Origin of the sequence: Robertmurraya mesotrionivorans (assembly GCF_050971805.1) — a bacterium.
Taxonomy (GTDB): Bacteria; Bacillota; Bacilli; order Bacillales; family Cytobacillaceae; genus Robertmurraya_A.
This window is the reverse complement of record NZ_JBPCCH010000003.1, coordinates 1-57671: the sequence shown is the minus strand read 5'-3', so window position 1 is coordinate 57671 and position 57671 is coordinate 1. Positions and strand designations below refer to the sequence as shown.

The window sequence follows — 57671 nt, the reverse complement described above, 5'->3', positions numbered from 1 at the left end:
GAGTACTTGGGTGAAGCTCTCTATATTAAAGTGGTAGATTATCATTCTGGTGGATTTGGCCATATCAATGTAGATGATTTTCATGTTTTTAACGAAGAGCAAGGAAAGCAAGATGACCTCATCAATCCTGGCTTTGAAACAGGAGATTTAACTGGATGGACAACAGAAGGAAATGCCTTTAACGGAACAGTAACTGACCAAGCCACTTACTGGGATACAGAAATTCCGTTTGAACATCAAGGAAAATACCATCTATGGGGATTTAACGGTGCGGCTCCCCATGAAGCGAATCAAAGAACAGGAAGTCTCACATCGAATACCTTTAAATTATCAGGAAATGGTGACATCTCTTTCTTAGTAGGGGGAGGAGATGAGATGGATGGGGAGACTCATTACGACTTATATGTTGCCTTGGTTCGTGCTTCCGATGGAAAAGAGTTGTTCAAAGCGACCGGTCCTGATTCTGAGACGTATAAACGTGTTAAATGGAAAGCTTCGGATTATTTAGGCGAAAAAGTATATATCAAAGTAGTCGATCAACATACAGGAGGGTTTGGGCATCTGAATGTGGATGATTTTCAAGTGAAAGGTCGCGGGATGTTAAGTCACTGGAGTTTTGATGAACAAGAGGGCGATACCGCTCTAGATTCAGTCAAAAACGAACAGCTAAAGGTAGAATATGTATTTAATGAAGCAAAGTATAAGCCTTCTACCGATCCCCTTTGGAGAAAAGGGATCGCGGGTCATGCACTTCTTTTTGATGGTTATTCCACCTATATAAACCAACCCGTCAAAAAGGCAGCGCAACCAAGTGATGCTTTGACAATAGAAGCGTGGGTAGCACCACGTTCGTATGAATGGGGAGATCTTGGTCAACTGTCTGCGATTGTTAATCAGCATAACAAAGCTCGAGGAGAAGGCTATATTTTAGGAATGGGAAGACATGGGAAATGGTCGTTCCAAGCCGGGATGAATGGCGAATGGAAAGAAGTATGGGCAAAGGAAGACAAACCGCTTGAAAAAGATAAGTGGTCCTATATTGTTGCCACTTTTGACCAGGAAGAGAAAAAGATGAAGTTGTTTTTAAATGGTGAACTAGTTGGGGAAGTAGATACTCCTAGAAATGCCACGATTACAGCGTCTGAGAACAATCTCTTAATTGGTAAGCACAATTCAGCCGCCGTATTAAGCTCGTTTACAGCGAATATGTTTAACGGGATGATTGATGAGCTGAAAGTCTACAACAAGGCAGTATCGGAAGAAGAGATTAAAAGACAATATAATCAAGTGATTACAAGCCATGAAGAGGGACAGTTACCCCTTCCGGATTTATCGTTTGATCGCAGTGTGTATGATGGGGATCGCTATCGACCACAATATCATTTTCTTTCACCTGGTCACTGGATGAATGAACCACATGCTCCGTTTTATTATAACGGAAAATATCATCTCTTTTATCAGCACAATCCACAAGGACCTTACTGGCATCAAATCCATTGGGGTCACGCGGTAAGTGACGATATGGTTCACTGGGAAGATGCGCCGGTTGCGTTAGCTCCATCAGGTGTGTCACCAGACGGAGTATGGTCTGGCTCCGCAAGCTTTGATCAAAATGGAGAACCAGTGTTATTTTTTACAGCGGGAGATGACAGCAAATCACCCAACCAAATGACAGGTTTGGCCAAACCAGCGGATGTCAAAGATCCAATGCTGAAGATGTGGGATATGTTAGATCAACCGGTTACGGTTCAAGCGCCTGATCTGCCGGCAGAGGAAGGAAAGGTGATGTATGGTCAGTTCAGAGATCCATTTGTATGGCAAGATGGTGATACTTGGTATCAAATTGTTGGTTCGGGTATAGAAAATGTTGGAGGTTCCACACTCCTTTACACTTCTAAAGATTTGGAAAATTGGGAGTATGTTGGTCCATTCTTTACAGGGAATTCCAAAGCCTATCCAAAAACAGGTGATGTGTGGGAATTACCAGTGTTTTTACCAATTGGGAAGGATGCAAACGGAGAACAAAAGTATGCTTTCTTTATCAATCCTTGGTTTAAAAGCTATAGTGAACATAACGTTAAATACGTGTTTCACTGGGTGGGCTCATGGGATAAAGAAAAGAATCAATTTATCCCAGACCATGAGGAGCCGAAACTATTTGATTACGGTGTTCATTTTACTGGACCTAGTGGAATGATTGATGATAAGGGACGTTCGATTTTATTTAGTATTGCTCAAGACAGAAGAACAGACCAGGAGCATTATGATGCTGGTTGGGCACATAACGCTGGTTTGCCATTAGAATTGTCTCTATTAAAAAATGGAGAGCTTGGAGTTGAGCCGATTAAAGAATTAGAAACTCTCCGAGGCGAACAACTGATTAATATTAGAAATTCGAGTCTATCAAAGGCAAATAAAAAGCTTGAGAAAGTGAAAGGAGATATGTTAGAAATCATCCTTGAAATTAAAGCAAAATCGGATGAGAAATATGGCATTAAAGTTCGTCAATCAGGAGATTCATCAGAAGAAGTAAACCTCTATTTGGACGAGACAAACGAGCAATTTGGAGTAGACGCTACGAAAATGAGTGTAGACCCTGATGTCGCGAAAACTAGCAGCTCTGGAACTCTTTCCACAAAAGGAGAAAATGTGAAGCTTCATATTTTCCTAGACCGATCGATGATTGAAGCGTATGCGAATGGGCAAAAAAGCATTACCACAAGAGCGTACCCAACAAAAGCGGATGCATTAGGACTTGAACTTTGGAGTAAGAACGGTACGGCAAAAATTGTCTCAATGAAAGTGTATGAGATGGGTTCTGCCTATAGTGACACTGTCGTACCAGCGTATTATGGGGATGATACCCCTCAAGAGGAAATTCCACATGGCGAATTAACGAATCATGATTTTCAAACAGGAGATTTAACCGGATGGACGATTGTAGAAGGAAATTCCTTCACAAATGATCATGTGACTAATAAGAACGATTGGGGATGGGGTGGTCCTTTCGGTCAGGCAACTACTTCCACTGACCCAAATAAATATCATCTATGGGGATTCCATCCTGATCATGGGGGAGATACAGCAACGGGTGTGTTGAAATCCGAAAACTTTGTCCTCGGAGGGGATGGTCAAATTGACTTTTTAACTTCAGGCGGAGCAGATGAGCAATTACTATACGTAGCGCTGGTCGATGCGGAAACAAATGAAATCTTAAGAAAAGCAACCGGTCATAACGGTGAAGCCTACCGAAGGGTCAGATGGGATGCATCGGAGTTTATCGGTAGAAAACTGTATATCCAACTAGTTGATAAGCATACAGGAGGATGGGGGCATATTAATCTTGATGATGTGAATGTTCCTGTGAAGCTAGAAGATAAGTAGTATTTTTATGAACAGTTGGTTTTTGAAAGAAAGGAGGAAGTTCCTTGGAACTTCCTCCTTTCTATTATTCTTTATTCGTTTTACTCGGCCATATCAACCCGATGATCACTCCAATAAAAGCTGGCAGCATCCACCCAAGGCCAATTTCATAAAGTGGTAAATAATTTACATAAACAGTTTTAACACTTTCAAACAATCCTACAGTCGCTCCAGGTAAATAAGCCGCTAACGTGCTATATCCATCGATGATACTGACAAAGAACGTGAGTAGCATCGATGCAGCAAATACGCTTTGTTTTCCTTTGAATAATGGTGAGAATAATGCCAATAAAATTAGAACAATAGCTAATGGATATAAGAACATCAATACTGGGATAGCAAATAAAATGATATTATTCAAACCGAAATTAGCAATTGCAAAAGAAACGATACAAAGCATAAGCACAAACCAACGGTAGCTCACTTTTGGAAAAACATTATGGAAAAATTCACTACATGCCGTTATAAGTCCAATACTCGTTTTTAAGCAAGCGAGAACAATAATAATCGCTAATAAAATGTTACCGAGTGATCCGAAGTAATGCTGAGAAACGGCAGCAAATATCTCCCCGCCATTCGTAAACGTTCCTACTGCGGTTATACTCGATGCACCCATATACGTAATAAGCCCATAAATGAGCGTCATAAGCCCCATCGCAAATACACCTGACTGCCAAGTTGCTTTGGCAATGGCTTTCGTTTCGGTAATTCCCTGACTCTTAATCGCGTTGATAACAACAATACCAAAGGCAAGGGAAGCGAGGGCATCCATCGTGTTATAGCCTTCTTTAAAGCCTGTCATAAACGCTAAGTCTTTATAATCACCAGTTGGTTCACCAAAGTTACCCATCGGCTTCAAAATCGCTGTAACAATTAAAATAAATAAAAATAGTAAAAAGGCCGGTGTTAAATATTTTCCAACGTAGTCCATAATCTTTGCTGGGTTTAAAGAGAAATAATAAACAATGGCAAAAAATACAAGGCTAAACAGTCCAAGCCATAAGCTTGCTGAGTCTGGATTGATATACGGTTCAAATCCAACAACGAATGGTACAGTTGCCGTACGTGGGATCGCAAAAAATGGTCCAATCGTTAAGTAAAGGGCCATTGCAAATACGACACCAAAAAGTGGATGCACGCGACTTGCTAAATCACGAAGGCCTGTACTGCCTGATAGGCCAATTGCTAGGATTCCTAAAAAGGGAAGGCCAATCGCTGTGACTAAAAAGCCAATCAATGCTGGCCAAAAGTTCGTACCTGCAAGTTGTCCTAATTGGATCGGAAAAATTAAATTTCCTGCCCCGAAATAAAGACCGAAAAGCATGGTACCGATCAATGCGTAAGTGGAAAATGGTATTTTCTGTTGCATGTTGATCCTCCTTCTAGATGTTTTTTTAAATTAAACTACTATATTAGAAACATATTTTAGTAGTCACAATAAATTTGAATATATAGATTTATCGTTATATTGTCAATCCGGTTAGTTAATTATTCCTCCTACTCTTATTTTTTGAAGATGGAGAGGTAATTACGTTTTCCATTCTTGGAACTCTTGCTAGGGTCTTTTTCTTTTTTGAAAAACAACTACTATATGTGGTTGAAATGGATAGTGAAATTGTTTGATTCAGTTATTATTCTTTCATGTATTCTTACTACAAACGGGTAGGAAACTTGTTGTCTAAAATAATTAATAAAATTGAAACTACAGGATTGTTTTAAGGATCTGTGAGAAAAGAACTAATAAAAATGTTTGAAATGGATATATTTCATGCGAGATACAGACATAGTTATTTAGACTATCAACCTATAAACTAACATTAGAAGCGCTTTCATAAATCATTTTTTAAAGGAAGAGGGTTGTAAAATGAATACTTCTAATGCTAGTAAAACGCCTTTCGGACGATTAGTCGCTGGTATTTGTATCGCAAGTTTTGGTTATTGTATTGCGGTTGTTATTCCTATTGCTTTATTACTAACAATGAAATTAGCTATGCTGGATCCTGCAAACGTTACCAAGAATTTTAGTATCGTTTCAATTTTGGCTGCTCCAGTTGGGATACTTGGTCTTTATGTATCCGGGATCATTAGCGATCGTACTTCCTGGAAATTTGGCCGTCGAAGACCATGGATATTGATTGGGGCGAGTGCTGGTTTAATTGGTCTATATTTTACTGGAAAAGCTGAATCATTTACTGCATTATGTGTATTCTTTGCCATATCAAAATTCTTTTTAAGCTTTATGAATACAGCGTTATATGCATTAATCCCCGATCAAGTCGATGAGAGGAAACGTGGGACAGCTTCAGGGATCATTGGTCTAGTTTCTCCTCTTTCAATCATGATTGGGATTAACTTGATGTTCATGTTAAATAGTTGGACGATTGAAAATAAATTCTTGTTACTTGGAGTTATCAGTGTGGCGAGTGCCATCATTGCCTGTTTGTTAGTGAAAGAGAGTAAAGTGGATTTCCAGAAGAGTAATGAAGAAGCAAGTCATTTACGGTTTAGTGAAAAAATATCACGTATTTATCCTAGTCCGAAAAAATATCCGTACTTTACGTATGGTGTGTTAACGAGATTCTTTATGGCTATTGGTTATTGCTCGGCTACTTACACAAGTGTTTATTATTTAGAGCATTTTCATGTTTCTCAACAAGATCTTGCTGGAATTGTTTCAATGAGCATGAATATAACCATCCCGTTACTGGCGATCTCAAGTATATTGGGAGGTATTTTATCAGATAAAATTGGACGTCAAAAACCGTTTATTTTACTTTCAGCATTAGTGACTGCAATAGGTATTTTAGGGTATAGCTTTGCTCCAAGTATCTCCATTTCGTATATAGCTGGCGCGGTCGTTTCGATTGGATTTGGAATGTTCTTAGCAGTTGATATTGCCCTTATGACGAGAGTTCTTCCAAACCCTCAAGATGCTGCTAAGGACATGGGTATTGTGAATATTGCGAATGACCTTGGTGCACCGGTAGCTAATGCCCTTGCAAGTCCTGTCGTTGCAGCTGGTGGTTATCCATTATTCTTCGGCGTGCTTTCGATATTTGCCATATTGGCTGGAGTGGTTGTCAAACCAATTCCAGAGCTTGAAAAACAAGCAGATGATCAAATTTCAATCGCTCAATAAGATTGTCGGGGGAAATCTGCGCTCACTTTTGCGCGGATTTTCTCAGTGTAAGGAGGTTCAATGATGAGTGTAACCTTAATAGTTATTGCTGCAGCAGCCGTTCTATTTGAAATGTTGGTTATTACAGGGTTTTGGAATTTTAGGAAGAAACAAGGAAATACAGGGAGGAAAAAATCGTGATAAAGGTCATCGATGTAAAAATAGAAAATCAAGAGATACTTTTTGGGACAGATATTTTAAAACCTCGTTTTAGCTGGAAGCTGAAAAGCGAAACGGCAGGAACTTGTCAAATAGCTTATCAGGTACAAGTATTTGAAGTATCCTTTACTATGAAAAAGCTAATTTGGGATTCAAAAAAAATTCAATCAACGGAATCGATTCATATTGAATATGGTGGTCCTTCATTAGAAAGTAGAGCGAGTTACTGCTACAAAGTTCGGGTTTGGTGTTCCAATGGGGAGAAAACACCATGGAGTAGTGAACAATATTGGGAAATGGGGTTACTACACAAAGATGAGTGGGTGGCAAGATGGATTGAACCAGAGCAGGAAGATGTAACGGAGGAACCAGAGCTTACCTTAGAAGATATGTTCATCAAGAAAAATAAAGGGGAGTACTCTCCACCTGAAAAAAAGCTCCACCCACCAAAGATAGTGAGAAAATCATTTACAGTGGGTCATAAACCAATTGAAAAGGCCAGACTATATATTACTGCACATGGCCTTTATCAGGCAAAAATAAATGGGAAAAAGATCACGGAGGCAGAATTTACTCCTGATTTTACCTCTTACACAAACTATCTTCAGTATCAAACCTATGACGTCTTACCACATCTCGTTGTAGGGGAAAATGTACTCGGGGTGACACTATCTGATGGGTGGTATGCAGGAAGAATCAGTATCCCTGGTGGAAGTGCTCAGTTCGGGAACCGTCAAGGGCTCCTTGCCCAATTAGAAATTACATTTACTGATGGAACAAAGCAAATGATTGGAACAGATCACTCTTTTCAATCAGCCGACAGCCATTATGTATACAGTGATATTTTTATCGGGGAAAAACAGGACAAAAATTTAGAGAAAATTGCCTGGGATTGTCCGGGCTACGAATGCATATCCCACGAATGGTCGAGTGTTAAAGTAGCCGAATACAATTTAGATAACTTACGTTCGCAATACGGCGAATATGTAAAACCAATGGAATCTCTTTCTCCCATTCGAATTTGGAAGGATGAAAGTAATGCGTTTATCATTGATTTTGGGCAGATTATTGCAGGGCGTGTTCGGGTACATTTGCAATGTTCAAAAGGTGAAGAAATTAAGATAGAGCATAGTGAAGTATTAAATGAGAAGGGTGAGTTTTTTTCTAATATCGTTGGTCGTAATAAAGAGCAAACCGATTATTATGTAGCTAGTGGTGAATATGGAGAAGTGTTTGAACCAACTTTTACTTTCCATGGGTTTCGCTACGTTCGCCTATCAGGCTACCATTCTGAACTTCTATTAGATGATATCACAGCAATTGTATTATTTTCTGATATGAAGCAAACGGGTCATTTCCAAACATCTGATTCAAAGATCAATCAGTTATGGCAGAATATCCAATGGAGTCAGAAGGGGAACATGTTATCGATTCCAACGGATTGTCCTCAACGTGAAAGAGCCGGTTGGACAGGAGATTTACAGGTGTTTGCACCAACTGCTGCTTTTAATATGGATGTTCAATCATTTTTAACCAGATGGCTTTGGAATCTGCAACTAGAACAGACGAATGAGGGAGAGATTCTTAATTATTCTCCTGCACCGAAGGATATTTGGAATGACCTTAAATTTACTGGAAGTATATCTTCAGCAGGCTGGGGAGATGCAATCATCATCGTTCCATGGATACTCTACCAAAGATACGGGAATCAACGTATTCTGGAGGAATGCTATCCAGCGATGGAAAAATGGCTTTCTTTTATAGAAAAAAGTGCAGCTAAGGGAAAAGAGAATAATGAAAATGACGATGACCGTTATTTATGGGATACGAAGTTTCATTTTGGGGACTGGATGATTCCTAGTTTTATGTTAGGTGAAAATCCACAAGGTCCAATTGCCTCCGCTCTTAAAACAAAGGATTGTATAGCAACTGCATTTTACGCTTATTCTTCTAGTTTATTATCTAAGATTGCAAACATATTAGGAAAAAAAGAGAGGGCTCACTATTATGATCATCTTCATCATAAGGTGAAAAAAGCCTTTGAATATGCCTACGTGAAAGATACTGGAAAGCTAACAGCGGATTACCAAGGGGTTTATACACTTGCCCTTGCTTTTAATCTCCTAACTGAAGATAAAAAGAAAAAGGCAGTTAATCGATTGGTCGAATTAATCAAATTAAATGACTATCGAATTGATACAGGATTTTTATCAGTTCCCTTTATTTTGGACGTTTTATGTGAAAATGGATACAAAGATATTGCTTATAAGCTCTTGTTCCAAACGAATTGTCCTTCATGGTTATATGAAGTGAATCATGGTGCAACCACGATTTGGGAGTCATGGGAAGCCATCAAACCGGATGGGACAGTAGGTGCATTCTCCTTTAATCACTATGCCTTCGGATGTGTAGGAGATTGGCTTGTTCGTCATATCGGAGGACTAAGCCCAATGGAGCCAGGATACAAAAAATTTAAGGTGGAGCCCAATATTACCGATCAGCTGACGCATGCTAAAACCAAGTACGATTCTGTATACGGTGAAATCAAAATCAAATGGCAAATGGTAGATACAAATGAAATGTTTCTTCAAGTTCATGTCCCACCAAGTACTTCTGCCATTATTTCACTTAAGAATGTATGTGAGGACAACATTACAAACCTTCAGACACAATTAATAAATAGAGGATATACAAATAGTAAATTTATTAAAGAGGAAAATAGGGTGGAATTCCTGGTGGATTCGGGACCGTTTGATATTACGTATAAAATGAAAAAACTTAGTAAGGAAGCGTGTTTAAAAAGCTAGATAGAAGAGGCACCAAGAGCTTTACTCCAAATGGGTAACGCTTTTGGTGCCTTTTTTTCGATATTCAGCAGGAGTAATGCCATGTACTTTTTTAAATGATTTGTAGAAAAAAGTAATATTGGTGTAACCGACTTCATTGGCGACTTGGTCAATAGTAAAGTCAGTGTTTTCTAAGAGCGTACATGCATTTTTTATTTTTAATTGATGTGATACTTCAATAAAAGTTTTTCCCAAGTTGGTTTTTAAAAGCCGTGTTAAATGGTTTGGGTGAAAATGAAACTTTTCCGCTGTTTTTTCTAACGTAATGTTCTTATAATTCAATTCCATATACTTTAGTATTTCAGAAATGATGCCTTTTTTAAAGGTAGGTTCCCCTTTTGTTTTTGAAAGACTATTATAACTTCTTAACAATTCCGTGAAAATTAGTAACATATATGAATTAATTGCTTCGTTTGAGCATAGTTGAGGATGATAAAATTCATTTACGGCTTGTAAAATTAAATCTTTCAGGCGATCATTTTGCCCTTTTGAAAATAAGATATAACGACTATCCTTCTTTTGTTTATAAATAGCATTTACGAAAAAATCGGTTAATAGGTCATTTCCTGATAATCTTTGAAGTAGTGCTGAATCAAAGTAACTTGTGCGAATTAGAATATTAATAATAATATCGTTTTCTGACGCACTATCAATTGAATGAGTTACATTCGTATCTAACAAACATAGATCTCCTTGCTTTAAAATAACTTCTTTACCGTTAATAAATTGTTTACACGTACCAGATAATACATAATTCATTTCAATAAATGAATGTCGGTGTTCTGTGAATTTTACATAGCGTGGGTGTTTTAAAAACACAACATTTTGATCTGGTTTAAAAAAATTATCTACAGGTACGATAGTAGGTAAGGGGATATCCTTAGAAAATGTAAGACCTGACTCTCCTAAATGAGAGTAATGTTTTGGATGTGAGGGACTACCAGAATACTTTATTTCAAATTCACTCAATTCTCTTAATTGTTTTTCAAGAGTGGATGTATCCAAATATAGTCACCTTCTTTAAAAATATAATATACTACTTATATTGTAAGCGAATACAATAAAGAAATAAATGAAAAAATCAAGGTTGATGGAAGGGTGATATTGATGTGGTACCAAAATAAAATAACTAAACTACTAGGATTGGATTATCCGATCATTCAAGCGCCTATGGCAGGCGGTGTAACAACTTCCAAGTTTGTCTCTTCAGTGTCAAACGCCGGTGCCTTAGGGATGATTGGTGCTGGATATATGCAGCCCGATGAATTACGTCATCAGATAAGGGAAATAAAAGCTTTAACTACTAGAACATTTGGGGTTAACTTATTTATACCAGAACAACCAAAAATATCAGATGAAGAAATAAATGAGGCAAACGAACTCTTACAACCTTTTAGAAACCTATTAGGGATTAAATTGGAATTACCTACATATGAAAATAGCTCTATATTTGAAGAAAAACTAAAAATTATCATTGAAGAAAAGGTGCCTGTGTGCTCGTTTACATTTGGGATCCCATCAAAGGAAGTAATAAGCGAATTAAAGAAACATAAGGTCATTGTCATTGGAACAGCCACAACCGTGAATGAAGCTGTAATCAATGAAAATGTTGGGATGGATGCTGTTGTGGTTCAAGGAAGTGAAGCTGGAGGGCATCGGGGTACTTTTGCAAAAGACGCGCAAGAAAGTTTAGTAGGCCTAATGGCTTTGGTACCTCAGGTTGTGGATCATGTCACCATTCCTGTTATTGCATCCGGCGGGGTGATGGATGGTAGAGGTTTGATAGCTTCTAAGTTTTTAGGAGCAGAAGCAGTTCAAATGGGGACAGCTTTTCTCACTACGATAGAGAGTGGAGCAAATGATCAACACAAAAAAGCTATACTACAAGCAACAGAAGACGAGACAATGGTAACTACCGTATTTTCAGGAAAACCGGCTAGAGGAATTAACAACCAGTTTATGAAAGAGCTGAAGAGCAGAGAAAACTTGATACCAGCTTATCCTATTCAACATTATTTAACTAGTAATATTAGAAAAGAAGCTGCAAGACAAAATAATCCTGAGCTTATGTCTCTTTGGTCGGGTCAAGGGGTTAGGCTGAGTCAACGTCAATCTGTTTATGAACTTATCACAGGTATTGTTTCTCAGGTCGATCAGTTGTTGAAAGAATTTTGAGTGTAAAAAAGCCATTCAGCTATATCAGCTAGAATGGCTTTCCTATTTTTAATCCTTAATTTAACTGATCAGCAGGACCAAAGAATTCAAAATGGATCTTATCAGAAGAAATTCCTAACTTTTTTAATGCGTTATTAACTGTTTTCATGAATGGAATCGGACCACAGAAGTAGAAAGAAGCGTTTTTATCTTGAACGACAGAATCAATCCAAGAAAGGTCTATATATCCTTCTTTATCGAACTCATTGTTTAATACATCCATTTCTGTTGGCTTTTCATAGCAAAGATAATACTCGATATTCTCCGATTTATTAGAAAGTTCTTTAACATGCTCATGCATGGCATGAGTCGTTCCGTTAATAGCGGCGTGAATAAATGTGACTTTACGATTTGGCTGTTTAGAAGCAATGGTATTTAACATGCTAATCATTGGAGTAATTCCAACACCACCACTTAGCAATACAACAGGTTCTGTAGATTCTACATCTAAAACAAAGTCCCCTGCAGGAGCTGTCACTTCAAGAGTATCTCCTTCTTGGATGGTATCGTGTAAGTAAGTGGATACTTTCCCGTTTGGGATATGTTCAGAAGAAGAGGTTTCCTTTTTTACACTAATGCGGTAGTACTCTTTTTCAGGACTGTCAGATAAGCTATACTGGCGAATATGAGTGTACTCTTCTCCGGCAATTTTTACACGAATGCTAATATACTGGCCAGGAGTGAAAGTAGGAATCCCCTCACCATCCTTTGGCTGCAAGTAGAAAGAGGTGATTACTTCACTTTCTTTTACTTTCTTAGCAACAGTGAATTCTCTAAAATTATTCCAGCCACCAGATTGAGCAACCGTTTCCTCATACATTTCTTTTTCTACTTGAATAAATACATCAGCAATGACACCATACGCTTTCCCCCAAGCATCAATAATGTCATCGGTCGCAGCATCGCCAAGTACATCCTTTATTGCCAATAATAAATGTTTTCCGACGATAGGATAATGCTCAGCTTTGACTTGTAAACTTCTATGTTTATGGGCAATTTGTCTAACAACTGGTAGTATTGCTTCTAAGTTATCAATATATGCAGCTGCAGCGTAAACCGTATTTGCTAGAGCTTTTTGCTGTCTTCCTTGTTTTTGATTGGCGTGGTTGAAAATATTTAACAACTCCGGATGGTTTGTAAACATCATCTCGTAGAATCTCTTGGTAATGGCTTCCCCATGTTGTGCTAAGACAGGAACAGTAGATTTAATAATTTCAATCGTTTTCGTGTCTAATGGACTTGTGGTTGTTGTCATGCTAATCTCCCCTTAATAATATTCTCACAGTGATAAAGATATATTTTAAATACATATTTATTTTAGACATTGATGATTACTTAAAGCAATATTTAAAATACATGTTTAACAAAATGTTCACATTTGTGATGACAAAAGATGGTTTATGTTATATTTAAATTACTGAAATGCAATTGAGAACAAGGGTGATTACCATGCAATTAACCGCATATACAGACTATACATTACGTGTATTAATCTATTTGGGAATGCAGGTGAGCGGTGAAAAATCAAATATTAAAGAAATTTCAAGTTTTTATAACATCTCCAATAACCATTTAAGTAAAGTGGTGTATGAATTAGGAAAGCTCGGGATGATTGAAACCGTTAGGGGAAGAAATGGAGGAATAAGGCTAGCGAAAGAGCCAGATCAAATAAATATTGGTGCGATTGTTCGTCATACAGAGAGCCCAATTAATTTGGTTGAATGCTTTGACGAGACGAGAAACACTTGCAAATTAAGTCCGGCTTGTAAATTGAAATTTGTATTGAATGAGGCACTAAACTCTTATCTGAAAGTCTTAGACGGATATACATTAGAAGATTTGCTGCAAAATAGGGAAGAATTAAAGACACTATTTTAATATAAGTAAAAAGGTTGCTCAGGCAACCTTTTATTATTTTCATTGAACTACAAAAACGATCTTAACACCTTCAAAAACAGCGATAAGGACGGATTCAAATTGTTCTTTTTCCAAGCAATGACAAGCTCAAAGTCTTGGTCGTCAAATTGATCGATTTCCACAAAACGTAGCGAGGAGCTAGAGATCGTTTCAAAGCTTTTGGGTAAAATGGAGATCCCCATTTCTGATTCCACAAGTATGGGCACCGTATCAACAAAGCGAGGCTGGCTGACTATTTTTGGAGTGAATCCATGTTGCTCGCATATCTGGACAATAAAATCATACGAACCGACCGGTGAATCGTGACGATTATGTATGATGAATGGTTCCTGTGCCACATCTGATAAAGTGATTTTTTTGTTGTTTACTAATGGATGATTTTTGTGCATAACAATGCAATACGGTTCTTTAGCAACCGTTTCGATTTCTATTTCTTCAATTCGATGAAGACCAGACGGCAGGGTTAGAGCGAAATCTAGTTCCCCATGCTCTAATTCATCTTTTAGCATTTTACTAGGAAAATGATTTAAATGGAGTTCGACTTTTGGATATAATTTACGAAATCGTTTGATGACTTCTGGTAGAAAACCTCGAACATGTACGGCCAAAAAGCCTATCGAAAGACTACCAATGATTCCTTCATCAGTTTGCTTTGCCTTTTCAATGGCCACGCATGTTTTTTCCACTATCTCAATGGCTTCTTTGAGAAAAACAGAGCCTGCAGGGGTGAGCTTTACGGAGCGTTTGTTTCTGATAAATAGTTTTACTCCCACTTGATCCTCTAAATCCGCAATTTGCTGGCTAATCGCGGATTGAGCAACATACAGCTGATTGGCAGCTTTCGTAAAATTTAAATGCTCGGCAACAGTGATAAAATAACGCAATTGGCGAATATCCATAAGACCCTCACTTGTCATGATTTTTCTATTATTTTATCATAGAATATGAGAATAAAAGGATGAGGAAGGAAAGTTTCCCATATAACAAACAGTTGTCTACTACAATAAAATAGGAAGAGTAATCAGAAATCGTGATTACAGAAATCAAACTCTAATATTTCCAATTCTTTCGATTTCGTTTTATGGTTAAATGTGAAAGCGCTTTACAATATAAAAAATACTGACTAGGGGTGTGGTGAAATGGTCGTACAGGTCGTTGGCAAATTACCTAATGAAGGCAAACCATATTACGTTCGAAATGGTGAGGGTGAAAGATACTTATTCGGAACACAGGTAGCGTCGGTTGTTGCTACAACAAAAAGTACTGGTGATATGCTAGAAATCGTTCAATTATCAGGCGGAAAAGGGGACTATTTTCCATCACATATACACGAACAAGCCCAGGAAGGAATTGTCGTTCTTGATGGTAGACTTGAGGTAGAGATAAATGGAGAAAAGCATCTGTTAACGGCAGGGGATTATGTTCATATTCCTGCAGGCACGGTTCATTCGTATTGGATGCAGAGTCATCGAACACGCTTTTGGTCTTTTACCATTAATGGAACTGTGGCAGAGCTATATTCACATATTGGGGAGACTTATGATAAATTTGAACGTCCACCAGTTTGTAAAACCCCCTTAGAATTAAATGGTCTTGCAAACATTCCTAGTAATATTGATATAAAAATCGTTGATCGTCAGCAAGTATCCGAGTCGGCTCAGTTGGTGAAAGGGTGTGCCATACCAAAAGAGGCTAAACCCTACGTTCTTGAATCTGGAGAAGGAGTGCACCTGCTGAGTGGGGATACTGTTCACTCTCTTCTTACTACGAAAGAGGCAACGGACGGTCATTTTATTGCTTTAGTATCAGAGGGACCAAAGGGGTTGCCGATTGGAGAACACGCACATGAATTCACAAATGAAACCTTTATGTGTTTGCAAGGAGAAATGACCCTTTGGGTAGATGGAGAGGAGTTGCATCTCTTGCCGGGAGATTTTGCCTACGTGCCTGCAAAAACGGCCCATCGCTTCCGTTGTGATGCCCACTACACGAAGTTTCTGGGGGTATTAACACCAGGGGATTTTGAGGATTTCTTTCGTATTCTAGGAGATGAATATGAACATCCTATTTTTCCTAGCGAGCCTGCACCCTATCGGTTTGATCGAGTCATTCAACGAATCCAGGAAATTGATTTGACTCTATTAGGAAAGCCGCCACGTCCCTCTGATATTGAAGAGGTTAGTTAAATATGAGTTTTAAAGTTAGAATTATACCAGACCTTGTGTTTTCCTCCCCCTGTGGAAAGCCGTTATTGCTAGATTTATATTTGCCTCTACATGCAAAAGAACCATTGCCAGTTATTGTGTGGTTACATGGAGGCGGTTGGAGAATTGGGGATCGGAAGCTTGGGCCGGATTTTTGTCAGTTTTTTGCCGAAAAAGGCTTTGCTATGGCGAGTATAGAGTATCGTTTAAGCGGGGAAGCACTGTTTCCAGCACAAATTCATGATGTGAAGACGGCGATCCGTTGGCTTCGTTCGGTTGCTGATGAGTATCAGTTAGACAGCGGACGTATTGGATTATGGGGTTCATCTGCTGGCGGACATTTGGCTTCATTAGCGGCAACTACGGGATCTGGAATCCTTGAAGATTTGGATCATGAATATGCTGAATTTTCCAGTGATGTTCAGGCAGTGGTTGACGGTTATGGTCCAACAGATTTCTTGCAAATGGATCTCCATCATACATCTGAGGGACCTTCCAATGATCCAGAAACGGAACGACTTCACCCAGTCTTACATCACTCTGATATGGATTCTCCAGAATCTCAATTACTAGGAGCTCCTATCCATTTGATACCTGATCGTGTGCGGGAAGCCAATCCCATCACGTACATAAAGGGGGGAGAACCGCCTTTTCTGATCATGCATGGAACAAATGATACGGCAGTACCGGCACATCAAAGTGAATTACTTTATCAAGCTCTCTTAGAAAAAGGAAATGATGCCACGCTCTGTTTAATAGATGGTTTTGGTCATGCCTTTTTCAACAACAATGATTTGGACAATCATGAACCTTATACTGTTAAGCTTTGTACGACTAGAGCAGGGGAGAAAGAGCAGATAGAAACCACCCACGTAAAAATATTTGAAATGATTGAAAGGTTTTTTGGAAAACATTTAATAAAAAATTGACTAAAAGATACTCCAAGTAAACGGAGTATCTTTTTTCTTACTGTTCAATCATCTGAAATTGCGATTTCTCAAATAACATCTATGTATTTCAAAAAAGTTTTTTTCTGTCTTATCATTTAATTACAGGCTAACACAATGGCTAGATTGAAAAACGAGGAGGAGTTTTCTTGAAATTACTAACATATTCCGTAAATAATGATTCACTCAGACTAGGTGTTTTAGTAGATGAAAATACGATCATCGATCCGCAGCAAGCGTATATAGAGCAGCTAAAGCAACAAGGGCAACAAAGGGCGGAAGAAATTGCAAACGCTTTACTCCCAACTAATCCTGTGGAATTTATTGCAAATGGGGATATGGCTATAAAAGCGGCAAAAGAAGCCATCGACTATGCACTTGGACATTCAGAAGAAACATTGGCAATCTATAAAAAAGATTCGGTAGAAATTGGACCACCGGTATTAAAGCCAAGTAAGATTATCTGCGTTGGATTGAATTACAAGAATCATATTATTGAAATGAAGCGAGATTTCCCAGCTCACCCGGTTATTTTTGCTAAGTTTGCAACAGCGATTGCTGCTCCTAACGACGTCTTTCCACTTAACTCTGAGTTAACGAAGAAGCTAGATTATGAGGCAGAATTGGCATTCGTGATTGGGAAGGAAGGAAAGAACATTAAGGCAGAGGATGCTTTGGATTATGTGTACGGCTACACAGTAGCTAATGATATTACAGCTCGCGATATGCAAAAAAGAACCATCCAATGGCTGCAAGGAAAAACTCTTGATAAAAGTCTTCCATTAGGCCCCGTATTAGTGACGAAGGATGAAATTGCAAATCCTCATGATTTGGATATTTCTTTAACCGTAAATGGTGAAGTAAGACAAACCTCTAATACAGAGCAACTGTTGTTTAACGTAAATCATTTGGTTGAGTTTTTATCTGGCATTTGCACGTTAGAACCAGGTGATATTGTTTGTACGGGAACTCCAGGTGGTGTTGGTGAGGCGCAAAATAAGTTCCTTCAAGATGGAGATGTTGTAAAAGTGGAAATTTCGGGGATTGGAGCGATCTTGACGACGATTAAGGAGGAGAGTGTTTCATGACAATTTTTCAAGAGCCGATTCGGGATATTGCTCATTTAGCTCATATAGAATTGCTATCACCAAAGCCAAATGAAAGTCTTGAATTTTTCCAGGAACTACTTGGGATGACTGTCTTAAAGAGTGAGGGACAATCCGTGTATTTACGAGGCTGGGGTGACCAGCAGCTTTATAGTCTGAAGCTAACCGAAGCCAAGCAAGCTGGCCTTGGTCATGTGGCGATGAGAACCTACTCTTCACAAGCGCTTGAACAACGTGCGAACCATCTTAAGGATAGTAAGTACGGTATCGGTTGGACTGACGGAGATTATGGACATGGTCCTTCCTATCGTTTTATGGATCCGGCTGGACATAAAATAGAAGTCTTTTACGAAGTGGAAAAGTACATGACACCCGATCATTTAAAGCCAGGGTTAAAAAATATGCCGCAAAAATATTCTGCAAGGGGTGCTGCGGTTACACAGCTTGATCATATTAATTTGTTTAGTCCTAATGTGGATGCGGATAGTTTGTTTTATCGTAAGTTCCTCGGTTTCAAATTAAGTGAGCAAGCGGTAACAGAAACAGGGAAACAAACAACTGCTTGGCTACATGTGACCAATAAGTCGTATGATATGGCGATTTCATTAGATAAAACAGGTGCCCAGGGCCGCTTTCATCACGCCGCCTTTAAAGTAGAGACTCCAGAAATGGTTCTGCGAGCAGCAGATGTGTTTTTAGATAATGGAATTTATATTGAAGCTCCTCCTAACAAACATGTGGCAGGGCAAACGATGTTTGTGTACGTGTATGAACCTGGAGGCAATCGGATTGAAGTTTGCTCGGGTGGATTTTTAATTTATACACCTGATTGGGAAACGGTAACATGGACTCCGGAAGAACGAAAAAAAGGATTAGCTTGGGGATCGCCTCTGCCAGCTACGTTCCACACATATGGTACACCAGATATTGAGAAATCAAGTACAGGAGGGTGAGGGAATGAACAAGATGTTAAATAAGTTAACTCATGAGGAAGCCATTGAGCGTGCAAGGGAATTATCTATCATGATACGTTCTCGTTCACGAGAAGGGGAAAGCTTGAGGCATCAACCACAAGAGAACATTGACGATTTTATTGCATCAGGGTTAGTTCGCTCGCTGGTGCCTAGTCGTTGGGGGGGACACGAACTTGATTGGAAAACATTAGCTGGTAGTGCAATTGAGGTATCAAAAGGAGATGCCTCAGCAGGCTGGTGCTATTCCTTATTACTGCTTCATAGCTGGATGCTTGCCTTTTTCCCGAACGACGCTCAGAAAGATGTATGGAAGGACAATCCAGATGCTTGTCTAGCCACCTCCATAAATCCAAGTCCGAACTCAGAAATCCTAAAAGTAAAAGGTGGATATCGTCTAACTGGGAAATGGGGATTTTCTTCAGGTATTAACCACTGTGATTGGGTCATGATTAGTGCGGCAGCTCCACAAAAGGATAGCCAGAAAGAAAAAAAGATGTTGTATTTTCTTGTACCGAAAAGCAATTTGAGAGTAATTGATGTATGGCATGTTGTAGGAATGAGAGGAACAGGTAGTAACTTACTAGAATTAACGGATGTGTTTGTCCCTGAATACCGCACGATGGAGTTGACTCCGTGGAACCTTCACGGCATTTCTCCTGGGATGGAACAAAATAAGGCTCCACTCTACCGGATTCAACTGTCAGCGGTTATGCCAGTAACATTATTATCTGTTATTTTAGGAGCAACAAAAGGTGCATATGACATTTGGCGGGATATGGTCATTGGAAAAAATAAATCCCGTAAAGGAGAGCCTGTCGCAAACTTAACACATCAACAAATTCGACTAGCTAAAGTAGCAGCTAAGCTGGAAGCGGTAGATGCCCTCCTTCATAAATCGCTGGAATTAGTAGAATCCGGACGAGTACTCGAATACAAGGAACGAGTTAGTTTGCGAAGAAATTATTGTTATTGTGCGGAACTATGTACCGAAGCAATGGAAACCATTTATACGAGCAGTGGAGCAGCAGCATCAGCCGAAAGCCATCCATTACAACAATATTGGCGAGATATCCACGCGGGAGCACAACATACCGCATTTAATTTCGATTGGGTAGGAGAGCTTTTTGGCAAATTGGAGCTTGGACTTCCTGTGAGTGTAGAATACTAGAAACGGAGGAATGAACATGACAGTAAGTGCAGACAAGTTGACGGCTGACCTGATTTCTTCTTTGCAGGGAGAAACCATGGTTTCCTTGATCACAATGAATGCGGAAACTAATTTACCACAGTTAAGTGTAGTTTCGTGGGTACATCCTGCAGCTGATGGAAAGACGATAAAAGTGGCGCTTGGACATAAAGCATCTAGTATAGATAATATTCAAAGGAATCCTAACGTAGTATTAGGGGTGATTGGGGCTGGAAGCTGTTATTCGGTGCAGGGAAAAGCATCCGTCTCTGAAATAAAAGAACTCACTATGAAACTATGCGTTGTCACCATTGAAGTAGAATCAGTTGAAAACGTGATGTTTTACGGAGGTAAGGTAACAACAGAACCTGCTTATGAGAAAACGTATAATAAAGACTTAGCTATTAAATTAGACACCGAAGTTTATGAGCTTCTAAGTGAGTAACGAAAAAAGAAAACCAAGCCAACCACTGTAAGTGGTTGGCTTGGTTTTTTTAATCTAGTAAAGATTGTATTCCTTTTACAAATGACGCCTGTGGTGGCCAAGCACAAAGATCGAAAGGGAAATCAGAGCCCGGAACGACTCGATCTTCACCTACTGTTTCCACTAGAAAATCAATGCTTGCTGGATTCCATAAGACTGTATCATACCAGAAGCGTTTTAAGTACTCTGATGGCTTTCCTTGCAGGTTGGAGGAAACAGCTCCCCATTGTTCATATCCTTTATCAAGTCTACCGATTTGATAAGGAAGGAACCCTCCGCCATGAGCAAATAATATTTTAATATTAGGATATTTGTCGATCATACCGCTTAATAAAATATCAGTTGCACACACGGTTGTTTCCCATGGGACGCCAATTAGGTTCGGCATCATCCAATTTTTTAATCGAGGATCTTCGCTTAGTAAAGGATGGATGAAAAGAATCGCTTTTAACCGGTTTGCTTCTTCAAAAAATGGAATAAATAAGTCGTCTGAAAGCATTTTTCCAGCTGCTGAAGGTCCAATGATTGCCCCTTTAAGCCCAAGGTTCATTGCATCATGTAAAATTTGTGCGGCACGATCAGGATGGCTGAGTGGAACGGTGCCAAGAGCGGATAAGCGTCCCTTCGTTTGTGTAATGAATTGTGATAAAGATTGATTATATACTTGGGAAATATCTGTAGTGATGTCTAGTGGGAAGTCATACATAAAAAGCTGTGGAATCGGTGAAATCAAGGAATGAGAAACACCAGCTTCTTTTTGTTTGTGAAGATATAGGTCTGTGTCGATAAAGGATGGTTTTAATTCAAAGCCCCATTTATCATTGACTACTAAAAAATCATCTTTGTTTTCTTCGTTTTTAATCCATTTGGCATTGACGGTATCTTTATGATCCTTTAACCAAGTAAGAACATCATCTGGGATAAAATGAGTGTGGAAATCATGCATTTTGGGGATTCTCCTTTATTATTTTAATAGAATTTTAGTTTCTGATTACCAATAACCCATACGGTTTGATATTTCCATGGCGGCTTGGATCACTTTCTTTGCGTAGCCAGGAACTTTGTTTGCTTGTATCCTTTGTTTTGGTCCTACAATTGCTAGTGCAGCGATGACCTTTCCACGATAATCATAGACAGGTGCAGCGATCGAGTTGACCCCTTCGAGAATTTCTTCACTGCTAAAAGTGTAACCGTTTTCTTTTATTTGTTTTAAATGGCTTCGAAGTTTACTAGGGTCGGTAATGGTGTTTTTCGTATATCTTGTTAAGCCTTTTTCAATGACTCTATCGACTAGTTGATCATCCGAATAGGCTAATAACACCTTACCTGAGCTCGTGCAATAAGGAGGATTCCTTTTTCCAACATTCGTTAACACACGAACAGGGTGGTGGCAATCAACCTTTTGAAGATAGATGACTTCATCATTATCGAGTACAGAAATATGGGCTGTTTCGCCTATACTTTCCACCAGACGGTTTAATACGGACTGTGATTCTTTGTAGATGTCCATATGACTATTAACGATTCCGCTTAAGGAAAGGATGGATAGGCCGAGTCGATACTTTCTTGACTCTGGATCTTTATAGACAAAACCCTCGGAAGCTAACGTTGCCATGGTCCTACTCACCGTACTTTTATTAATACCTAGAGAAGTAGATAAATCGCTAATCTTCTTTTCTGGCTCTTCCATCGTAAAGCTTCTTAATATTCGTAAAGCATTTTTTACGGATGATAAATGCTGGTCTTCCTGTTTTTCCGTAACCATCTAGTATCCTCCTTTTTTCATCATTTGAAACAGAATAAAGATTGTTTCTCTATAGTGGAGAATATAGCAAATAAATCCAAATAAATAAAGTGAATATTTATAAAGTTTAAAATAAAATAAATTTTTTGTGTTTTGTTGCATATAGAGAAACTCCAATGTTGATAGCGTAAAAAGTAGTGAGTAAGATAAAAAATATGAAGATTAATAAATTTTAGGAGAATCCTTTCCAACTTAAAAGAAAAGATTTTTCTAAACAACAAAATGTAAGCGTTTTAATCATGTAAAGAGGGGGATGTAAGATGTTGAAAAGAGGGATGAAGCTTAGTATTACTATGTTAACCTTGATTTTACTAGTATTTGTGTCAGCTTGTTCGAAAAGCTCTGGGGGAGAGCAAGCTGCATCGGATACAAAATCAATCACCTTTAAGATGGGGCATATGAACTCTCCTGACCATGTTCAAGATTCGAAGGCAATGAAACCGTTCAGTGAAGAAATAGAAAAGCTTACCGATGGTCGAGTGAAATTTCAAATCTATCCAGGTGGAGCTCTTGGTGGTCCCAAGGATACGTTAGACAATATTACAACTGGAATCATGGATGCGGGTTGGGGGTTACATGGGTATAATGCTGGAAAGTTTCCAACCCACTCTGTTCTTCAGCTTCCATTCCTTGCAAACGGGACGGGAGAAGAGTTGAGTGTTGTTGCTCAAAAGCTTTATGATACGTTCCCTGAAATCCAAAAGGAATATGACGATTTAAAGCTGTTATGGGTTCACGCAGCTGATCCGTACGCGATTATCACAAAAGGAAAAGCAGTCAGAAGCTTTGAGGACGTGAAAGGTTTAAAGCTTAGAACTCCGTCTGTTGAAGCAGGTGAAATGATTAAGTCATGGGGAGCAACTCCAGTTTCCTTACCGGCACCTGAAATCTATGATGCACTTCAAAAGGGTGTGATTGATGGGGGAGTCTTACCTGTTGCAGCTATTAAAGATTTTAACCTTACCGATTTAGTTGATTACGTCACATTAGGAAACTTCAACACTAGTATTTTCTACGTTGCTATGAACAAAGATAGCTGGAATAAGATTTCTCCAGAAGATCAAAAGCTCATTGAAGATGAACTGCTTGGTGAGCCAATGGCGAAAATGGCGGGGGCAGCGTTTGATTATCAAAAGGGCTTAGCGGAAACTGAAGCGAAAGATGCAGGTGTAGAATTTATTAGTCTGGAAGAAAGTGAACTTCAAAAATTTAAGGATAACTCTGAAGGTGTAAAGGAAAAATGGTTATCTGATATGAAATCAAAAGGGGTAGATGGACAGAAGATTTACGATGAAACAGTTAAGCTTATTGAAGAATAATAGTCTTCCTAACAGGAGGTGTAGGTAATGGAACAAGAAGTGAGAAAGGATGTTTCGTTGAGAGCTTCGGCTCTTGACGAAGTTTCCTTTTTAGAAAAAGTTATTCATCCATTCGAGAAAGTCGTTTCTACTTTAAATAATGTTCTTCATAAGGTTTCAAGTATCATTTTGTTTCTATTAATGTTTCTTACGACGGCAGATGTGTTTGGTCGATACTTTTTTAATAAGCCTATCACGGGAACGTATGAACTAACAGGATTGGCACTAGCAATGATCATCTTTTTTAGTCTTGGTTCGGCACAATTGAAAAAAGATCATATTGAAATTGACTTTTTAACGAATATGATGCCAGCAAAGGTTCAACACGCACTTTATGCCCTTACTTCCCTCATATTATTTATCCTTATGTCCCTAACCTCTTGGCAATTATTCGAGTATACGAAGAGGATTTATTTCGGAAATGAATTAAGTGGAGATCTTGGTTTACCACTTTATCTGTTCGTTACTTTTGCCACAGTCGGTGCGGTTTGTTTTACATTAACGTATCTTGTTGATTCGTTAAAATCCTTCCTAAGGGTGGTGAAAAAATGAGTCCAGAAATGATAGGAGTACTAGGAATTGTGCTACTCTTGGTTCTCATCTTATTAAGGGTTTCTGTAGGTCTTTCATTATTTTTAGTAGGGTTTTTAGGTGTATCGTGGCTTTCTGACTGGCAGGTCGGATTGTCACAGCTTGGGTCCTCTGCTTTTGGTACTTCTAATAACTATGGGTTAAGTGTTATTCCACTGTTTATATTAATGGGAATGTTTATGTCTAACACAGGTTTAGGGAAGGACCTGTTTAATGCGGTTGATAAGTGGATTGGCCATTTTCGTGGTGGTCTTGCGATTGCAACAGTCGGTGCCGCCTCCATTTTTGCAGCCATATCTGGATCTTCCAATGCAACTACGGCTACTTTGGCGAAGATCACGATTCCTGAAATGAAAGAGTACAATTACCGGACGACCTTTTCTACCGCAGCTGTTGCAGCAGGCGGTACTCTGGGGATATTAATTCCACCCAGTGTTATTTTAATTTTATATGGGGCATTAACGTCTGAGCCAATCGGTCCTCTATTAATTGGAGGTTTAGTACCGGGGATCATCATGACCCTTCTATTTATGCTTATGATCAACATCCAAGTCCGCTTAGACCCTTCTATTGCCCCTACCAAAATGGAGAAGGCGACCATCGAGGAAAAATTCTCCTCTTTAAAAAGTGTTTGGCCTTTTCTTTTGATATTTGCGATTAGTATCGGGGGAATTTACTTTGGGGTTTTCACTCCAAGTGAGGCTGGTGGAATAGGAGCCATTGGTGCCTTTTTCCTCACTCTTTTAACGAAGAGATTGAGTTTTAAAGGGCTCATTTCTTCCTTAGATGAATCGATCAGATTGACGGTTATGCTGTTTTTAATTTTGATTGGAGCATCGTTATTCGGAAAGTTCTTAGCGTTAAGCCAGATACCGATGTATTTAACAACGACTGTCGGATCACTAGACGTTTCTCCTTATCTAATCATGGCTATGATTCTTGTAGTCTACTTTATTTTAGGAATGTTTTTAGAGGGAATTGCCATAATGGTACTCACTCTGCCCATTGTTTATCCTTTGATCACTCAATTAGGATTTGATGGATTATGGTTCGGAATCATTATGGTGATGGTGTTAAATATTGGGGTACTTACACCTCCCCTTGGTTTAAGTGTTTATATTATTAGTGGTGTGGTAAAAGATGTCCCCATTCAACAAATTTTCAAAGGAGTTGTCCCAGCTATTGTTACCATGGTTGCTTTTACTATTGTTCTAATTATCTTCCCTGAAATCGTCACTTATTTACCAGGTTTGATTGAATAGGGAACCTAAGGAGGAGTAAGTCCATATGATTAAGAAAACATTGGATGAAAAGGCATTTCACTTATTAAAAGAAAAAATGAATGAAGGCCTACTTCCACAATGGGTGTTAACCGATCCAGATATCTTTGAGCTTGAAATTGAAAAGATTTATGGACATTCATGGCAATTTCTTGGCCACGAAACGGAAATCAAAGATCCTGGAAGTTATGTGACCCGCTGGATGGTCAATGATCCTGTTTTGTTAGTTAGAACTCGGGAAGGTGAAATTAAAGCATTTTTAAATTCATGTACCCATCGTGGAACCCAGCTATGTACAGCTGATCGAGGAAATAAAAAAACCTTCACTTGTCCTTACCATGGATGGAGCTATAATTTGAACGGTGATCTAGTTGGTATTGTGGCCGGAAACAAAGTGTATGGGGAAGAAATGGATAAATCGGAGTGGGGGTTAAGATCGATACCTCAAGTTGAATTATATCAAGGAATGATCTTTGGAAATCTTGATAAAAATGCGGAACCCCTAGAGGATTATCTAGGGGAGATGAAGTGGTACTTAGATATTCTTCTTGGCAGAAGTGGCGGGATGGAAGTGCGAGGTCTTCCACAGCGCTGGGTAGCGAAAGCAAATTGGAAGGCGACTGCTGAAAACTTTGCTGCTGATCCGTATCATGTGCAAACAACTCATCGCTCCACCGTTGAAATGGGAATTAGTCCGGAAGATCCTCTATATGCTGGCTATGGACATCAAGTGGTGATGAAAAATGCACATGGAATTAATGTGATAACCTCGAAGACAGGAAAAGCAAGAGTACCGTTCCAAGGAATGCCCGAGTCTATGTGGCCATTGTTTGAGAAGCATTTAACACCTGAACAACTAGATATTCAATCAAAAGTCACTGTTTTCGTAGGGGGAGTTTATCCAAATCTATCATTTGTAAGTCCCGTTCACGGAACGGAAGGTCACTTACATAATTACTTGAACTTTCGAATGTGGAGGCCGCTTGGGCCAGATAAGGTAGAGGTTTGGTGCTGGTTTTTAATTGATGAGGCAGCACCTGAGGAATATAAAGAAGCTGCCTATCGAGGATATTTAGGTTCGTTCGGACCTAGTGGAACACTAGAACAAGATGATACAGAAACATGGGCCCGAATCGTTGAAGTAAGTAAAGGCTTAATGATGAGAGACAAAAGCTTGAATTACAATAGTGGGAGCAATTATTTAATGGGGTACTCGCACGTGGAACCGGACGAGAATTTCCTTGGACCGGGGACTGCTTATCCAACGACGTATATAGACGCCTTATCAAGAAGGATGCACGAACATTGGCTCGAGCTGATTTCTAAGGGTCTCTTTAAAGAGGAGGTTAAGAGATGAATCTAGATATTCAGAGAATGGTGACACCTGAGCTTCACCTTGAGATCTCGACGTTACTAAACAGAGAAGCGTATTACCTCGACAATCGTAAATATAGGGAGTGGCTGGAATTACTTACCGATGACCTCGTATACAGGATGCCATTGAGAGAAACGGTAGAAGGTGTTGGAATAGATGATATTTCTAAAGATATGGCTTTCTTTGAAGAAACGAAAACATCTCTAACTACTAGAGTAAACCGCTTGTATACGAAGTCTGCTTGGGTGGAAAATCCGGCAACAAGACAGCGACATTTTATTACAAATGTAACAGTAGAGGGAACAGAAAAGGAAGACGAGTACAAGGTAAGGAGCTACTTCTTATTTATGAGAAGCAGAGCGTCTACGACTGATATTGAGCAAATGTTTGGGGAGCGAAATGATATCGTTCGAAAAGTAAATGGTGTGTGGAAAATCTCCTCACGTACGGTTTTCCCAGATCAATCTGTAATCACTACAATGAATATGAGTATGTTTCTCTAGCAAACACTTTTTTCTTTTAAAAGAATGCATTATTACACAGCCTCCTGATAAAAAGGAGGCATTTTAATTAAATTTTCAAAAAAAAACAGGTTGTTGCATATAGAGCAACAATGACGTTGTTGGTGCTGAAAGTAAGCGTTACCATGGAGGTAATAAAAAAATCTATTTTTAGGAGGACATACAGCATGCAGGTAGAAACGAAAGTGAAAGCGATCAATTGCTTACATTTTATTAACGGTCAATTTGTTGAATCACAGAACCATAAAACCTTTGAGAATATTAATCCAGCAACAGAAGAAGTATTAGGCACAGTGGCTGAAGGAGGAAAAGAGGAGGTGGATTTTGCCGTTCGTGCAGCAAGAAGAGCATTGAATGGCCCGTGGAAAAAGATGACCCTGGTTGAGCGGTCCAAAATCCTTCGCCGCATTGGTGACTTAATTCTTGAAAGGCAAGAAGAATTGGCGATGCTAGAATCATTGGACACGGGGAAGCCATTTTCCTTAGCAAACAAAATTGATGTTCCGCGTGCAGCGTATAATTTTCACTTTTTCGCCGATTATATTACTTCTGTTGGAACGGATGCATACCAACAGGATGATCAAGCGATTCATTATGCCTACCGTCGACCAGTAGGGGTTGTTGGAATTATTAAGCCATGGAATCTACCATTATTACTTCTCACCTGGAAACTCGCTCCTTGCCTTGGCATGGGAAACACGGCGGTTATTAAACCGGCAGAATGGACTCCGATGACAGCAACGGTACTTATGGAGATTTGTAAAGAGGCTGGCGTTCCAGATGGAGTCGTGAATCTAGTACACGGTTTTGGTCCAAATTCTGCTGGTGGAGCAATCTCCGAACACCCAGATATTGATGCCATTTCCTTCATAGGAGAACCAAGCACTGGAGCTAGCATTATGAAAGCTGCAGCTGACTCTTTGAAAAAGTTGTCGTACGAGTTAGGTGGGAAAAATCCAAATATCATTTTTGCTGATTCTGATATCGATGAAGTAATTGAGACAACGATTAAATCTAGCTTCATTAATCAAGGGGAAGTTTGCCTTTGTGGATCTCGCATTTACGTAGAAAGACCAATTTACAATGAATTTATTAATAAATTTGCTGAAAAAGTAAGAGATTTACGAGTGGGGGATCCTCTTGCGGAAGCGACAAATGTAGGTGCGTTAGTTAGTAAGGAACACTACGAGAGAGTAAATAGCTATATCGAGATTGCTCGTAATGATGGAGCGAATATTTTGACCGGTGGAAAGAGACCAGAAGGAATGGAAAAAGGGTATTTCCTTGAGCCAACAATTATCACTGGTCTTGATCGTAATTCTCGTTGTGTTCGTGAAGAAATATTTGGACCGGTTGTAACGGTCATGCCATTTGATATGGAAGAAGAAGTGATTATGCAGGCAAATGATACACATTACGGGTTAAGTGCAACCATTTGGACAAATGATCTACGTCGTGCACACCGAGTTGCTCATCAAATTGAAGCGGGCATTATTTGGGTAAACACATGGTTCCTTAGAGATCTAAGAACTCCATTTGGCGGGATGAAAAATAGTGGAATTGGTAGAACCGGAGGAATGCATAGTCTTGATTTCTACTCTGAATTGTCCAATATTACGATCAAGCTGTAGGAAAGGTGGGAAAGGAAATGTCTATTGTAACAAATAAAATAAAAGAATATGCTGCCCTTTTAGCGGATGCTGAAAAGACGGGAGTAGGAACCAATCCGCTTACGATATTAGATCCAAATCTATCTGTAACGGAAGCTTATCATATACAGCTAGAAAACATTCAAATGAAAGTGGAACAAGGACAGAAAATTATTGGAAAGAAAATCGGACTCACCTCACTTGCTATGCAAAAGCTTCTCGGGGTTGATGAACCTGACTATGGTCATCTGTTAGACATCATGGAAGTAGCAAATGGGGGTGTGATTTCAATTGAGAAAGTCTTGCAACCAAAGGTAGAAGCGGAACTCGCCTTTGTTCTAAAGAAGGACTTAATAGGACCAAATATAACAACACTCGATGTACTACAAGCAACGGATTATATTTTGCCCGCACTCGAAATTGTAGATAGTAGAGTGAAAGATTGGAAGATTAAGCTTCCTGATACGATTGCAGATAACGCATCGTCCGGTTTCTACGTACTTGGAGACAAAAAAGCGAAGGTAGACGAGATCAATCTAGAATTACTTGGCATGGTGCTTTCGAAAAACAATGAAATCGTGAACACCGGAGTGGGAGCGGCCGCTCTTGGAAACCCAGCTACATGTGTTGCTTGGCTAGCAAACAAATTATCTGAATTTGGAATTCCTCTGAAAGCAGGAGAAATCATTTTTTCTGGCGCACTATCGGCAGCTGCAGATGCGCAAGGTGGAGATACATTCTCTGCTAGATTTGCTCATCTTGGGGAAGTAAAAGTTAATTTTTAATAGGAAAGGATGGGTGTTATGGGCAAAGTGAAGGTGGCGATTCTTGGATCAGGAAATATCGGTACAGATCTTATGATGAAGCTTGGACGGTCAGAGGTTCTAGAGTTAACGACGGTAATTGGAATTGATCCTGATTCTGACGGGTTAAAAAAAGCGAGAGAGCTTGGGTATGAAACAATTAATAATGGTATAAATGGTTTCTTAGAACGCCCAGAACTGGCCGATATCGTTTTTGATGCAACGTCAGCGAAAGCACATATAAGGCATGCAAAGCTTTTGCGAGAGGCAGGCAAACAGGTGCTTGATTTAACACCAGCAGCAGTTGGGCCTCTTGTTGTCCCGCCCGTAAATATTAAAGAGCACGTGGATTCAGATAACATCAATTTAATTACGTGTGGAGGACAGGCAACGATTCCAATGGTTCATGCGATTCACTCTGTCCAACCAGTGGAATATGCGGAAATTGTTGCAACCATATCTAGTAAAAGTGCGGGGCCGGGAACAAGGGCAAATATAGATGAGTTCACAGAAACGACAGCTCGTGGTATCGAAAAAATTGGTGGTGCAAGAGTCGGAAAAGCGATCATTATCCTGAATCCAGCCGAGCCTCCGATCATGATGAGAGACACCATCCATGTTTTAGTAAAAGGCGATCAGGTGGATGAAGAGGGGATTTCTCGTTCCATCAAAGAAATGGAAAAACAAGTGCAAGAATATGTACCGGGATATAAGTTAAGACAGGAACCCATCTTCAACGGCAACCATGTGACAGTATTTATTGAGGTAGAAGGTGCAGGAGACTATTTGCCAAAGTACTCTGGAAATCTGGATATTATGACGGCGGCTGCTGTGAAAGTAGCGGAAGAATGGGCAAAACGTAAAATTTCACAAGCAATTGTATAAGAGAAAGGGGGAGCAAAAATGAAAGCGAAACGTGATGTAATACTGACGGAGGTTGCTTTAAGGGATGGTAGTCATGCGATACGGCATCAATTCACAGTGGAGCAGGTCACTCAAGTGGCAAAGGGCTTGGATGAAGCAAATGTTCCTTATATTGAAGTATCACACGGAGATGGATTAGGTGGATCCTCTTTGCAATATGGATTTTCTCGAACGAATGAAATGGAATTAATTGAAGCTGCTGCAGCAACAGTTAAGCAGGCAAAAATCTCTGTACTTCTTATTCCTGGAATCGGAACGAAGCAAGAATTAAAGCATGCGGCACAGCTTGGTGCCAAGATGGTGAGAGTGGCGACTCATGTGACAGAGGCCGACGTGGCACCGCAGCATATTGCTCTTGCGAAAGATTTAGGTCTTGAAACAGTAGGTTTCTTGATGATGTCTCATATGGCTCCTACGGAAAAGTTGGTGGAGCAAGCGAAGCTTATGGAGAGTTACGGTGCGGATACAGTATATGTGGTTGATTCTGCGGGAGCTCTTTTGCCACATGAAGTGAAGGAGAGAATCCGTGCGCTTAGACAAAGTCTTTCAATTGATATTGGGTTTCATGCCCATAACAACTTATCGTTGGCAATGGCAAACAGTATTACCGCGATTGAAGAAGGTGCCAGACGGATTGATGGAAGCATCCGCTGTCTTGGTGCCGGTGCAGGAAACACTCAGACCGAAGTACTCGTAGCGGTGCTCGACCGCTTAGGTATCCAAACGGGAGTCGATCTATACAAAATGATGGATGTAGCGGAGGAAATCGTTGCTCCTATCTTGGAAAAACCACAAGAAATCACAAAAGACGGCTTGGTGCTGGGGTATGCGGGCGTATATTCTAGCTTTCTATTACACGCTCAGGCGGCAGCACGAAAATTTGGAATTGATTCCCGCGATATTCTCGTTGAGCTTGGAAAAATGAAAGTGGTTGGCGGTCAGGAGGATATGATTCTTGATGTAGCAGCTGAACTTGCCAAAAAACTGCAAACGGCGGGATTATAAGGAGGAAATGTGATGGCGACAGTGGAATATAAAGAGATTGCTAAATATTTGATTGCTGGTGAAGAAGAGAAACGCGAGGTAGTAAAAGTAACAGAGAATATCAAGCCGGATCTTTCTGTGGAAGAAGGATATCTCGTCCAACAGGAGCTCGTCAAAATTAAGCGAGAAGAAGGGAGAAGAATCGTCGGACCTAAAATGGGTTTAACTAGCAAAGCAAAGATGCAGCAAATGAATGTAAATGAACCCATCTATGGATATGTGTTTGATTATATGTTGATTGAAAATGGTGGAAAGGTTCATTTACAGGACATGATTCATCCAAAAGTAGAAGCAGAGATTGCTTTTGTAATTGGAGAGGACATCGAAGGACCAAACGTGACAGCATCAGATGTTTTGTCTAAAACAGAATATGTTATTCCAGCTCTTGAACTGATTGACAGTCGGTATGTCAATTTCCAATTTACTTTACCAGATGTCATTGCTGATAATGCTTCCACATCTAGAGTCGTTTTCGGTACATCTTTTCATAAGCCGGACAAATTTGACCTTGATTTAGTTGGTGTGACACTTTCTATTAATGGTGAAATTAAGGAACTAGGTGCAGGAGCGGCTGTACTTGGCCACCCAGCGGAAGCGATTGCGATGCTAGCAAATATGCTTTCTCGTAGGGGAGAGAAGGTTCGTAAGGGCGATGTGATTTTATCTGGAGCGATTACCAGTGCTATTTTGCTAGAAAAAGGAGATGTTGTCACCGGCCGGTTCGATGGACTAGGTGAAGTATCTTTCGTGGTGACAGATTAGTTTTTACAATATGAGAAAGGAGGCATCTTATGCCAATCATTCAGGTTCAAATGATGGAAGGCAGGCCAAAGGAGAAAATTGCAGAAGTGATTCAGAATATTACAAATACGGTTGCTGAAACATTGGACGCTCCAAAAGAGAGTATTCGAGTGTTAGTGACAGAGATTCCGAAAACTCATTGGGGAGTAGCAGGAATTCCAAAGTCAGAATCGTAAAGACTATAATAGGAGGTTCACTATGACTATTGAGCTATGTACATTAGTTCCACATGTTCCAAGTATCTGTCATGAAGATGCAGTCCCGGAATTTCAAAGAAACATGGTAGAAGGATTAAAAGAGGTGGCAAAAGATATTGAAAGAATCGCCCCGGATGTCATTGTGTTAGTATCCTGCCATTGGCCATCTACTTTCTTCCATTATGTAGATTGCACACCTGAGCATAAAGGGATATTAACAGCCTATGAAGCTCCCGATCTAATTAAGGACATTCCTTATTTTTATCCAGGAGATGCTGATTTGGCTAACCAGCTTGTGCAAGCTGGGGTGAATGCTGGTTTACAAGTACAAGGAGTGAATGATCCATATTATATTTGGGATTACGGAACAGTGGTCCCACTAAGGTACCTTGTACCGAAGGAAGATATTCCTATCATTAATCTATCAGTTACTCTTGCTGCTAGTATTGAAGAAACATATAAATGGGGTCAAGAGATTGCAAAAGTTTTGCATGCAACCGAAAAAAAAGTCGTTTTTGTATCGAGTGGCGCTTTATCTCATAATTTAGTGCGTGGTCGACATAATAAGCCAACCGTTGCGGAGCACTCTCTAGATAAACAATTCATCGAGTTCGTAATGAACAAAGACTATCAATCTGCTTATGATATGTTACCTGAATATGCAAGGATGGCTAGGGTTGAGTCTGGTGGACGCCATCTAGCTATGTTGTTTAGCATGCTTCATGAAGAAAGTGAAGTAGCATACTTAGCAGATGGGCAATCTTCTGGAAGTTGGAACGTATTGCTAACCTTTGACTCCAAAAAGGTCGTATGCGTGGAAGAAATGGAAGATAGTAAAGCGGTGAAGAAATAAATGTCTTTTAATTAGCAGTTGTGAAAGCGTTAACAATAAAAGGAGGGTGATTTTATGCGAACAAAAGTAGGGATCATTGGTGCGGGGCCAGCTGGATTAATGCTGTCCCATCTCCTACATCTTCAAGGAATTGACTCTATTATTCTTGAAAATCGTTCGAAGGAAGAAATTGAGGGTACGATTCGTGCAGGAGTGCTCGAGCAAGGAACAGTTGATTTGCTTAATAGTACAGGAATTGGAAGCAGGATGATGAGAGAAGGGCATATTCACCATGGAATTGAACTTCAGTTTAATGGTCGTAGACATAGAATTGATATGAATGATTTGACCGATGGAAAGAAAATTATGGTTTATCCTCAACATGAGGTGATCAAGGACTTGCTTGAAGCTCGTCTAAAGGCTGGTGGAAAGATCTACTTTAACGTGAAAGCCGTTCAGCTCCACGATGTTGAGACGAACTTTCCAACCATTAGCTTCATACAGGAAAGTGGGACTGAGGTAGAGCAAATTAAATGCGATTTCATAGCAGGCTGTGACGGGTTTCATGGACCAAGCCGACAAGCGATACCAAAAGAAGAAAGAGTGGAAAAACAAAAAATTTATCCCTTTGGTTGGCTAGGAATTCTTGCCGAAACTCCACCAGTACATCCAGAACTTATCTACGTTCATCACGACCGAGGCTTTGCACTATTAAGTACTCGTACCCCTAAGATTCAACGCCACTACCTTCAAGTTGATCCAAAAGATGATATTGCCAATTGGTCAGATGACAGAATTTGGTCCGAGCTGCATGCAAGGGTTGATACTTCAGATGGATGGAAAATGTTTGATGGACCGATTATTCAGAAAAATATTGTTGCAATGAGAAGCTTTGTTTGTGAAACAATGCAGTATGGAAGATTATTTCTAGCTGGTGATTCCGCACATATTGTACCGCCAACTGGTGCAAAGGGGCTGAATCTAGCAGTGGCTGATATTCAAGTATTAGCGAAAGGAATCAGCGAATTTTATCAATCAGGAAACGAAGATACTTTGCAACGTTACTCTTTTATTTGTTTGCAAAGAGTATGGAAAGCCCAGCGATTCTCCTGGTGGATGACAACGATGCTTCATAGAAATGTTGAACAGACTCCGTACGAATATGAAATTCAAATCGCTGAGCTAGACTATGTTACTTCTTCCAAGGCGGCTGCAAGAAGCTTGGCCGAAAATTATGTTGGCTTACCGATGGAGTTTAAAGGATTAGAGTTTAATCAGCAAATCCTAAACTAATGTAAAAAACATTTCAAAGGGTGAAGGGGAGCCAGTTAGAAGATGGAATAAAAAAAGGGGTGTTAGGCGATGAGTCAACAGAAACAATCATTTTTTCGATATGAAAATGGTATACTATTCGTTTTGTTTTTGGTTTTTGGCTTGGTATTTATGGATCGGCTAAGCATTATATACTTATTCCCTTTTGTCGCACCAGAGTTAGGATTGAATAACACACAAATGGGGATGATTGTTGGAGCAACCTCTATTGCTTGGGGATTATCAACCTTATTTTTTGCTAGTTTATCTGACTTTCTTGGAAAAAAGAAAAAGACCTTAATTATTTTTATTCTCATCTTTTCTGCTGCAACTTTTACTTCAGGACTTGTTGGAGGACTTGGCTCCCTCATCCTTGTTAGACTATTAATGGGAGCATCTGAGGGGCCGGTTATTCCATTAGTTCAGTCTTCAATCATGGCAGAATCTACTCCGAAACGACGAGGATTTAACATGGGCTTTATTCAAAGCTCTGGACCCCTATTAGGAAATGCGATTGCGCCTATCCTTATCGTGGCCATTGCAGCGGCAACGAATTGGCGCTATTCCTTCTTTGCTCTTGCAATTCCTGGCGTAATTCTTGCTATCATATTAATGTTTTATATGAGGGAGCCACTCTTACATTCATCTGGAAAAAGTGGAGACAAGCAGGAAAAACCAACCTTTAGTGAATATAAAAGTGTTTTTAAAACAAGAAACGTATGGGTAGGCATGCTGATAGCTATTTTTTACATGATGTATTTATTGGTGTTCACTAGCTTTATGCCATTATTCTTATCAGGAGTTTCTGGATACAGTGAAGCACAATACGGAATTGTTTTAGGTGTTTTAGGAATTTCCATGTTCTTTTGGCAGTTATTTATTCCATTTTTATCCGATAAGGTAGGGCGTAAAGCAGTCATCACACCTGTGACATTTATAGCTATTTTTCTACCGTTAGCCATTGCTAATTTTCATAGTAATTTCTCCTTACTAGCTATTTCTGTTTTCATACTAGCTATCGGATTCGGAGGTCAGCCGCTTTATCTAGCCATTATTCCCTCTGAGTCAGTACCAAGAACGTTTGCGGCCACTGCGATAGCAGTTATTGTTTTAACTGGAGAGATTATTGGAGGCACTTTAGGCCCGATCGTTGCGGGTATTTTAGCTGACAAATACAGTTTGTACACCCCGTTATGGCTTGCCAGTGGAGCTGCTCTAATATTCTTCCTATTATCATTTGCCTTAAAGGAAACAGCTCCTGTTAAAGTGTCGGGTAATAAAGACAAGACTATAAACGAGGTAAAGGTACCAATTTAACTACTTGAAAAAAGCGTGATTCCTAGACTGGAATCACGCTTTTTTGGTTACTAACTTTAATTTATCTAAAGAAATGAAACAATTTTCTAAATATTTTGTATTGTTTTACCTGTGTACTTTTATATAATTACCCTTAGACTTATATAAAGAGGAGGAATAGATTGGTGAAGTTTGATAAGAAAACCAAAAAACTTTTAATCTCTTCAGTATCTGCAATCGCAATTATAGGTAGCTATCAGGGAGTGGACTATAGGGTTCATGCGACTGAGTCAGAGGCAAATATTTCTTTAAATAAAAATGACAGCGTTTACAATAAATCGGTGCTTAAGGTTGTTGATCTATCAGAAATAACAAGTGGACTATATCTCAAAAAACTTAGAACACTAGGAATACTCTCTGATGGAAGGTCCACTTTTCAACCTGATGAGTATCCCTCAGGAAACAAAGTGAAGATGAAAGAGGTTGACTTTATAGGGCATTACCTCATTGCAGTCACATTTGATAGAAAAGTAGATTCCATACAGGTGGATGACCTAGGTTTTTACCAAGAGGGGGAGGAGCTTATTTTAAGTAAGGCTGCTATTGCTACCAATAAAAATGGAAATACAGTGATCCTGTATGAGTCAGCTTCCGCTATTAACCCGACGTCTTTATCTGAAAACAACAAAATTGAAGCGAAGGTAGTTCAGTCGAATTCAATCGACAAAAATGGAAACACAATGAAAACCGGTGATCATCAAAAGCTTAAAGATATAACAGACCAATTTGATGCGATCCCTAATGTATTAACCGTTTCAAAGGATGGTTTATCAGATTACAGTACCGTTCAAGGGGCAATTGATGCAATACCTGCAAATAACAAGGAAGAAGTAGAAATTTCTATTCAGTCAGGGATATATAAGGAGCTAGTTACTATTCCAAGTAATAAGCCTTTTATTCATCTAAAAGGTGAAGAGGCAGAGACTACTAAGATTACTTATGATAATTATTCAGGAAAACCAAAGCCTGAAGGTGGAACTTATGGTACAACTGGAAGTGCAAGTGTATATGTGTATGGCAATGATTTTATTGCTGAAAATGTAACGTTTGAGAATTCATTTGATGAGCAAAGTGTGGATGTGAATAACAAACAGGCAGTCGCCGTCTACACAAGAGGTGAGAGACAAATCTTTAAGAATACGAGATTTATAGGAAATCAGGATACCTTATATGTAAGAGGTGGTACGCAGTATTTCTATCAATCTTATATTGAGGGAGATGTGGATTTCATCTTTGGAGGTGCTCAAGCTGTTTTTGAAGAGTGCGATATCTTTTCTTTAACCCGTGGCTCAACCACCAATAATGGATATGTAACCGCTGCTAGTACAATGATGACGGATCCCTATGGATACCTTTTCCTTAATAGCAGACTCCTAAGCGATGCTCCTGAGGGAACTGTGTACTTGGGTCGTCCTTGGCATCCGAGCGGAGATCCAAATGCAATCGGAAGTGTGGTATTCATGAATAGTTATCTAGGATCCCATATTAATCCACAAGGCTGGACAGATATGTCGGGCTTTTCGTATAAGGAGGCAAGATTCTATGAATATAATAACTACGGTCCTGGGGCCGTAATTAATGAAGACCGGAGACAACTAAATGATGAGGAAGCAGAACAGTATACAATAGTGAATGTTTTAAAGGGGTGGAATCCAAAGGAAAGTAGTAGGTTTCATTAAGGCATTCGCTTGTTTAAGAATGGGAAGTGAAAAAAATACTTCCTATTCTTTTTTTGTGCGCTTTAAAAATAATGTTGAAAATTGTTGATGGAAAAATTGATAAAGATTCTATGGTTTTGTTGACAATGCTGAATATTTAAACTATTCTAAATTTAACAGGTTTGTAATCGCTTACAGTAGAATCTATAATCAAATCCTATCAATCAGCCATTTATTACTTCTTCTACATAGCTTGGAATTTCCTACTTACTTAAAATGGTATATACCAAATGCACTTTCTAAAAGCAAAGGACAGAGCATTGGATTTTACTATATAATGTAAATATAACTATAAGAGTATTAAACCATTTGGAGCAGGTGAGGGAATGTATAAAGGGGAAGAAGAAACACCTTTTTATCAACAGTTAAAAGATAAAATCATTGATGATATTGAAAGCGGGAAACTAAAGCATGGAGATAAGCTCCCATCTGAGAGGGAATTAGCTGAACAATATGGAATCAGTCGGATGACTGCAAGACATACTCTTTCCATTTTAGAAAGAGAAGGAGTAGTAGAACGAAGAGTTGGTGCAGGAACCTTTATTTCTAATTATAAAATTGAAATGGATTTCATTACTTTTAATAGCTTTACAAGGACGATGTTGGGCAAGGGGTTAACACCAAGTACCCAAGTACTTTCTATTAAAAAAAGTCTAGCAAAACCAGGTATTGCTAATAAGCTACATATCCCAGTTGGTGAAGAAATTGTTATCATTAAGCGTTTGCGAAATGTGAATGGAATCCCTATTTCTATTGAAGAATCCTTTATTCCTTATAAATACTGTCCAGACATTGATCACCGAATTACAAACAATCATTCGCTTTATCAAATGTTAGAAAGCGAATATGGTATTACGTTAGTAAAGGCCAAAGAATATATGAAGGTGAAACTAGCAGAAGAAAGTGACAGTAAATTACTTAGAATTCGATCCGAGAGTCCATGTGTATTACGTGAAGCTGTTGCCTACGATGACCAGGGCCAATCAATTGAATTTTCAACTTCACTTACTAGAAGTGACATTGTTAGATTTTATTCCGAGTTACATCTGAAATGACGTCCATTTCAGGTTAGTAAAATGGTATATACCATTAAAGGGCAAGGGGAGGGGAAAGCAATGAGAGTCATTGGGGTTGGAGATAATGTGGTCGATAAGTATATGTATAAGAGAATCATGTATCCAGGAGGAAATGCACTTAACTTAAGCGTCTATGCTATGCAACTAGGAGTAGAGGCAGCTTATTTAGGCGTTTTTGGAGATGATAAAGCCGCAAATCATATTATTGAAACGCTAAACCATTTGAAGATCGATATTTCTCATTGTCGACAGCATCCTGGAGAAAATGGATTTGCTGCGGTCGATCTTGTGGATGGCGACAGAGTATTTATCGGAGGGAATGATGGAGGTGTGCAAAATACTCATCCTATCATTCTCACACAAGAAGATTTGGATTATATACAAACATTTGAATTAGCACATAGCAGTATTTATAGCGAAATGGAAGGAGAACTACACAAGTTAAAGGAAGCAGGTATTCTTGTTTCCTTCGATTTTTCAACCGATTATAATGAAAGCGTTTTAAAAGAGGTTTGCCCTCATGTAGATATCAGTCTTCTCTCGTGTGGTCAATTACAAACAGATGAAGTAAAAGACCTGTTAACATACGTGTGTTCCTTAGGAAGTTCGATGGCTATTGGGACGATGGGTTCTAGAGGAGCAATAGTGTTTAACGGGACAAACTTTTTTGAACAGAAGCCCCATTATGTCAAACCAGTGGATACTCTTGGCGCAGGAGATTCTTTTTTCACGGCTTTTATCCTTGAGTACTTAAAAGGGAAAAAGATAAAGGTGAATGAGGATCAGTTGATCAAACAAAGCCTTGAAGCAGGAGCGAAATTTGCCGCTCAGACATGTTTAGTAGACGGGGCATTTGGGTTTGGTATTGAATTCTAAATTCTTTTTAAAAGGATTTAAGAATCATAGATAGATAAGAATACGGGGGTGGTGTGGTTTTGGAAGGCTAAAACCTAAAGATTTTATGCTCAAAACTATAAGGAGGGTCAATGAATGAGAACAAAAATATTTATTGTATTTATGCTTATGTTGGCATTGGTCATTACGGGTTGTTCCAGTTCTACCTCATCAAATGAAGATGAATCGGATAAGATTGTCTTAAAATTTTTGCATAAATGGCCTCAACCACAATACGCCCCTTATTTTGAAGAAGTAGTAAAAGAATTTGAGAGTCAAAATCCAGATATTAAAATCAAGATGGAAGCCATCGCTGACGAACCGATCAAAGATAAACTTCGTGTTATTCTTGGGGGAAGCGAGGTTCCAGATATTATGTTCTCTTGGTCAGGTGAGTTTGCTAGGAAATTTGTTCGTGCAGATGCAGCCTTAGATCTTACCCCGTATTTGGAAGAAGACGCTGCATGGAAAGACAGTTTTATTCCGGCTTCCTTGCAGCCATTTTCATCTGACGGGAAAAATTACGGAATTCCTCTAAGATTCAATGGAAAGTTCTTTGTTTATAATAAGGAGATTTTTGATATGCATGGTCTGCAAGCACCTAAAACATGGGATGAATTTTTAGATGTTCTCGACACCTTAAAAGAAGAAGGCGAAACACCACTCATGTTAGGAAATGAAAGCCCTTGGGCAGCTATTCACTACTTAACGGGACTGAACCAAAAGATGGTGGATCAGGAAGTTCGAATGAAGGATTATAATCCTCGTTCAGGAGAGTTCACAGATTCAGGCTATGTGAAAGCGATGGAAATGCTAGCGGAGTTGAACGAAAAAGGCTATTTTATGGATAACGTAAACTCTAGTTCCCACGATATGGTAAAGCAAATGTTCTTTGCAGGAAAAGGGGCTATGTTCTATGTGGAATTGGAAGAGTTTCAAGATGTAGAAAATGCTTTGAAAGAGAACTGGGGATTCTTCCCGATGCCATCTATATCTGATGGTGCTGGAAGTCAAAATTATATAACAGGTGCTCCAGATGGATTTATTGTTTCTTCAAAGTCTAAACATCCAAAAGAAGCAGTGGAGTTTTTAAAGTTTTTAACAAGTAAAGAAAACTCATTAAAACTTGTGAAGGATATTGGTTGGCCGAGTCCCATTGAAGGAGCGACGAACCCAGACACTGCCCTAAAGCAAGTGGCAGAAGGCGTGGATTACATGAAGCAAGCAGATGGAATGGCTGAGTGGTTGGATACAGATGTTCATGCGAAAGTGGCAGACGTGTATTTATCAAACATTCAACTACTTCTCGATGGCTCCAAATCTCCAGAAGAGATTATTAAAGAAGTTCAAGCTGTAGCCAAACAAGTGCTGAGTGAAGTGGAATAAATAGAACAGGGCGGGTAGTCAATCTGATTACTTGCCCCCTCATAGGAGGGAGAAGGATGAAAGAAACATATAGAAACGGCCGAACGGCATTCCTTTTTATTTTGCCAGCACTCCTTCTAATCCTGTTTATTGTATTTCTGCCGATTGTTCTTAATTTATACAATAGTTTTTTTAGGTGGAATTCCTTTGAGGCAGGAAAAACGTTCGTCGGCTTCGAGTACTACGTAAGGCTTTTTAAAGATCCAGTGTTTTTTACCGCATTGAAAAATAATTCCCTTTACGCAATTATTTCATTGATCTGTCAGGTCGGTGGGGGAATTATAATAGCCGCCATTTTAGAAGATAAGCTGATTAGAAGGTTTCAACCTTTTTTTAGAACTGTGTTTTTTATTCCTTCTGTTATATCTATTGCTGTGGTCGGGTTAATGTGGCAGCTGATCTATAATCCGGAAATCGGATTAGTGAACGGTGTGTTAAACGCCATTGGACAATCGGAGTGGGCTCATTCCTGGTTAGGAGATAGTAAAACAGCCATATATGCAGTGGTTGCCGTGTCGCAGTGGCAATATACAGGATATATGACCATGCTTTTTCTTATTGCCATGCAGAAAATCCCGATGGAATATTATGAGGCAGCAATGATTGATGGTGCTTCAAAGATAAACTCGTTTTTTCATATCACCCTACCTCAAATAAAAGAAATGATTTTGGTCGGTAGCGTCATTACGGTAATTGGAGCTTTCAAGGTTTTTGATGAGGTGTATGTGATGACGTTCGGTGGACCGGGAAGATCAACAGAGGTTCTAGGAACGATGTTGTACCGCTCAGCTTTTCGTAACGATGAAATGGGCTATGCATCCACGATCGGGACAATTATATTTATCATCACCCTGACCCTATCCCTCATCCAAATGAAGTTGGGAAAATCGGGACAGGAGGTGGAATAAAACGAATGACAATCATAAAAAATAGAATCTTTCAAGTGGTCATCTTAGTGTGGTTTAGTTTGTTTTCCTTAGTGATTATTTATCCAATTATTTGGCTAGCCTTAAGCGGGTTAAAAACAAATAGTGATTTCTTTTTAAACACCTGGTCACTTCCTGAGGAATGGGTATGGGAGAATTATATAGCTGCATGGGATGCGGGTATCGGAAAGTACTTTTTTAATAGTGTGTTTATTACTGTGGTTTCGGTCGTTACCGTATTGCTGTTTGGGTCAATGGCAGCTTATGGCTTAAGTAGATTTCGCTTTAAAGGACAGAATATTTTATTAATCATTATTTTAAGTGGCTTAATGCTTGCGCCACAAGTCAGTCTGATTCCTCTATACAAGCTTCTTCAAGGAGTTGGACTTTACAATACGTATGGAGCGTTAATCATTCCATATGTTGCCTTCCAACTGCCATTTGCTATTTTTTTAATGAGGTCGTATTTTTTATCGATTCCTAGAGAGCTTGAAGAGGCAGCTATTATTGATGGGTGTAATCGATGGAAAGTGTATTGGAATATCGTTCTTCCGATGGGAAGACCAATTATTGCTTCTTGTGCTCTTTTAACTGCCATGAATGTTTGGAATGAGTTCATGTTCGCATTGGTTTTTATTGAGGATTCAAGTCTTAGAACCATTCCAGTAGGTTTGATGAATTTAAGAAGTCAATTAAATACTAACTTCGGAATTCAATTGGCGGGATTAGCTATTTCTGCCCTACCGATGATTATCGCGTATATTATCTTTCAAAAACAATTTGTCCGTGGGATATCAGCAGGTGGTGTGAAAGGATAAAAATATATAAGTGTCTATATTGGTGTTTTTTACTAATATAGACGAATATAAATGGTATATACCATTAGTGAGGAGCAGCTCCCCAGGTGTCTCTAATGGAAGATTCCCAACGTTAGCTCCTTATATAAATTAATTAATAAAAATGTGGAGGGATTGTCATGTTAAAATTTGATTCAAATCTATTTTTACAGTTAGTTGGAGAGGAAGGAATAGCAAAGAAAGGTGAAATCGAAAGAATTGTAGATGAAATTTCAAATAAGGGTTTTCAAAACATCTTTTTGATTGGATCTGGTGGAACGGTTGCGATGATGTATCCTTATGAGTATATTTTTAAATCGAACTCGAGTTTGGATGTTCATGCAGAGATTGCAGCTGAGCTAATTGTCATGAACAATCGTCATTTAACAAAGGACTCTGTTTGCCTATTTGCTTCTGTCACTGGTACAACGAAAGAAACCATAGCGGCAGCAGAATTTTGTAAAGAAAAAGGGGCGACGACCATTGGTTTAGTAGCCATCCCGAATACTCCTCTAGCTGATGCTGTGGATTATTGCATTTCGACAGGCAGGGAAAAGCATTCATTTGATACGTTCTTTGTTCACCTCCAACTACTTACTGCTCGTTTCATTCATAATCATGGAGAATTCCCTGACTATGAACAATTTACAAAAGAATTAGCTCTACTTCCACAAGGAATTGTTCACGCTGTTGAAGCGTTTGACCCTCGTGCAGAGCAATTTGCCATTAAACACAAAGATACTGGATACCATATGTTAGTCGGAGCAGGGAATCTATGGGGAAATACTTACTCTTATGCCATGTGTATCTTGGAAGAAATGCAGTGGATTAAATCAAAATCGATTCATGCGGCAGAGTTTTTCCACGGGACATTAGAGCTGGTGGAGGAAGATACAAGTGTTATCTTGTTTAAGGGGGAAGATGAAACACGGCCGCTGGTAGATCGAGTAGAAAGATTTGCTGAAAAAATAACAAAAGAATTATTTATCATTGATACAAAGGATTATCCGTTAGAAGGGATTAGTGAAAAGTTTCGTAAGTTTTTTGCTGTAAATGTAAACTGGGCATTAACTGGTCAGATTAGTGTGTATCTGGAAAGGGAAAGAAACCATCCTTTAGAGCTAAGAAGATATTACCGTAAAATGGATTACTAAGGGGGGAAGTCATGTTTAACTTTGACAGAGACAGGTTTTTACGTATTCAAAATGGGGCTATCGGTTTAAAAGACGAATTAGACGTAGTGATAGATGAATTAGTCACAAAAGGAATAAATAATGTATTCTTTGTTGGCACAGGTGGAGCTGCCATCTTAATGTATGCTGCAGAATACATTTTGAAGAATCACTCAACCTTATCAGTTTATACAGAAATATCATCTGAATTAATGGTCATGGATCATCAGCATTTAGGCGAACAATCTTTAGTTATTCTTCCATCCTTATCAGGAGCAACAAGAGAAACGGTGGAAGTTGCAAAATTTTGCAAGGAAAAGGGTGCTACCACTATTTGCTTGGTGGGTCATGCGAATACACCACTTACTGAAGTGACAGATTATTCTTTTGTCAATTTTGCAGAGGATGACACATCTTGTGAATCATTCTATCTTCAATCGTTCCTCATTGCCTTTCGGTTAATGTATAAGAGACAGGAGTTTCCTGAATATCATCAATGGATGGAAGAGCTGAAAATGTTACCAGAAGCACTATTGAAGGTGAAGGAAGCTACGGAAAACCGGGCAAAAGAGTTTGCACAAAAGCATAAAGACACTCCTTATCATATCCTTTCCGGAGCTGGAATTAATTGGGGGCAAACCTATTATTATGGAATGTGTATTTTAGAAGAAATGCAGTGGATTAAGACTCGGCCCGTTCACGCCTCTGATTTCTTCCATGGAACACTTGAGTTGGTAGAAGAAGATACAAGTATTCTATTGTTAAAAGGAGAAGGAAGAGTGCGTTCTCTAACAGAAAGAGTGGAACGCTTTGCGAGCCACTTTTCAAAGGAATTAACCGTGTTTGATTCGAAAGATTATCCACTCGAAGGAATATCAGAGCAATTTAGACCGTTTGTATCGCCTATCGTATTAGCTACTCTATTAGAAAGAATCAGCTGTCATTTGGAAGAAGTCAGAAACCATCCTCTCACGACAAGAAGATACTATAAAAAAGTTCCTTTCTAATTATCTTAGAACTGTAGACATTCCTTGTGTCTACAGTTTTTTATTATTCATATTTCTTTATCTTATCGAAAAATTCTGTTAAAATCACTTATTAAAGCTAGAAAGTAAAAAATGTAAGGGGTTAATCGATGTTAAATTCAGATTTGGATACACGCTTAGAACCAAAAATTAAGGAATTATATCTATTACATAAGGAACGGTCAGCTAATATTGACTGGAGTTACCACGAGTTTATTCCATGGGATAAAGCAATGTCGTTTAAGAGAGTTCCTTGGGATGAAAGTCAAGTCACTCTTCCTGAAGGGGTTATTGTAGCGATTGAGACAGCATTGCTTACTGAGGTTAATTTGCCTTGGTATACATCACATTTGGATTATACTTTTAAAAACTCTATGGAAGTGATCAATGATTTTGTTCGCACATGGACGGCAGAAGAAGATCAACACTCTAGTTTGCTTGAAACGTATTTATTGGTGACACGTAACGTAGATCCAAAGCGATTACATGAACTAAGAAAGCGTGTGGTTGAGAGTGGTTGGTTCCCTGACTTCACGAACCCACTAGCAACTATGGCTTATACTTCTTTACAAGAGTTAGCCACTCTAGTCTTTTATAATAATGTTGCGAAAATTGCTAGTCCGCATGACAAAGATTTGGCAACCTTACTTAGAAGGTTAGCAAAAGACGAAGCACTTCATTATGCTTTCTATCGAGATACGGTGAAAGCTCATTTGGAACTTGATCCTAATTTCCTTGTATTTTTCGAGGATGTGATTATCAATTTCTCCATGCCAGGCGCGGTTATGCCCGACTTTAATGAGAGAATGAAAACGATAGCCATTGATGCAAATTATGGTCCATTACAATATTTTGATCAAGTATTAGACGTAATAGTAACGTACTGGGATATTGAAAATCTCCAACCTACTACTGAAGAAGCAAAACAATCACAAGCGAATATTATGAAATATCACGGGCGCTTAAAGCGAATCAAAGAACGTCAGCTGGCTAAAAAATAATAGCAAGAAGCAAGGAAGGATTTTGTCATGACAACACATTGCGAGTTATGTAAAAAAGAAACGAAGGAAAGAGTAAGTTACTTAGAGTTAGAAACATGGGAATTTGATTTCTTAAAGAAGGAGAAAAAAGATTTCTATTCTATCTGTTTCTCTTGCTTTGACACACATACCAATCAATTTATTGATAAAGACACGGATCTAGAATTAAGAAAAAAACGTTTGTTATCTGTAAGTAAAGAAATTCAAGAAGAAATAGAAGAAATTCTTACTGTAGAAGTGTAATAGACGTAACCAGTTTCTATGATGAAACTGGTTTTTTTTTTTGTTTTTCCTCGTGAACAAAATGAACAAAATGATTAATAAGTTTTTAATGTTGTTTAAATGTATAATTCAAAAAATGTTCAAAAGTTTTGTAAAATTAAGAAAACGCTTACAAAGGGGGATTCAAAATGTTTTCTATTAAAAAAATATCAGCTTTTATGTGTGCAGGAGTATTGGCGCTCAGCCTAGGTGCCTGCAGTAGTGGTGAACAAACAGCAGGATCTGACAAGAAGGAAAAAAGTACAGGGTACCCTACAAAAGCTATTTCAGTGGTAGCACCCTCAGGAGCAGGTGGTGGTTGGGACTTAACGGCCCGCTCGTTGACAAAGGTGTTAGCAGAGACAAAGATTGTGGAACAACCGTTAACGGTAGAAAATAAACCGGGTGGTGGCGGAGCTGTTTTTATGGCTGAATATGCGACCCAACAAGTAGAAAATAATGACATGCTGTTTGTTAATTCTCCACCGATTATCATTAATAATTTGAAAAAAGAAGGAAATAGTCCATTCGGGTACAAAAATACAACTCCTCTGGCACAGTTAACGAAGGATTATGGGGCGATTGTTGTAAAATCAGATTCAAAGTTTACCGACTTAAAGTCCGTTTTGGAAGAAGTAAAGAAGGATCCTAGTAAACTAACATTTGCAGGCGGTTCTGCACCAGGATCTATGGATCACTTAATTTCTATTCTTCCCTCTTATAAATATGGTGTGGATCCGACAAAAGTGAAGTACGTGTCCTATGATGGTGGGGGAGAAGCGATCACGGCATTGCTTGGTGGAAATGCAGATGTAATTGGAACAGACGCTTCTAGTGTAAAGGAATTTTTAAAATCAGGTGATGTACGAGTGTTAGCTGTAACTTCAACCGAGCGTATTGGTGGTGACTTCAAGGATGTTCCAACAGCGATTGAACAAGGTGTAGAAGCTGAGTTTACCATTTGGCGTGGGGTATTTGGACCTGAAAAGATGTCAGAGGAAGCAAAAGAATATTGGGAGACGTCCTTAGAAAAGCTTGTGAGTTCTCCAGAATGGAAGAAGGAAGTAGAAACACAAGGCTGGGAAATGGAATACAAAAACAGCTCAGAATTCATAAAGTTCTTAGAGGAACAGGAAACACAGGTTCAGCAATTATTAACAGCGTTAGGTATGGAGAAATAGATAGCTTAGGGGAGGAGGCTTCCTTCTCCCCTTATGCTTTTTGAAAGGGGAGTACCAATGGATATTAAGTTCGATCGTATCGCTTCTGTACTTTTTCTAGCAACTGGAGTTCTGTTTATTATCGGGAGTCGAAATCTCGCTAGCACTTCATACGGAAGTTCTGTAGGGCCTGATATTTTCCCTACCATGCTTGGTGCCTTACTTGTCCTTTTAAGTATTCGTTTATTTTACGAAACCCTTATGACGAGGAGCCATTACGGTGAAAAGGAGAAACTGCAATACAAGCCATTTCTTATCATCTTTGTTGCTACGCTTTTTTATATTTTGACATTAGAAACAATTGGGTACGTCATTACCACGTTTATCTTTTTATTTGTCTGTTTTCAGACAATGGAACGTACAAAATGGGTGAAGTCTCTCATCATATCTGCTTGTTTTTCAGGAATTGTGTATTTTTTATATGTACAAGTGTTAAAAGGAACTCTTCCTGGCTGGCCAATTTGGTTTTAGCTATGAAAGGGGTGTAGAGAGGAGAAGGGAAGCATGGACACACTTGACTATTTATTTCAAGGTTTCGGAACGGCACTAATTTGGTATAATATCGCGTTTGCTTTTGTTGGAGTATTAATAGGTACTGCTGTAGGTGTGCTACCTGGAATTGGTCCGATGAGTGGGGTAGCACTGCTGATTCCAGTTACCGCATCCATTACGGGTGGACTTCCTCCAGAGCAAGCAGCTACAAGTGCAATCATTCTGCTTGCTGGGGTGTATTATGGAGCGATGTATGGTGGTTCGACCACATCGATTCTATTAAATACACCAGGGGAATCATCATCAGTTGTTACGACGTTGGATGGATATCAAATGGCGAAAAAAGGGAGAGCAGGAAGTGCATTATCGATAGCAGCCATCGGTTCATTTGTCGCTGGTATTATCACTCTTGTAGCACTTATTGCATTAGCCAAACCACTGTCAGCTGTTGCTCTGAAATTTGGACCAGCAGAATATTTTTCTCTTATGTTATTAGGTCTAGGTGCTGTTAGTGGTTTAGCAGGAAAGTCTGTCACAAAGGCATTGATTATGACCATTTGTGGATTACTACTTGGGACGATTGGTATTGATAGTGTCTCAGGTATTGCTAGATTTACATTTGATGTTCCGTGGCTCTATCAGGGCATTGAATTTTTAACGATAGCTGTTGGATTGTTCGCTCTAGGTGAAGTTTTCAAAACAATCTTAGAAAAAGAAGAAGAAGAGGTTCATATTGCAAAAATCAATAATTTACTTCCTTCCAAGGATGAATTCAAGGAATCAGCTGGACCGATTGCTAGAGGCTCGATACTAGGCTTTTTTGTAGGAATATTACCTGGTGCAGGTGCGACGCTCGCTTCCTTCTTTTCTTATATTCTAGAAAAAAAGATTTCTAAGAACCCTTCCAAATTTGGTACGGGATCCATTGCAGGGGTTGCAGCGCCGGAGTCTGCAAATAATGCAGCATCGGGTGGTGCAATGATCCCGTTATTAACGCTTGGTATTCCAGGTTCAGGTACCACAGCAATTTTAATGGGAGCACTGATGATGTATAACGTCCAACCTGGGCCGCTATTATTTGAAGACCATCCACAGGTAGCATGGGGACTAATTGCTAGTATGTTTATCGGAAATATCATGCTATTAATTTTAAATCTTCCATTGGTAAAAGTGTTTGCAAAAATTATTCAAACACCGAAGCAATTCTTAATACCTATTATTATCGCTATCTCCATTTTTGGTGTGTATGCCGTTCAAGTTTCCACATACGATTTATTGCTGTTATTAGTATGTGGTATTCTTGGGTACGTTTTGAGCAAGAACGATTATCCGATCGCACCACTAGTATTAGGGTTGGTGTTAGGACCGATGGTTGAAAATAATCTTCGAAGAGCGTTAACAATTTCTAATGGAGATTTCAGTGTGTTTTTGACAAGACCGATTTCCCTAGCTTTTCTACTCATTACACTCCTTTGGCTAATCATTCCTCTCCTAATGAAAAGAAGAGGGAAAGAAGTCATTATTAACGTGGAAGGATAAATTATTTGAAATAGTTAGAAAACTCCTTTTAATAAGGAGTTTTTTTACTATAATGAGAATAGAGGTGTTTGGATGCGTTTACATACAAAGTTAATGCTCGGAATTTTTATTGTCATTGTTGTGATTGGAGGCTTATTTGGGTACACCTTTAAACAAATCATGGAATCAAATCTGAAAAATGAAATTGGTTCAAAAGCGTTATCAGTGGCCCAATCTGTCGCAAATATACCGGAAATACAAGAAGCTTTTCAGACAGAAGATCCGGCTGCTATTATTCAACCCATTGCAGAAAAAATCCGAAATCAAGTAGGTGCGGAATTTATTGTTATCGGGAACTTAGCTGAGGTCAGATATTCCCATCCGAATCCTATACGTTTAGGGCAGAAGATGGTTGGGGGAGATAATAGCCGGGTTTTTAAAGGGGAATCGATTATCTCAGAGTCAACTGGGACATTAGGACCTTCACTCAGGGGGAAAACACCTATTTTTCATAATGGAGATGTCATTGGTGTGGTATCAGTTGGGTATCTCCAGACGGATATAGAGATGAAGGTGGCAAAAATACAAAAAAAGATATTTGTGGTTACCTTCCTGATTTTAATAGGGGGCCTACTAGCGGCTCTTTTAATCTCTTTAAATATTAAAAAAGCCATGTTTGGATTAGAACCAAAAGAAATTGCCTGGATGTATCAGGAGAAACATGCCATTTTAGAATCGATTCATGAAGGAATTATTGCAATCGATACAGATGGCAGGATCACAGTTGTAAATGAAACAGCTCATAAAATTTTACGAGTACCGAATGAAGTCTTACTCCGGGGGAAGAGAATTGAAGAGGTTTTAGAGAACACGAAGCTCCTGAGTGTGGTTCGGACAGGAATGGCTGAATATGACCAGGAAATGATGATTTTTGGTTCTGTCTATTTGGTTAATCGAATTCCTATTCATAATAAAAAAGGGAACGTTATTGGAGCGGTTGCCAGTTTGCGGAATAAATCTGAGCTAGCACATTTACTACAGGAATTATCCCATGTAAAGGCTTATGCAGAAGGATTACGAGCACAAACACATGAGTATTCCAACCGTCTTTATACTTTATTAGGATTAATCCAATTAGGGTCATATAAAGAAGCAATTGATTTTATTTCTCATGAAGTGGATGTTGCTCAAGGATTTGTTCAATTTCTGATGAAAGAAATTCCTGATCCCATAATTGCTGGATTTATTCTAGGAAAGACAAGCTTGGCGAGTGAATGGAAAGTGAATTTCCATGTAGATAGAGAGAGTAGTTTTAAAGATATTCCTGATGAGATGAATCGAGACTCGCTAGTCACGATAATTGGGAACTTAGTCAACAATGCTTTTGAAGCAGTAAGGGAAAATGAAAAAGAAGAAAAAAATGTAACCCTGTTTCTAACCGATCTTGGAAAAGATTTAATTATTGAAGTCGAAGACAACGGAAATGGTATCGAAAGTACCAAAAGTGATTTGATTTTTCGTGAAGGGTATTCAACCAAGAACAAAAAGAGTAATGCGGGTATCGGACTAAGTCTCGTTCATAAGGAAATTGAAGCTCTCGGTGGAACGATTACCTTTTCATCTCAGTCAGGGGAGGGTACGATTTTCACTATAGCGATACCGAAAAATAGGGGGGAGTAAACAATGGGGAACCGTGAGATCGAAGTATTAATTGTTGAAGATGATCTTAGAATTGCTGAGATACAACAGCGGTATATAGAGCAAATACAAGGGTTTCAAGTTGTTGGGATTGCGGCTAGTTATCTAGAGGCGAGAACATTGATTGATATCTTGAAGCCAGATTTGCTCCTGTTGGATGTTTATTTTCCGGATATGAATGGATTGGACTTGCTAAAAGAAACGAAACAGCTTGAAAAGCATACAGATGTGATCATGATTACCGCTACAAAAGAGTTAGATAAAGTTCAAGAGGCAATTAGTATCGGTGTGTTCGATTATATGATTAAACCTGTCGTCTTTGATCGTTTTAAGCAAGCATTACAACGATATCAAGATTTCCATAAAAAACTACAATTATTAGGAAAAGAAAATACACTTATTACACAGCAAGAAGTTGACAGTCTTCTACGGAAAGAAGTAGAAGTAACTAGTAACAATGATCGCACGTATTTACCAAAGGGAATTGACCCATTAACCCTTGAAAAAGTACTAGAAGTACTAGGAAAAGTAGGAGTTGGACTAACGGCTGAGAGCGTGGCAAAAGAAATTGGTATTAGTCGAACAACAGCTCGCCGTTACTTAGAGCATCTGGTATCAGTAGAAAAAATTGAAGCCGATTTAGCCTACGGGACAGTTGGCCGTCCTGAGCGTGTGTATATTGTAGAAAGATAGGTTGATATGACCCTCTTCCTAATATAGTAAAGGGTTCCGATTCGAGTGCATAAGTATAAAATGACACATAAGATAGCATGAGAATTGACTCAAGCTATTTCTCTTTTAACAAAGGAATATTCTAGTTATTTAGTATAATTGGCACTCGAAGGGATACTTTATTCCTTCGTGTGCAGTCCGAATACCGCCTGGATTCGGACACCCAAGTGCAAATTCCTTCGTGTGCAGTCCGAATACCCTCTGGATTCGGACACCCAAGTGTAAATTCCTTCGTGTGCAGTCCGAATACCGCCTGGATTCGGACACTCAAGTGCAAATTCCTTCGTGTCCAGTCGGAAAACCCTCTGGATTCGGACACCAAGTGCAAATTCCTTCGTGTCCAGTCCGAATACCGCCTGGATTCGGACACCAAGTGCAAATTCCTTCGTGTGCAGTCCGAATACCGCCTGCATTCGGACACCCAAGTGCAAATTCCTTCGTGTCCAGTCGGAAAACCCTCTGGATTCGGACACCAAGTGCAAATTCCTTCGTGTCCAGTCCGAATACCGCCTGGATTCGGACACCAAGTGCAAATTCCTTCGTGTGCAGTCCGAATACCGCCTGCATTCGGACACCCAAGTGCAAATTCCTTCGTGTGCAGTCCGAATACCCTCTGGATTCGGACACCCAAGTGTAAATTCCTTCGTGTGCAGTCCGAATACCCTCTACATTCGGACACCCAAGTGCAAATTCTATCAGGTCCTGTCCAAATCTCCCTTGAAATCAGACAATCAACAGGTAATCAAGGAACCCTTTCCTAATAAAGTAAGAGTTTTTTTATGGGGAGGTTGAGTCTTATGAACTAGTAGTTAGCAATATATCCAAGGTGAATGGCGGAATTTGTCGATGAATTCCCTTCGTATATCGAACTAAATTCCCTGTTTGTTTTCCGAATATTCTGTTACGTTAACTTGGTAGTCTATTATATACATAGAAGGGATGATTTTATGAAGAAGCGATTTACGGCTTTACTAGGATTTTTACTAGTTCTAGCCCTATTCACACAGGCAGCATTTCCTGTTTTAGCTACTGAGACAGTCGAAGCCTACGATGTGATAGAGTTAGAGACTAGTAGGTCTTTATTCTCACTCACAGAGGCTAGAACAGTAGAAGTTCAAGCGGATTTTGGGGATAATGTTGATTTGAGTCAACTAGAGTTTCAATTTGGTGGGAAGAGCCTCTCCGAATGGAAAAAGTGGACAAGTGGGAAAAATTATAATGGTGAACCTTTTATTAAGGTGATCGAAGAGCCACATTTTGTTGATGGCACAACAACCATCAAGGCAACATTAGAGTTTGGTCTTCTTTATAATAGAGACAATCTCTCAAACCGTACGATTCGTACGCAATATCAACAATTTATTGGAGACTATGAGCTAGCGTTAATAAATCCGGCAAGCCAAACAAAGGCAGCTAAAACGGTCAAACTTAATGTGTATGATCAATTTCATTTCTATGAGGAATTAAAGCCAACCATTGATCAAGTATTCGAGGAAGCAAATGCTGCAAATGACCGTTATCTCGAGTACCAAAGTCTTGGTAAAACGGTACAAGGTCGGGACCTGCATTTTGTTATTTTAGCAAGAGATCAAGCTGCAGTTGATAAGTATTTGAACGAAACTTTACCTACCGCATTAGAAAATCCTGAAAGTTTATTAGAAAAGCTTGAAAATGGAACAATGGGAGATTATCAAGTTCCCATGTGGATTAACAATATTCACCCTGATGAAGTGGAGGGTGTGGATGCACAAGTTGAGTTATTTAAGAAATTTGCCCTTGAAGAGGAAGTCACTTTTAATACGGTTGTTGACGATCAGGAAAAACCTGTAACATTGAATGTGGATGAAGTTCTTGATGATGTCATCTTCCTTTATATGTTTACGAATAACCCTGATGGCAGAGTTCTTAACACAAGAGCAAACGCTAATGGATTTGACTTGAACCGTGATAATCACTATCAAACTCAAATTGAAACACAGGAAGTAACTCAAGAGATTGCGAAGTGGACTCCTCTTTCCTTCCTTGATATGCATGGTTACGTAAATGGGTTCTTAATTGAACCAACTACTCCTCCGCATAACCCAAACTTTGAGTATGATTTACTTTACGGTAATATGATTGAGCAGGCTCATGAGATGGGGAAAGCAGGGATTAGTAATTCTGCTTATAACTCTTATGAAATTCCAGCCCTAGACTACGGTGATGGTTGGGACGATATGACTCCAGCCTATACAGCGATGTATGCGATGCTGCACGGTTCACTTGGCCACACCATTGAAACACCAGCATTAAGTCAAAATGGATATGATGCTATGTATGGTACAGGTCTTGGTGCAACGCTTTATGTTACTGAAAACAAAGATGAACTGTACAAAAACCAGCTTGAAATTTTTAAGCGTGGTGTAAATGGGGAAGACAATCGTGCCGTTGATGAATACTTTGTCAATGCTGACGGAGAATCCATTGGTCGTGTAAGAGGAGACAAAGAAAACTTCTTCCCAGAATATTATGTAATACCAGTTGATGTAGCGGGGCAAAAAAATACTCTAGAAGCAACGAAAATGGTAGAGTATTTACTTCGTAACGGTGTAAGGGTCGAACAAACGACAACAAACATAGAAGTTAATGGTGTCACTTATCCAAAAGGAACATATGTAGTTCCTATGGACCAAGCAAAACGTGGATTGGCCAATGCGATGCTTTATAAAGGTGACGATGTATCTGACTGGGGAGCCATGTACGATCCGATCGTTGTAAACTTTCCGGCTTTAAGAGGTTTTGATATTAATGAAGTTCGTGTATCAAATGCTTTTGAAAACAAAACGACAGTAGTAGAAAATATTACATTACCAACAGGTGAAGTGGTTGGTAAAACACCAAAACAAGTATTATCAAACACTAATAATGACACAGTGAAACTAGTAAATCAGTTATTAAGAGACGGTAAAGTCGTTGGAAAAGCAATGGAAACAAAGGGCAAGGTGAATAAAGGCGATTATATTGTGAGTACAAAAGATTTAGCTGGATATGCTGACTATTACTACGAAGCTTCACCAGTTGGTACAACGCAAAATGTAAAAACAGAAAAATTAACTCTTCCTAAAGTGGCTGTAACGGGGTCATCCCAATTAATCTTCTCGTTGAAGGAATTAGGATTCGAACTAGTGAGCCAAGCGGAAGCAGATGTAATTGTTAGTGATAGCGGTACCTTTAATGCTAGTAGTCTTGCAGGGAAATCGTATGTTGGTATGGGTGTCTATGCGCTCAATGCTGTGAAAAATAGCGGTTTGCTACCAGGATATGAGTGGGATTACACGAGTGCAGGACACGAAGGGCTGTTAAAAGCAAAAGTAAATGATCATCTACTAACTTCTGGCTATCAGGCCGATGAGCTTCTGTATACAACCAATGGAGCATGGATTACTTCCGTTCCTAAGGAGGCAGAGGTACTTGCAACCGTAAGTAGCAGTGCTGACTTCTACGTTGCTGGCTGGTGGCCAGGACACGAAGAGGCAAAGGGTCAAACACTAGCCTTTACTCAAAATCTTGAAGACACCAACATCACTTTATTTGCGAATGATTTAGCTTTTAGAGCACATACGCAGTATAGCTATCGTCTATTAGCTAACAGCATCTTTGCTTCGGTTGGATCCGAAGTAGCGAAGAAGGGCAAAGGCTCTGTGAAGGATAAAGTAATTAAGAAGAACAACCAAGTTGAATCATCCTTCTTTGAAAAAGGAAGAGATAGAGAGTAGAAAAACATACAGGTAGGTTCTCAATCTAAGGTTGAGAACCTTCTGTTTTTTAAGTAATAAAAATTTGTAATAATGTGATAATATAACGGTAACCTGAGGTAGTGAAGGGAGAAACCAGATGGTATTACATATGGAAGGTGTTTCGTTAATAAGAGGGGAGAAGTGGATATTACAGCATATTAATTGGAGCATTCATAAAGGGGACAACTGGGTTCTGTTTGGTTTAAATGGTGCTGGAAAAACCGCATTGCTAAATATAGTAAATGCCTATTATTATCCAACAAAAGGGAAAGTCAGCGTGCTAGGTAGAGAGTTTGGGAGAGATCCTATTGGAGGTGAACTCCGAAAGCATATTGGCTTTGTATCTTCTTCTTTACAACAAAAATTCCATCCTGGGGACAATGCCTTTGAGGTCGTATTAAGTGGTGCTTATGCATCCATTGGTCTTTACGAAATACCCTCAGGTGAAATTAGAGAAAAAGCCATCACTTTATTAAAAGAGCTTGGCTGCATCCATTATGCGAATCGTAACTATGAGAATCTCTCACAAGGAGAAAAGCAAAGAGTTCTTATCGCACGGTCTTTAATGACAAATCCCTCTCTACTAATCCTGGATGAACCTACGAATGGCTTAGATTTCATTGCGCGAGAAGAATTTTTAGAAACAATTGAGGAAATTGCTAAAAAAGAAGATGCACCAACAATGGTTTATGTAACTCACCATGCAGAAGAAATTTTGCCTATTTTTAATAAAACATTGCTTTTAAAAGAAGGGCATGTTTTTTCGGCAGGAGATACAAACGAAATGATTTCAAACTCTAAATTGTCGCACTTCCTTACTATGGATGTAGAAGTGATTTGGAAGAACGGTAGACCATTGGTTTCTAAACGTACAGCGAGTAAAAATTTCTTCTGAAACGTCTAATCGAGATAGGCTCTTTTTATTAAAAGGACACATAGAATATAAAAATGGGGGTGAAGAGAAATGGGACGGTATATTAGCATCTTTTTTATGACTCTATTGATAGCTGTGGTCTTATTCTTTACATTATCACTGATAGGAAACATATTTGAAGATATTGAGGTTACAATAGGAGTGATTTTAGTAGTGTTAGGTGCGTTCATCATATCCCAATTATTTAATATTCTTGACTTAATAAAAAAGAACTATAAATAACGTGAAAGGTGAGGGAAGTGAGTATTGTATTGGGGAGTCGTATTAATATTATCTTTTATTAACTAAAAACAGAGTCAAGAAAGATGTAGATAAATACTAATGAAATAGCAGCATGAAATATGGACATTTTGATATTTTTATTTTTAGCTATGTTAAATAACTCTGTTGATATTTGATTACAACGAACTCTTGTTCTATAATGGATTTGTAAAATTAACAAGA

At 39.1% G+C, this 57671-nt stretch carries 50 protein-coding genes (1 of these 50 running past the window's edge); 43 read left to right on the top strand and 7 right to left on the bottom strand.

Annotated features, from left to right (window positions below):
• Nucleotides 1–3384, top strand: the 3' portion of a protein-coding gene (locus ACRX5O_RS06760; RefSeq protein ID WP_433905260.1) for a GH32 C-terminal domain-containing protein. 2019 nt of this gene lie to the left of the window's left edge; 3384 of the gene's 5403 nt are visible here — the last part of the coding sequence; its start codon lies off the left edge, out of view; its stop codon occupies nt 3382–3384.
• Nucleotides 3385–3448: 64 nt separating this feature from the next.
• On the opposite strand, the gene brnQ is transcribed toward ACRX5O_RS06760, so the two are convergent.
• On the bottom strand, nt 3449–4792 hold the full coding sequence (gene brnQ, locus ACRX5O_RS06755) for a branched-chain amino acid transport system II carrier protein (RefSeq protein WP_433905259.1): 1344 nt from the start codon (nt 4790–4792) through the stop codon (nt 3449–3451).
• A gap of 495 nt (nt 4793–5287) precedes the next feature.
• Between brnQ and ACRX5O_RS06750 the strand changes: the two genes are divergently transcribed.
• On the top strand, nt 5288–6562 hold the full coding sequence (locus ACRX5O_RS06750; RefSeq protein ID WP_433905258.1) for an MFS transporter: 1275 nt from the start codon (nt 5288–5290) through the stop codon (nt 6560–6562).
• 176 nt (nt 6563–6738) lie between these two features.
• Nucleotides 6739–9567, top strand: a complete 2829-nt coding sequence (locus ACRX5O_RS06745; RefSeq protein WP_433905257.1) for an alpha-L-rhamnosidase — start codon at nt 6739–6741, stop codon at nt 9565–9567.
• A 21-nt stretch (nt 9568–9588) separates the two neighbouring features.
• Here the strand turns inward: ACRX5O_RS06745 and ACRX5O_RS06740 are convergent, their stop codons facing one another.
• The gene (locus tag ACRX5O_RS06740; RefSeq protein WP_433905256.1) at nt 9589–10611 is read right to left on the bottom strand and encodes an AraC family transcriptional regulator; all 1023 of its coding nucleotides are present in this window, start codon (nt 10609–10611) and stop codon (nt 9589–9591) included.
• A gap of 102 nt (nt 10612–10713) precedes the next feature.
• Here ACRX5O_RS06740 and ACRX5O_RS06735 point away from each other — a divergent pair, with 102 nt between their 5' ends.
• On the top strand, nt 10714–11781 hold the full coding sequence (locus tag ACRX5O_RS06735) for an NAD(P)H-dependent flavin oxidoreductase (RefSeq protein ID WP_433905523.1): 1068 nt from the start codon (nt 10714–10716) through the stop codon (nt 11779–11781).
• A 55-nt stretch (nt 11782–11836) separates the two neighbouring features.
• Here the strand turns inward: ACRX5O_RS06735 and hmpA are convergent, their stop codons facing one another.
• Nucleotides 11837–13075, bottom strand: a complete 1239-nt coding sequence (gene hmpA, locus ACRX5O_RS06730; protein WP_433905255.1) for an NO-inducible flavohemoprotein — start codon at nt 13073–13075, stop codon at nt 11837–11839.
• Between the two features lie 194 nt (nt 13076–13269).
• Between hmpA and ACRX5O_RS06725 the strand changes: the two genes are divergently transcribed.
• Nucleotides 13270–13698, top strand: coding sequence for an Rrf2 family transcriptional regulator (locus ACRX5O_RS06725; RefSeq protein WP_433905254.1), 429 nt, complete (start codon nt 13270–13272; stop codon nt 13696–13698).
• Nucleotides 13699–13745: 47 nt separating this feature from the next.
• Here ACRX5O_RS06725 and ACRX5O_RS06720 read toward each other — a convergent pair whose 3' ends face one another.
• Complete coding sequence (locus ACRX5O_RS06720; protein ID WP_433905253.1) at nt 13746–14636, bottom strand: LysR family transcriptional regulator; 891 nt, start codon at nt 14634–14636, stop codon at nt 13746–13748.
• Nucleotides 14637–14876: 240 nt separating this feature from the next.
• On the opposite strand from ACRX5O_RS06720, the gene ACRX5O_RS06715 reads away from it, so the two are divergent.
• The 6 genes from ACRX5O_RS06715 (at nt 14877) to ACRX5O_RS06690 (ending at nt 20599) form a co-directional block, all read left to right on the top strand.
• The gene (locus ACRX5O_RS06715) at nt 14877–15923 is read left to right on the top strand and encodes a quercetin 2,3-dioxygenase (RefSeq protein ID WP_433905252.1); all 1047 of its coding nucleotides are present in this window, start codon (nt 14877–14879) and stop codon (nt 15921–15923) included.
• Nucleotides 15924–15925: 2 nt separating this feature from the next.
• On the top strand, nt 15926–16870 hold the full coding sequence (locus ACRX5O_RS06710) for an alpha/beta hydrolase fold domain-containing protein (protein WP_433905251.1): 945 nt from the start codon (nt 15926–15928) through the stop codon (nt 16868–16870).
• 167 nt (nt 16871–17037) lie between these two features.
• Nucleotides 17038–17976 (top strand): fumarylacetoacetate hydrolase family protein, encoded by a 939-nt coding sequence (locus ACRX5O_RS06705; RefSeq protein WP_433905250.1) that lies wholly within the window; start codon nt 17038–17040, stop codon nt 17974–17976.
• A complete protein-coding gene (locus ACRX5O_RS06700) occupies nt 17973–18947 on the top strand; it encodes a VOC family protein (RefSeq protein WP_433905249.1) in 975 nt (324 codons plus the stop codon). Before ACRX5O_RS06705 ends, ACRX5O_RS06700 begins: the two co-directional genes overlap by 4 nt.
• Nucleotides 18948–18951: 4 nt before the next feature.
• Nucleotides 18952–20136, top strand: coding sequence for an acyl-CoA dehydrogenase family protein (locus tag ACRX5O_RS06695; protein WP_433905248.1), 1185 nt, complete (start codon nt 18952–18954; stop codon nt 20134–20136).
• Nucleotides 20137–20152: 16 nt separating this feature from the next.
• Nucleotides 20153–20599, top strand: coding sequence for a PNPOx family protein (locus ACRX5O_RS06690; RefSeq protein ID WP_433905247.1), 447 nt, complete (start codon nt 20153–20155; stop codon nt 20597–20599).
• Nucleotides 20600–20648: 49 nt separating this feature from the next.
• Here the strand turns inward: ACRX5O_RS06690 and ACRX5O_RS06685 are convergent, their stop codons facing one another.
• Both ACRX5O_RS06685 and ACRX5O_RS06680 read right to left on the bottom strand, forming a co-directional pair.
• Nucleotides 20649–21584, bottom strand: coding sequence for an amidohydrolase family protein (locus ACRX5O_RS06685; protein WP_433905246.1), 936 nt, complete (start codon nt 21582–21584; stop codon nt 20649–20651).
• Between the two features lie 45 nt (nt 21585–21629).
• Nucleotides 21630–22403 (bottom strand): IclR family transcriptional regulator, encoded by a 774-nt coding sequence (locus ACRX5O_RS06680; RefSeq protein ID WP_433905245.1) that lies wholly within the window; start codon nt 22401–22403, stop codon nt 21630–21632.
• Nucleotides 22404–22702: 299 nt separating this feature from the next.
• Between ACRX5O_RS06680 and ACRX5O_RS06675 the strand changes: the two genes are divergently transcribed.
• The 29 genes from ACRX5O_RS06675 (at nt 22703) to ACRX5O_RS06535 (ending at nt 52478) form a co-directional block, all read left to right on the top strand.
• Nucleotides 22703–23761, top strand: a complete 1059-nt coding sequence (locus ACRX5O_RS06675) for a TRAP transporter substrate-binding protein (RefSeq protein ID WP_433905244.1) — start codon at nt 22703–22705, stop codon at nt 23759–23761.
• Nucleotides 23762–23788: 27 nt separating this feature from the next.
• The gene (locus ACRX5O_RS06670; protein WP_391557456.1) at nt 23789–24352 is read left to right on the top strand and encodes a TRAP transporter small permease; all 564 of its coding nucleotides are present in this window, start codon (nt 23789–23791) and stop codon (nt 24350–24352) included.
• Nucleotides 24349–25653, top strand: coding sequence for a TRAP transporter large permease (locus ACRX5O_RS06665; protein ID WP_433905243.1), 1305 nt, complete (start codon nt 24349–24351; stop codon nt 25651–25653). Before ACRX5O_RS06670 ends, ACRX5O_RS06665 begins: the two co-directional genes overlap by 4 nt.
• Nucleotides 25654–25678: 25 nt before the next feature.
• Nucleotides 25679–27028: an aromatic ring-hydroxylating oxygenase subunit alpha gene (locus ACRX5O_RS06660; RefSeq protein WP_433905242.1), complete on the top strand. Its 1350-nt coding sequence runs from the start codon at nt 25679–25681 to the stop codon at nt 27026–27028.
• A complete protein-coding gene (locus tag ACRX5O_RS06655) occupies nt 27025–27549 on the top strand; it encodes an aromatic-ring-hydroxylating dioxygenase subunit beta (RefSeq protein WP_433905241.1) in 525 nt (174 codons plus the stop codon). Before ACRX5O_RS06660 ends, ACRX5O_RS06655 begins: the two co-directional genes overlap by 4 nt.
• 185 nt (nt 27550–27734) lie before the next feature.
• Nucleotides 27735–29198 carry an aldehyde dehydrogenase gene (locus ACRX5O_RS06650; RefSeq protein WP_433905240.1) on the top strand — a complete coding sequence of 488 codons (1464 nt, stop codon included), beginning with the start codon at nt 27735–27737 and terminating at the stop codon, nt 29196–29198.
• A gap of 17 nt (nt 29199–29215) precedes the next feature.
• Entirely contained in the window at nt 29216–30001 is a 786-nt protein-coding gene (locus tag ACRX5O_RS06645) for a 2-keto-4-pentenoate hydratase (protein ID WP_433905239.1), read from the top strand.
• 18 nt (nt 30002–30019) lie between these two features.
• Complete coding sequence (locus ACRX5O_RS06640) at nt 30020–30904, top strand: acetaldehyde dehydrogenase (acetylating) (RefSeq protein WP_433905238.1); 885 nt, start codon at nt 30020–30022, stop codon at nt 30902–30904.
• Nucleotides 30905–30922: 18 nt separating this feature from the next.
• Nucleotides 30923–31948, top strand: a complete 1026-nt coding sequence (gene dmpG, locus ACRX5O_RS06635) for a 4-hydroxy-2-oxovalerate aldolase (RefSeq protein ID WP_433905237.1) — start codon at nt 30923–30925, stop codon at nt 31946–31948.
• A 12-nt stretch (nt 31949–31960) separates the two neighbouring features.
• Nucleotides 31961–32749, top strand: a complete 789-nt coding sequence (locus ACRX5O_RS06630; RefSeq protein ID WP_433905236.1) for a 2-keto-4-pentenoate hydratase — start codon at nt 31961–31963, stop codon at nt 32747–32749.
• A 29-nt stretch (nt 32750–32778) separates the two neighbouring features.
• Nucleotides 32779–32964: a 4-oxalocrotonate tautomerase gene (locus ACRX5O_RS06625; protein ID WP_433905235.1), complete on the top strand. Its 186-nt coding sequence runs from the start codon at nt 32779–32781 to the stop codon at nt 32962–32964.
• Between the two features lie 22 nt (nt 32965–32986).
• Nucleotides 32987–33838 (top strand): DODA-type extradiol aromatic ring-opening family dioxygenase, encoded by an 852-nt coding sequence (locus tag ACRX5O_RS06620; protein WP_433905234.1) that lies wholly within the window; start codon nt 32987–32989, stop codon nt 33836–33838.
• A gap of 54 nt (nt 33839–33892) precedes the next feature.
• The gene (gene pobA, locus ACRX5O_RS06615; protein WP_433905233.1) at nt 33893–35110 is read left to right on the top strand and encodes a 4-hydroxybenzoate 3-monooxygenase; all 1218 of its coding nucleotides are present in this window, start codon (nt 33893–33895) and stop codon (nt 35108–35110) included.
• A gap of 69 nt (nt 35111–35179) precedes the next feature.
• Nucleotides 35180–36445 carry an MFS transporter gene (locus ACRX5O_RS06610; RefSeq protein ID WP_433905232.1) on the top strand — a complete coding sequence of 422 codons (1266 nt, stop codon included), beginning with the start codon at nt 35180–35182 and terminating at the stop codon, nt 36443–36445.
• Between the two features lie 164 nt (nt 36446–36609).
• Nucleotides 36610–38163, top strand: coding sequence for a pectinesterase family protein (locus tag ACRX5O_RS06605; RefSeq protein ID WP_433905522.1), 1554 nt, complete (start codon nt 36610–36612; stop codon nt 38161–38163).
• 365 nt (nt 38164–38528) lie between these two features.
• On the top strand, nt 38529–39257 hold the full coding sequence (locus ACRX5O_RS06600; RefSeq protein ID WP_433905231.1) for a GntR family transcriptional regulator: 729 nt from the start codon (nt 38529–38531) through the stop codon (nt 39255–39257).
• Nucleotides 39258–39317: 60 nt separating this feature from the next.
• Complete coding sequence (locus ACRX5O_RS06595; RefSeq protein WP_433905230.1) at nt 39318–40154, top strand: PfkB family carbohydrate kinase; 837 nt, start codon at nt 39318–39320, stop codon at nt 40152–40154.
• A 114-nt stretch (nt 40155–40268) separates the two neighbouring features.
• Nucleotides 40269–41558, top strand: a complete 1290-nt coding sequence (locus tag ACRX5O_RS06590) for an ABC transporter substrate-binding protein (protein ID WP_433905229.1) — start codon at nt 40269–40271, stop codon at nt 41556–41558.
• A 56-nt stretch (nt 41559–41614) separates the two neighbouring features.
• The gene (locus ACRX5O_RS06585) at nt 41615–42505 is read left to right on the top strand and encodes a carbohydrate ABC transporter permease (protein WP_119707739.1); all 891 of its coding nucleotides are present in this window, start codon (nt 41615–41617) and stop codon (nt 42503–42505) included.
• 5 nt (nt 42506–42510) lie between these two features.
• Nucleotides 42511–43341: a carbohydrate ABC transporter permease gene (locus tag ACRX5O_RS06580; RefSeq protein ID WP_433905228.1), complete on the top strand. Its 831-nt coding sequence runs from the start codon at nt 42511–42513 to the stop codon at nt 43339–43341.
• Nucleotides 43342–43499: 158 nt separating this feature from the next.
• Complete coding sequence (locus tag ACRX5O_RS06575; protein ID WP_433905227.1) at nt 43500–44513, top strand: SIS domain-containing protein; 1014 nt, start codon at nt 43500–43502, stop codon at nt 44511–44513.
• An 11-nt stretch (nt 44514–44524) separates the two neighbouring features.
• Entirely contained in the window at nt 44525–45538 is a 1014-nt protein-coding gene (locus ACRX5O_RS06570) for an SIS domain-containing protein (RefSeq protein WP_433905226.1), read from the top strand.
• A 128-nt stretch (nt 45539–45666) separates the two neighbouring features.
• A complete protein-coding gene (locus tag ACRX5O_RS06565) occupies nt 45667–46557 on the top strand; it encodes an acyl-ACP desaturase (RefSeq protein ID WP_433905225.1) in 891 nt (296 codons plus the stop codon).
• 27 nt (nt 46558–46584) lie between these two features.
• Nucleotides 46585–46839 carry a hypothetical protein gene (locus ACRX5O_RS06560; RefSeq protein ID WP_433905224.1) on the top strand — a complete coding sequence of 85 codons (255 nt, stop codon included), beginning with the start codon at nt 46585–46587 and terminating at the stop codon, nt 46837–46839.
• Between the two features lie 167 nt (nt 46840–47006).
• The gene (locus ACRX5O_RS06555) at nt 47007–48038 is read left to right on the top strand and encodes a Bug family tripartite tricarboxylate transporter substrate binding protein (protein ID WP_433905223.1); all 1032 of its coding nucleotides are present in this window, start codon (nt 47007–47009) and stop codon (nt 48036–48038) included.
• Nucleotides 48039–48095: 57 nt separating this feature from the next.
• Nucleotides 48096–48548, top strand: a complete 453-nt coding sequence (locus ACRX5O_RS06550; protein WP_433905222.1) for a tripartite tricarboxylate transporter TctB family protein — start codon at nt 48096–48098, stop codon at nt 48546–48548.
• A gap of 33 nt (nt 48549–48581) precedes the next feature.
• A complete protein-coding gene (locus ACRX5O_RS06545; RefSeq protein ID WP_433905221.1) occupies nt 48582–50108 on the top strand; it encodes a tripartite tricarboxylate transporter permease in 1527 nt (508 codons plus the stop codon).
• Nucleotides 50109–50180: 72 nt separating this feature from the next.
• Nucleotides 50181–51767, top strand: a complete 1587-nt coding sequence (locus tag ACRX5O_RS06540; RefSeq protein ID WP_433905220.1) for an ATP-binding protein — start codon at nt 50181–50183, stop codon at nt 51765–51767.
• Nucleotides 51768–51770: 3 nt separating this feature from the next.
• Nucleotides 51771–52478 carry a response regulator gene (locus ACRX5O_RS06535; RefSeq protein WP_433905219.1) on the top strand — a complete coding sequence of 236 codons (708 nt, stop codon included), beginning with the start codon at nt 51771–51773 and terminating at the stop codon, nt 52476–52478.
• Nucleotides 52479–52784: 306 nt separating this feature from the next.
• Here the strand turns inward: ACRX5O_RS06535 and ACRX5O_RS06530 are convergent, their stop codons facing one another.
• Entirely contained in the window at nt 52785–53096 is a 312-nt protein-coding gene (locus ACRX5O_RS06530; RefSeq protein ID WP_433905218.1) for a hypothetical protein, read from the bottom strand.
• A gap of 368 nt (nt 53097–53464) precedes the next feature.
• Here ACRX5O_RS06530 and ACRX5O_RS06525 point away from each other — a divergent pair, with 368 nt between their 5' ends.
• The 3 genes from ACRX5O_RS06525 (at nt 53465) to ACRX5O_RS06515 (ending at nt 57449) form a co-directional block, all read left to right on the top strand.
• Nucleotides 53465–56272 (top strand): M14 family metallopeptidase, encoded by a 2808-nt coding sequence (locus tag ACRX5O_RS06525; protein ID WP_433905217.1) that lies wholly within the window; start codon nt 53465–53467, stop codon nt 56270–56272.
• 118 nt (nt 56273–56390) lie between these two features.
• On the top strand, nt 56391–57188 hold the full coding sequence (locus tag ACRX5O_RS06520) for an ABC transporter ATP-binding protein (protein WP_433905216.1): 798 nt from the start codon (nt 56391–56393) through the stop codon (nt 57186–57188).
• A gap of 69 nt (nt 57189–57257) precedes the next feature.
• Nucleotides 57258–57449: a hypothetical protein gene (locus ACRX5O_RS06515; protein ID WP_433905215.1), complete on the top strand. Its 192-nt coding sequence runs from the start codon at nt 57258–57260 to the stop codon at nt 57447–57449.
• The last annotated feature ends 222 nt before the right edge of the window (nt 57450–57671 follow it).

Bases quoted from the DNA above. Each gene is read 5' to 3' on its own strand.
- brnQ (WP_433905259.1), bottom strand. From the start codon at position 4,792: ATGCAACAGAAAATACCATTTTCCACTTACGCATTGATCGGTACCATG.
- ACRX5O_RS06750 (WP_433905258.1), top strand. From the start codon at position 5,288: ATGAATACTTCTAATGCTAGTAAAACGCCTTTCGGACGATTAGTCGCT.
- ACRX5O_RS06735 (WP_433905523.1), top strand. From the start codon at position 10,714: ATGTGGTACCAAAATAAAATAACTAAACTACTAGGATTGGATTATCCG.
- hmpA (WP_433905255.1), bottom strand. From the start codon at position 13,075: ATGACAACAACCACAAGTCCATTAGACACGAAAACGATTGAAATTATT.
- ACRX5O_RS06725 (WP_433905254.1), top strand. From the start codon at position 13,270: ATGCAATTAACCGCATATACAGACTATACATTACGTGTATTAATCTAT.
- ACRX5O_RS06720 (WP_433905253.1), bottom strand. From the start codon at position 14,636: ATGGATATTCGCCAATTGCGTTATTTTATCACTGTTGCCGAGCATTTA.
- ACRX5O_RS06715 (WP_433905252.1), top strand. From the start codon at position 14,877: ATGGTCGTACAGGTCGTTGGCAAATTACCTAATGAAGGCAAACCATAT.
- ACRX5O_RS06710 (WP_433905251.1), top strand. From the start codon at position 15,926: ATGAGTTTTAAAGTTAGAATTATACCAGACCTTGTGTTTTCCTCCCCC.
- ACRX5O_RS06700 (WP_433905249.1), top strand. From the start codon at position 17,973: ATGACAATTTTTCAAGAGCCGATTCGGGATATTGCTCATTTAGCTCAT.
- ACRX5O_RS06695 (WP_433905248.1), top strand. From the start codon at position 18,952: ATGAACAAGATGTTAAATAAGTTAACTCATGAGGAAGCCATTGAGCGT.
- ACRX5O_RS06690 (WP_433905247.1), top strand. From the start codon at position 20,153: ATGACAGTAAGTGCAGACAAGTTGACGGCTGACCTGATTTCTTCTTTG.
- ACRX5O_RS06685 (WP_433905246.1), bottom strand. From the start codon at position 21,584: ATGCATGATTTCCACACTCATTTTATCCCAGATGATGTTCTTACTTGG.
- ACRX5O_RS06680 (WP_433905245.1), bottom strand. From the start codon at position 22,403: ATGGTTACGGAAAAACAGGAAGACCAGCATTTATCATCCGTAAAAAAT.
- ACRX5O_RS06675 (WP_433905244.1), top strand. From the start codon at position 22,703: ATGTTGAAAAGAGGGATGAAGCTTAGTATTACTATGTTAACCTTGATT.
- ACRX5O_RS06670 (WP_391557456.1), top strand. From the start codon at position 23,789: ATGGAACAAGAAGTGAGAAAGGATGTTTCGTTGAGAGCTTCGGCTCTT.
- ACRX5O_RS06665 (WP_433905243.1), top strand. From the start codon at position 24,349: ATGAGTCCAGAAATGATAGGAGTACTAGGAATTGTGCTACTCTTGGTT.
- ACRX5O_RS06660 (WP_433905242.1), top strand. From the start codon at position 25,679: ATGATTAAGAAAACATTGGATGAAAAGGCATTTCACTTATTAAAAGAA.
- ACRX5O_RS06655 (WP_433905241.1), top strand. From the start codon at position 27,025: ATGAATCTAGATATTCAGAGAATGGTGACACCTGAGCTTCACCTTGAG.
- ACRX5O_RS06650 (WP_433905240.1), top strand. From the start codon at position 27,735: ATGCAGGTAGAAACGAAAGTGAAAGCGATCAATTGCTTACATTTTATT.
- ACRX5O_RS06645 (WP_433905239.1), top strand. From the start codon at position 29,216: ATGTCTATTGTAACAAATAAAATAAAAGAATATGCTGCCCTTTTAGCG.
- ACRX5O_RS06640 (WP_433905238.1), top strand. From the start codon at position 30,020: ATGGGCAAAGTGAAGGTGGCGATTCTTGGATCAGGAAATATCGGTACA.
- dmpG (WP_433905237.1), top strand. From the start codon at position 30,923: ATGAAAGCGAAACGTGATGTAATACTGACGGAGGTTGCTTTAAGGGAT.
- ACRX5O_RS06630 (WP_433905236.1), top strand. From the start codon at position 31,961: ATGGCGACAGTGGAATATAAAGAGATTGCTAAATATTTGATTGCTGGT.
- ACRX5O_RS06625 (WP_433905235.1), top strand. From the start codon at position 32,779: ATGCCAATCATTCAGGTTCAAATGATGGAAGGCAGGCCAAAGGAGAAA.
- ACRX5O_RS06620 (WP_433905234.1), top strand. From the start codon at position 32,987: ATGACTATTGAGCTATGTACATTAGTTCCACATGTTCCAAGTATCTGT.
- pobA (WP_433905233.1), top strand. From the start codon at position 33,893: ATGCGAACAAAAGTAGGGATCATTGGTGCGGGGCCAGCTGGATTAATG.
- ACRX5O_RS06610 (WP_433905232.1), top strand. From the start codon at position 35,180: ATGAGTCAACAGAAACAATCATTTTTTCGATATGAAAATGGTATACTA.
- ACRX5O_RS06600 (WP_433905231.1), top strand. From the start codon at position 38,529: ATGTATAAAGGGGAAGAAGAAACACCTTTTTATCAACAGTTAAAAGAT.
- ACRX5O_RS06595 (WP_433905230.1), top strand. From the start codon at position 39,318: ATGAGAGTCATTGGGGTTGGAGATAATGTGGTCGATAAGTATATGTAT.
- ACRX5O_RS06590 (WP_433905229.1), top strand. From the start codon at position 40,269: ATGAGAACAAAAATATTTATTGTATTTATGCTTATGTTGGCATTGGTC.
- ACRX5O_RS06585 (WP_119707739.1), top strand. From the start codon at position 41,615: ATGAAAGAAACATATAGAAACGGCCGAACGGCATTCCTTTTTATTTTG.
- ACRX5O_RS06580 (WP_433905228.1), top strand. From the start codon at position 42,511: ATGACAATCATAAAAAATAGAATCTTTCAAGTGGTCATCTTAGTGTGG.
- ACRX5O_RS06575 (WP_433905227.1), top strand. From the start codon at position 43,500: ATGTTAAAATTTGATTCAAATCTATTTTTACAGTTAGTTGGAGAGGAA.
- ACRX5O_RS06570 (WP_433905226.1), top strand. From the start codon at position 44,525: ATGTTTAACTTTGACAGAGACAGGTTTTTACGTATTCAAAATGGGGCT.
- ACRX5O_RS06565 (WP_433905225.1), top strand. From the start codon at position 45,667: ATGTTAAATTCAGATTTGGATACACGCTTAGAACCAAAAATTAAGGAA.
- ACRX5O_RS06560 (WP_433905224.1), top strand. From the start codon at position 46,585: ATGACAACACATTGCGAGTTATGTAAAAAAGAAACGAAGGAAAGAGTA.
- ACRX5O_RS06555 (WP_433905223.1), top strand. From the start codon at position 47,007: ATGTTTTCTATTAAAAAAATATCAGCTTTTATGTGTGCAGGAGTATTG.
- ACRX5O_RS06550 (WP_433905222.1), top strand. From the start codon at position 48,096: ATGGATATTAAGTTCGATCGTATCGCTTCTGTACTTTTTCTAGCAACT.
- ACRX5O_RS06545 (WP_433905221.1), top strand. From the start codon at position 48,582: ATGGACACACTTGACTATTTATTTCAAGGTTTCGGAACGGCACTAATT.
- ACRX5O_RS06540 (WP_433905220.1), top strand. From the start codon at position 50,181: ATGCGTTTACATACAAAGTTAATGCTCGGAATTTTTATTGTCATTGTT.
- ACRX5O_RS06535 (WP_433905219.1), top strand. From the start codon at position 51,771: ATGGGGAACCGTGAGATCGAAGTATTAATTGTTGAAGATGATCTTAGA.
- ACRX5O_RS06525 (WP_433905217.1), top strand. From the start codon at position 53,465: ATGAAGAAGCGATTTACGGCTTTACTAGGATTTTTACTAGTTCTAGCC.
- ACRX5O_RS06520 (WP_433905216.1), top strand. From the start codon at position 56,391: ATGGTATTACATATGGAAGGTGTTTCGTTAATAAGAGGGGAGAAGTGG.
- ACRX5O_RS06515 (WP_433905215.1), top strand. From the start codon at position 57,258: ATGGGACGGTATATTAGCATCTTTTTTATGACTCTATTGATAGCTGTG.